Below are 57,029 nucleotides of genomic sequence, written 5' to 3'. Positions count from 1 at the left end.
CGGCGCGCGGAACTCGCGGACGAGATCGACAACCTGGTGCCGAACGGCGCGACCGGCCTGTACGGCACGGTCGAGGCGGCGGTGGACTCCATGCGCAAGGACTACGACCCGGCGGCCATCAACGCCATCGTGCTGCTCACCGACGGCCGCAACGAGGGCGTGCCGTCCAAGCCGACCCTCAAGGACGTGCTCGCGAGGATCGGCGGCCCGGACAAGCGGGTCCGCGTGTTCACCGTGGCCTACGGGTCGAAGGCCGACCAGCAGGACGCGAACGGCAGGACCGTGCTGGAGGAGATCGCCGCCGCCACCGGGGCGCACGCCTACAACGCCAAGAACCCGAAGATCCTCGGCGAGGTGCTGACCAGCGTGATCTCCAACTTCTGAGGGCCGCCATCCCGGGCACCGAACATTCCTTGACGGGAATATAACCGCAGAGGCATATTGGTCTCATGTCCGACGCCGCGCTCTGGACCGCTCTCGCCGACCCCCACCGGCGGGCCATCGTCGCTCTGCTCCTGGAGCGGCCCCGGCCCGTCGGGGAGCTCGTGGAGGCATGCGGACTGAGCCAGCCGAGCACCTCCAAGCATCTGAAGGTGCTGCGGGAGGCGGGTCTGGTGCGGGTCAGGCAGGACGCGCAGCGCCGCGTCTACGCCCTCGACCCGGCCCCGATCGCCGCCCTCGACGCCTGGCTCGCGCCGTACCGCAGGCTGTGGAACAACAGCCTCGACGCGCTGGGCCGCCGCCTCGACGAGACGTCGGACGACACCTGACACCCCCACATCGCGAAGGACCGAAGCACCATGTCCGTCGACCTCACCGGTACCTATCTGACCCTCGACGACGGCCGCCCCGCCGTCCGCTTCAGTCGCACCTACGACCACCCCGTCGACCGCGTCTGGCACTTCGTGACCGACCCGGACGAACTCGCCGCGTGGTTCCCCTCCCGCGCCGAGATGGACCTGCGCCCCGGCGGCGCCATCCGGTTCAGCGGCGACCCCCACATGCCCGAGTCCACCGGCAAGGTGCTCGCCGTCGACCCGCCCCGCCACCTCTCCTTCGAGTGGGGCGGCGACGAACTCCACTTCGACCTGGAGGAGGCCGGCGCGGGACGCACCCGGTTCACCCTCACCAACGTCCTCGTCGCCGAGAACACCGCCGCCCGCAACGGCGCCGGCTGGGAGGTCTGCCTCGCCGCCCTGGACGCCAAGGCCCGCGGCGAGGGCTTCGAGGGGCCCCACGCAGGGGCGAGCGCGCCCTGGAAGGAGTTCTACGACGGTTACGTCGGAGCCGGTGTGCCCTCGGGCGCGCCGGTGCCGGGCCTGGACTGACCCTCAGGCGAACACCCGGGTGAGCGCCGCGGAGAGCGGCCCGGGGTCGGCCGGGGACACCCGCGCGCCGAGATACCCGTCCGGGCGTACGAGGAACGCCTCGCTCCCGCCGGCCCCGTACCGCTCGCGGAACTCACCACGGCTGTCGCGCAGCACCGGCAGGGGCAGCGGGTCGGTGTCCACGCCTTCCGGTAGCACGCAGTAGCAGGTCAGCCGGTCATGCGCGAGACCGCGCGCCGTGTCGGCCAGTTGCTCGAATCCCTTGGTCCCGTCGGCGGATTCGGCGTGGAGCAGCAGGACGTGGTCGCGCTCGCGCAGCATGTCGTACAGGCGCAGCGGGAAGGTCGCGAGCGGGTCCAGCAGGCCGCCGCAGTCAGGTGCGCGCTCGCCCGCCGCGGGACCGGGTGCGGCGGCCGGGCCCGGCTCGACCAGCGGACTGTCCGGGTAGGCGACCAGCAACTGCGCCTCCCGCAGCCCCACGGTCACCGGATCGTCCGGGTCGGCCTGTACGCCCTGCGCCGCGTGCCGCAGGGTGCGGCCCACCACTTCGTCCCCGACCGGTTTGCGCTCGGCGTGGTAGCTCTCCAGCAGCCCCGGGCGGGCGATGCCCCGCGTCGCGAGGGCCAGCTTCCACCCCAGGTTGTAGGCGTCCTGGATCCCGGTGTTCATGCCCTGGGCGCCGGTCGGCGGATGGATGTGCGCGGCGTCGCCTGCCACGAAGACCCGGCCCTCGCCGTAGCGGTCCACGATGCGGTGGCTGATGCGGAACACCGACGACCAGCGCATCGCGGACGCGGTCGTCGGCCAGGGGGACAGCCGGTCCAGGACCGCCTGGATGTGCTCCAGGCGCGGAGCGCGCCCCGTGTCCAGGCCGTGGACGACCGCGTCCCCCGCCTGAGCCCGGTCCCGCTGTGAGAGTTCCGGCGGGACCCGCATGGACATGCGGTAGCGGCACCGGCCGGGCAGCGGGATGCACACGAGTACGTCGTCCACCGCTCCGTCGGGAGGGCGGTGCATCGAGCGCACGGTCCATCCCGGTGCCAGGTCCCAGTCCACCTCCACGTCCGCGAGCATGTACTCCTCCGGCAGCGCGCCGCCCTCGAAGGAGAGCCCCAGCGTCTTGCGCACGACGCTGTGCGCGCCGTCGCAGCCGACCAGGAAGAGGGAGCGGACCTCCAGCTCCTCGCCGCCCGCGGTGCGCAGCCGGTTGGTGACGCCGTCGGCGTCCTGGGCGAAGGACAGCAGCTCCGTGCCCCGCTCGATGCGTCCGCCGTAGCAGGCCAGGCGCTCTCCGAGGATGCGCTCGGTCTCGTACTGCGGCAGGGCCGCGAACCCGTACGGCACCTCTGGCGGCAGCGACATCTCCATGCGCCCCTGTTCGGCGCCGTTCACGTACGTGAGCTGTCCGCGCAGCGGGACGGCCGCGTCCAGGGCCGCGCGGGCCACGCCCGTCCGGTCCCAGACCTCCAGCGTCCTGGGCTGGATCCCGACCGCCTTGGCGTACGGCAACCGCTCCGGAAGCCTGTCGACCAGCCGGCAGGCGACACCCCGCCTGCTCAGTTCGAGGGCGGCGGTCAGGCCGACCGGGCCCGCCCCGGCGATCAGTACCTCGGTCTCCGTCATGAGTGTCTCCCGTGCTGCCCCGGGAACCATGGTCGCCCGAGGGGACAGGCGTGGCGAGCCGGCCACCGGCGCCGGACGCCCTACGCCAGCTGCCTGCGCACCAGCTCGTGCAGCCGGCCCCCGGTGTCCGCGAGCAGCTGGGCGGGCGGGCCCTGCTGGATGACCTTGCCGTCCTCCATGACGACGACCCGGTCCGCGTCCAGCACCGTGGACAGCCGGTGGGCGATGACGATGCGCGTGGCGTTGAGCCCCCGGGTGCTCTCGATGACGATGCGCTGGGTGTCGTTGTCGAGGGCGCTGGTCGCCTCGTCGAAGAAGAGGATGCGCGGGCGCCGGATCAGCGCCTGGGCGATCATCAGGCGCTGCCGCTGCCCGCCGGAGATCGCACCGTTGCCCGCGACGATCGTGTGCAGGCCCATCGGCATCCGCTTGATGTCCTCCGCGAGACCCGCCATCTCGGCCGCCGCCATCGCCTCCTCGGGCGTGTACGGCTCGGTGCCGCAGATGACGTCCAGGATGGAGCCGGTGAACGGCTGCGCGTGCTGGAGCACGACCCCGCACTGCCGGCGCACCGCCGACTGGTCGAGGGCCGCCAGGTCCTGTCCGTCGTACAGGACGCTGCCCGAGACCGGCTTGTCGAAGCCGATGAGCAGCCGCAGCAGCGTGGACTTGCCGCAGCCGCTGGGGCCGACGACCGCCACGAACTCGCCCGGGCGGACGGCGAAGGACACGTCGTCCAGGACGAGCGGGCCGTCGTCGGCGTACCGGAAGGACAGTCGGCGGGCCTCCACCGCGCCGGACAGCGGACCCGGCCGGGTGCTCGCCGTGCGCACCTCGGGCGTGGCGTCCAGGACCGGCTTGATCTCCTCGAACAGCGGCAGCGCGGCCACCGCCGAGACGAAGGAACCCGTGAGCTGGGTGACCGAGGTCAGCACCATCGTCACCGACGTGTTGAAGGTGAGGAAGGCCGCCGCCGACATCGAGCCCCTGGCCGGACCGGCCAGCAGCATGAACATCAGCAGGGTGCACACCGGCAGATAGACCGCCCCCAGCACGGTGGTGAGGTTCTTGATCCGGCCGACCTTCTGCTGGAGTTCCCGGCTGTGCGCGAACTCCCCGGCCCAGGCGGCGTAGGCGTAGTTCTCCGCCGCGGCGACCCGCAGCTTGGGCAGGCCGCGCAGGGTCTGGAACGCCTGGTTGTTCAGCTTGTTGCCGAGCGTCACAAGACGGCGCTGCCAGCGCACCTGCCACAGCCCGAGCCCCAGGAACACGGCCGCGATGACGACGAGCATGCCGATCGCCGCGAGCGCCATGGGCACGCTGTACCAGAGCAGCAGACCGAGGTTCATCGCACCGACCGTCACCGACTGCGCGACCACCGGCCCGACGCCCGCAAGCAGCCGCCGGATCGCGCTGATGCCCATGGCGGCACTGGCGAGTTCACCGGTGGAGCGCTGGGTGAAGAACCGGGTCGGCAGCCTGAGCAGCCGGTCCCAGACGGCCGGTTGGAGCGCCGACTCGATACGGCCCTCCAGACGCAGGATGGTCAGGTTCTCCAGCAGCGTGAACGCGGCCGACACGACCCCGCTGATCATCACCGCCAGGCAGACCTGGACGATCAGGCCCGTCTGGGCCTTGGGTACGTACTCGCCGAGCACCTTGCCCGTGGCGATCGGCACCAGTGCGCCGATCGCCACCGTCACCAGCCCGGCGAGCATCAGGTTCAGCAGGTCGCCGCGGGTGCCGCGCAGGCTGAACCGCAGCAGCCCGAGCGGGCTGAGCCCCCGCTCGGGCAGCGGCCGGTAGAACATCACCGCGCGCGGCTCGAACTCCTCCGCGTTCGCCCTCTCGATCGGCGTCTCGCGTCCGGTGCCCGGGTGCACGGCCACATAGCCGCCGCGCCGCCACAGCAGGGCGACCGGCGCCCCGGACAGCGCCCGGTGCCCCACCAGCGGGCCGACGTTCTCCCGCCACCAGCGTCCGTCCAGGCGGACGGCCCGGGTGCGCACCCGGGAGGCCAGGGCCACCCGCTCGACCGGGTCGAGGCGTTCGCTCTCGGTGCCGCTCTGCGCGGGCTCGGCCAGAGTGATCCCGGCCGCCTCGGCGACGAGCTTGCAGGCCGCGTAGCCGGCGTCGGCGTCCGCGGCCGTCGTACGGCGGGCCGAGCGCTTGCCGATGGAGGCGAGCAGGGTCTGGTCGGCCTGGGCGCGGACCGCCTCACCGGCCTTGATACCGGCGGCCGTACGCGTCTCGTGCGTGCGCTCCAGCTGCTCGATCCACCGGTCCAGCGCGGTCAGCAGCCGGTACTGCTGGTCGACCATGCTCTGCCACAGCGCCGGGTCCATCAGCAGGTCGGCGGCGGCCTCCGCGCCGTACAGGGAGCCGTACTGCACGCTGCCCGGCGGCACCTGCATCCAGAACACGTCGTCGTCGGCCGGGGCTGCGGACCGCTCCTCGGCCATGGGGGCCTGGAAGAGGACGGACAGACCACGGCCGACGCCCAGCGCGACGGCGTACTCCAGCGGGCTCGACGCCGGGGGCACGTACTGAGGGTTGCCGTACTCGTCGTACGACCACGTCTGGGTGTGGGCCGGTTGGTACAGCTCGCGCAGGTTGACCCGGTGCACCACACAGTCCCGCGCCGGGCGCGCGACCAGGGTGTGCTGCGGTCCGGCGACCGGACCGAGCAGCAGCGCGCCCGCCTCCAGCCGGTCGAGGTGGTGCCAGTGGCCCTGCTGGGCGGCGTCCACCGCGAACAGGTCCAGCGCGCCGGCCGCGACCAGCCACAGCACCTGCGGACCTTCCAGGTCCAGCCGGTTGAAGCCCGCGCAGTCGATGCGCGTGCCCATGGACCCCAGCGCTCCGAGTACGAGATCGCCTTCGTAACCCTCCTGAACAGTCGTCATCTCACCGCTCCCTGACCAGTGCGGCGTACGCGCCGCCGCGCGCCACCAGCTCCTCGTGCCGCCCGCGCTCGACGACCGTGCCGTGCTGGAGCACCACGATCTCGTCGCTGTCCCGGACGGTGCTCAGCCGGTGGGCGATCACCACACAGGCGCAGCCGCGCCGGCGCAGGTTGTCCATCACGACCAGCTCGGTCTCCGCGTCCAGCGCGCTGGTCACCTCGTCCAGCACGAGGATGCTGGGCCGCCGCACCAACGCCCGGGCGATCTCCAGGCGCTGGCGCTGCCCGCCGGAGAAGTTCCGGCCGTCCTGCTCGACCTTGCTGTGGACGCCGCCGGGGCGGCGCATCACCACGTCGTACAGGGCCGCGTCCCGCAGCGCCTCCACCACGGCCTCGTCCGGGATCGACGGGTCCCACAGGGCCACGTTGTCGCGGACCGAGCCCTCGAAGAGGAACACGTCCTGGTCCACGAAGGAGACCGAGGAGGCGAGCGCGCCGCGCGGGATGTCCTCCAGCCGGCGGCCGTCGATGCGGATCACGCCGTCCCAGGGCGCGTAGAGACCCGAGATCAGCCGGGACACCGTCGACTTGCCGCTGCCCGAGCCGCCCACCAGCGCCACCTGCTGCCCTGGGCCCACGGTCAGGTCGAACCCGGTCAGCAGCGGCTTGTCCAGCGGGCTGTAGCCGAAGGTGACGTTCTCCAGCTCGACGTGCCCGCGCAGCCGGCGCGTGGAGTCGGCGCCGCCGGGGCGGGCGTAGAGCGGGTCGGCCTGGAAGTTCTCCACGTCCTTCAGCCGGGCCACGTCGGCCGCGAAGTCCTGGATGCGGCCCGCCACGCCGTTGAGCCGGGTGAGCGGCGCCGTGAAGCGGGTGACCAGCGCCTGGAAGGCGACCAGCAGGCCGACCGAGATGTGCCCCTCGACCGCCCGCATTCCGCCGATCCACAGGATCAGCGCGCTGTTGAGCGTGGCGAGCGTCGGCGCGACCACACCCAGCCAGGCGCTCGGCACACCGAGCCGCTGCTGCTCCTCCAGCGTGGTGGCGTGCTGCCCGGCCCACTTGCGGAAGTAGCCGTCCTCGCCGCCGGTCGCCTTCATCGTCTCGATCAGCTGGAGACCGGTGTACGAAGTGTTGGTGAGCCGTGCGGTGTCCGCGCGCAGCTTCGCCGTACGGGTCGCGCGCAGCCGTACGACCAGCCGCATCGCCACCACGTTCAGCAGGGCCACACCGATGCCGAGGAACGTCAGCTGCGGGTCGTAGGTGTACAGCAGCACGGCGTACAGCACGACCACGACGGCGTCCACGCCCGCCGCTGCCAGGTCGCGGGCCAGGGTCTCGGCGACCTGGTCGTTGGACTGCAGCCGCTGCACCAGGTCGGCCGGGCTGCGCTGGGAGAAGAACGTGACCGGCAGCCGCAGCAGATGGCGCAGGAAGCGGGCGCTGGAGAGGGTGGAGGAGATGATCCGGCCGTGCAGCAGGTTGGCCTGCTGGAGCCAGGTCAGCACCAGGGTGAGCAGGACACAGGTGGCCATCGAGGCGAACAGCACGCCGAGCAGCGAGGTCTGGCCGCCGATGAGGAACATGTCGATGTAGGTACGGCTGAGCGCGGGCACCGCCGCGCCCACCGCCACCAGCAGCAGGCTGGCCAGCACGGCGGCGGGCAGGGTGCCCGCGGTGCCGCGCAGCCGGGCCGGCATCGCGCCGAGCACGCCGGACTTGCGACCGCCCTTGCTGAAGCCGTCGCCGGGCTCCATGACGAGCACGACACCGGTGAAACTGCCGTCGAACTCCTCCATGGGCACGAACCGGCGGCCCTTCGCGGGGTCGTTGATGTACACCCCGCGCCGGCCGAAGCGGCGGCCCATGCCGTCGTAGACGACGTAGTGGTTGAACTCCCAGAACAGGACGGCCGGTGCCGTCACCTCGGCGAGGGCGGCCAGGTCCATCTGCATGCCCTTGGCGGTCAGGCCGTAACTGCGAGCCGCCTTCAGCAGGTTGCTGGCGCGCGAGCCGTCGCGGGAGACGCCGCAGGCGATGCGCAGCTCCTCCAACGGGACGTGCCGGCCGTAGTGGCCGAGGACCATCGAGAGGGAGGCGGCTCCGCACTCGACGGCCTCCATCTGGAGCACGGTCGGCGTACGGACCGTGCCGCCACTGGACTTGGGGACCGGGCGCCGGGCCGGGGCGGCCCGTCTGCGGCCGCGGGTTTCCTGAGTGGTGCTCACGGCAGCAGCCAATCGACGGGACGCTGGTCGGCCAGCCGGATCGAACCGGAGGCGAGGGTCATGGAGTCGAGCTGGTACGGCGGCCCGTCGGCGGAGGACCAGCGCAAGCCGTTCTTCGTGCCGGACGACCTGTCGAGCGCGACCAGGACCGCCACCGGGCGGCCCTTCTTCGTGAACTGCTCGCCCAGCTGGCTGTCCCCGAGGAACGCGGCGATCGACTGGGCGGACTGGGCGGTCCGGTCCACCGACTTCACATGCCCGCGCAGCACGCCGTACTGCTGGGTCGGCACCGAGGACACGGTGAGGTCCACGGCGGCGTGCGCCGGGATGGCGGCGGCGCTCTCGGCGGGGACGTAGACGGTGGCGTACAGCGGGTCGGAGGCGTGGGCGACCTTCTCCACCGCCGCGATGTTCGCGCCGGTCTGGATGATCTGGCCGATGGTGGCGGCGAGCGCGGTGACGCGGCCCGCGGCGACCGTGCGGACCACGGATTCGCCCTGGCTCGTGCGCACTTCGAGGACGGGGGCGTTCGCGGGCAGCCGTTCGCCCTGTTTGGCGAGTACGGCCGTGACCTGACCGGCCACGGGGCTCTGCAGCAGATAGCTGCCCTGTCCGTGGGTGAGGATGGCCTGCGCGCTCACCGTGGAGGCGACCGAGCCGGTCACCGCCCACACGGAGGCCGCCGCCATGACGACGACGGTGACGCCGAGCGCGAGCCAGCCCTGGGGACGGGCCAGCCGCACCGGAAGGTCCAGCTCCTCCGGCGACTGGAGCTTGGCGAGGGCCTGTTGGCGGAACTGCACGGAACTTCCCTCACCCGAGGAGAGACATCGTTACGACCTGCTTCGGGCACCCACGGGCACCCGAGAGTCCCGGAGCCGGGGGGCGGCTCCGGGACTTCGGTGACACCGAGGTGCGATCAGAGACCGGCGACCAGGCCGGTGACCGGGGCCACGTTCAGGCCGGTGACACCCTCGACGGTGCCGACGACCGTGTCGACCACGCCGGCAACCGGGGCGATGCCGTTGACGGCACCGGTCACGGTGTTCAGGGCGTTCACGGAAAGGCCGCCGGAGACGTTGTCCAGCTCGGCGTCCGAGATCTCGACGGTCTCAACCTGGGGGGTGGAGTTCATGGTGGAACTTCCCTTCGTATGGATATTTCACAAGGGGGGAAGCGGCCCCCTCTGGGGACAGACGACGGCCGCGACCGCGGGTGCCGGAACCCCCGTGTCCGGGAGCCCGGGGGACCCCCGCGATGCGATGGATCAAAGCACGCACGCGGGCCGCGCTTCCAATCAACCAGGCCTCTCACCAGCGCACTTGCCCCGCCCGAAGCCCCAAGCGTGCAGGTGCGCGCACGGCTTGTCGGCGACTCCTTCACATGCCGCACGGCATCGCCCCGACCCGGCCCTTGTCCATCGGGCGGCGAATCCGGCACTCGGCGCCAAAGGCGTGCCGGGGGGCGTGCGGATGTGCAGAACCGGGGGCGTCAGTGACTTGGTTGAGTATTCAATGTGCAGATTCCCTGAAGCAGGGATTCCGGTAAGTGATCGGAACGGACCGCTACCGATCAGTAGCTGAGCGTGTCGGTCTGCCGGTGCAGAGAAGCGTCACTGCATCAGTGCGCAGACGTGTCAGCCCATCAGTGCATAGACCGTGCTCGCGCGGGCGGCGAGCGCACCTGACGCGGCGTCGGCCAGCGTGATGTCCGCGAACGCCATCCGCCGGCCCAGCTTGGTCAGGACCGCTTCGATCAGGACATCCGAACCGGTCACCGCCCGCTGGAAGGACGTCGACTGCTGCACGGTCGTCATCGGCACGAAGCCGCCCCGTGCTGCCGAGACCGCGATCACCGTCGCCGTGTCGGCGGCCGCCATGAGCGCCTGCCCCGACAGCCCGCCGCCCTCCCGGGCCAGCCGCTCCGACCAGGGCAGACGCAGGACCGCGCGGTCCGCGCCCAAGGCCTGGACGGACAGTCCGAGGTCGAGCACCCAGGGGGCGAAGTTGGCGGAGAGGATCTTGTCGGCTTCGGCCGTGGTCATCGTCATATGGGGGATTCTTCCCGGCCGCTCGGTGCGACACGCGGAGCGTGGCTGATTCGCCTCCAGGGGGCGGAAGTTGGCGAACGGAATTGAACACACCGCATGACCCGCCCGTACCTACAGCCATCCAGGCGCCCCCGATCAACTGCCCGACAGCGGCATACCCCCGTCCCCAGGAGGTCGAGAATTTTGAGTCACAAGCGAATGCCCAAGCGCAAGGCCGCGATAGCGGTGGGCGGTGTCGCGGCGCTCGGAGCGGCGGCCCTCCTGCTGCCCAACGCGAACGCGTCACAGGATCAGAACAACGCGGCGGGCGCCGCCGGCACCGCGAAGACCCTGAAGGCCTCGGACGCTTCGGATCTCGCCGCACGGTTGCAGAAGGTGCTCGGTGACGCCGCTGCCGGGTCCTACTACGACAGCGGCAAGAAGCAGCTGGTCGTCAACGTGGTCAGCGGCGACAACAACATCGTCCAGCAGGCCGAGAAGGCCGGTGCGGTCGTCCGCCAGGTGGAGAACAGCGTCTCCGAACTCAAGGCCGCCGCAGGGACGCTGAAGACCAAGGCGACCATCCCGGGCACCGCCTGGGCCGTGGACCCGCGCACCAACAAGGTCGTGGTCAGCGCCGACTCCAGCGTCACCGGCGCCAAGTGGAACCGGCTCCAGTCGACCGTGCAGAGCCTCGGCTCCGGCATGGCGACCCTGAAGAAGTCCGCCGGCACCTTCAAGACCTTCGTCTCCGGCGGCGACGCCATCTTCTCCCAGGTGCAGGGCGGCAACGTGCGCTGCTCCCTCGGCTTCAACGTCAAGGCCTCGGACGGCAGCCCCGCCTTCCTGACGGCCGGTCACTGCGGGGTCGCCGCGAAGGACTGGTCCGACTCCCAGAACGGCCAGCCCATCGCCACCGTGGACCAGGCCAAGTTCCCGGGCAACGACTTCTCCCTCGTGAAGTACAACGACGCCACCACCCAGGCGCCCAGCGAGGTCAACGCCGGCAACGGCCAGACCGTCCCGATCACCCAGGCCCAGGACGCCACCGTCGGCGAGACCGTGTTCCGGATGGGCTCCACCACCGGGCTGCACAACGGCCAGGTGACCGGCCTCGACGCCACCGTCAACTTCCAGAGCGAGACCGACCCGAACGGCGTCGACACCGTCACCGGCCTCATCCAGACCAACGTCTGTGCCGAGCCCGGGGACAGCGGCGGCTCCCTGTTCACCCAGGACGGCGGCGCGGTCGGCCTCACCTCCGGCGGCAGCGGCGACTGCACCAGCGGCGGCGAGACCTTCTTCCAGCCGGTCACCGCCGCGCTGCAGGCCACCGGCGCCACCCTCGGCGACGGCGGCAACGGCGCGGGCGGCCAGGCTGGTGCGGGCGACCAGGCGGGCACCGCCGACCCCTCGGCCTCGGCCGGCGACCAGGCAGGGGCCGGTGACCAGGCCGGCGGCGACCAGATCGGCGGCTCCGCCGACCCGTCCGCCTCGGCGGGCGACCAGAGCGGCGCGGGCACCGGGGACCAGTCCGGTGCGGGCACGGGGGACCAGTCCGGCGCGGGCACGGGCGACGGCTCGTCGTCCCTGACCGACAGTCACTGACCCTCCTCCAGCGGGACACCAACGCTCCCGCACCGGGATTCGGCGGTCCGGCCTTTCGGCTGGGCCGCTGGGTTGTTGCTCACCGGGGTCCGGTGGTCGGGCCTTTCGGCTGGGCCGCTGGGTTGTTGCTCACCGGGATGCGGCGGTCGGGTCTTTTGACGGGACCGGCCGAGCCGTTCCGCACTGGGATCCGGCGGGCTGTCCCCGTGACGGGACCGGCCGAGCTGTCCCGCACTGGGATTTGGTGGTCTGGCCCGCCGGGCTGTCCTCACTGCAGTCCGGCGGGGCGGCCTCTCGACAGCACCGGCTGAGCCGTCCCGCACTGGGATTCGGCGGGCTGTCCCCGCACCGGGGCCGCCCGAGCCGCCCCCGCGGCGGAACCGCCGAGCCGTCCCCAGACTCCCTGGCCGGCCCACCGCGGTTCCGGTCGGCAGGGACGGTCCGGCCCTCCGGCGGGAGGGCCGGACCACGGTGGTCGGGCCAAACCACGGTGGTCGGGCCAAACCACAGTGGTCGGGTCGAACCACAGTGGTCGGGTCGAACCACAGTGGTCGGGTCGGACCACAGTGGTCGGGTCGGACCACAGTGGTCGGGTCGGACCACAGCGGTTGGGTCGGACCACGGTCGTCGGGCCCGGTGGTTCAGCGGTTCTCGTGGGCCCGCAGCAGCAGGACCGCCACGTCGTCCACCCGCTCCCGCGCCGCCGCGCTGTGCCGTACGAGTTCGTCGGCCAGGTTCTCCAGAGGCTGGTCGCCGGCTTCGGCGAGGAGGGCGCCGAGGTCGACCAGGGAGTCCTCGATGTCCACGTCGGGGGACTCCACGAGACCGTCTGTGTAGAGGGCGAGGACCGAGCCCGGGGCCAGGGACACCTCGGTCGTCGGGTACGTGGCCGACGCGTCGATCCCGAGCAGCGGGCCGCCGGCGAGGTCCAGCACCCGCACCTGCCCGTCCGGGCGCCGGAGCAGCGGTGGCGGATGCCCGGCGCGTGCCATCACGGCCTGCCCCTGAGCCGGGTCCAGCCGTAGGTAGAGGCAGCTGGCGAACAGGTCGGCGCCCAGGTCGATGAGCAGCCGGTTGGTGCTGCTCATCACGTCCTGCGGCGCCTGACCCACCGTGGTGTACGCCCGTACCCCGGTGCGGATCTGCCCCATCAGCGCGGCCGCCGTCACGTTGTGCCCCTGGACGTCCCCGATCACCGCCGCGGCCAGCGGCCGGGTCGGCACCAGGTCGTAGAAGTCGCCGCCGATCTCCATGCCCTGAGTGGCCGGCAGATAGCGGGCGGCCGCCTCGATGCCGGGCAGCGCCGCCAGCGTGTGCGGCAGCAGCGACTCCTGCAGCCCCTGCGCCAGCCGGTGCTTGGCGTCGTACAGCTGGGCGCGCTCCAGCGCCTGCGCGATCAGGCCGCCGAGGCTGGTGAGGACCGCCCGCTCGTCGGCGGGGAAGACATGCGGGTCGGCGTACGCCAGCACACACGTGCCCACCGGCCGACCGGACGCGATCAGCGGCAGATACGCCCAGGACGCGAACCCGTCCGGGGGCCGCTTCGGATACAGCCGCGCCATCTGTTCCCACGAGTCGAAGAACGCCGGCACACCGGTGTTCAGGGCCTGGGTGCCCGGGGTGCGTTCGCTCAGCGGCAGCCCGTGGAAGCGCTCCACCACGTACGGGTCCGCGTACCCGCGGTGCCCCAGCACATGCAGCCGCCCCGCCTGCGAAGCGAGGATCACCAGCCCCTGGCAGCCGACCGACGGGGCGACCTCGTCCCACACCAACTGCACGACGTCCTGCACCCCCACCGCCTCGGTCAGCGCCGCGGCCAGGCTCAGCACCTGAGTGATGGTCACCAGCCGCGAGGGCCCCGCCCCCGTCCGCGGCGCGTCCCGCGCCATCTCCGCCACCGCCCGCGCCCGGCTGATCCGCACGCTCAGCCCGGTCGTGCTCGGATACATCCGGAACGAGAGCCACTCGCCCGGCGGGCGCAGCGCCACGAACGACGTCACCTGCTGGCTGATCAGCGCGGCCCGGTACCGGTCCTCGTACACCGGATCGTTCAGCCACGGCACGGACACCCACGGCAGGTTGCCGAGCAGCTCCCCGGAGGGGCGCCCGAGCAGGTCGGCGGCGGCCGCGTTGACGAAGACGATCCGGCCGTGCAGGTCCAGCGACACCAGCCCGTACGGCAGCCGGGACACCATCCGGGTCGCCTCCACCGACCCCAGCGTGTCCGACACGCCCGACAGCGGAGTCGCCAGCAGGTCGACCTCGGGGCCGATCCGCCGGTTCTCCGCCGCGGCCCGCTCCAGCCGCAGAGCCAGCCGCTCGCAGGCCGCCGTCAGAATGTCGCGCTCCCGGTCGGACAGCTCCGGCGGATGCGCGCCGGGCCAGGTCACGAACACGGCGCCGTACACGGTCCCCGCCGTCGCCACCGGCAGCGCGGCCAGCGCGAACGGGTACGGCAGCACCATCGAGATCCGCGGATAGCAGCGCGCCATCTGCTCCTCGCCGCCCACCCACACCAGCCGCCGGTCGCGCACCGCGTCCGCCACCGGGACCGGCGCGCTCAGCCCGACCCGCTCCCACGGCGCCGCGAACGCCCGGGGCATGCCCGCCATCACGGCCATCTCCAGGACCGGCTCATCGGGCCTGAGCAGGTACACCGCGCCGGAGTGCGCGTGCACGTCCTCGATCATCGAGGCCAGCGCAATGGACAGCAGCGGTCGGCCGACCTGAGTGCGGTCGGCCGCCGGTCGCTGTGCCGGCCCTGGCCCGTCGGACACGCCGACCACCTCCTCGCCGGGCCGCGCGTCGCGTCTCGGGGTCAAGGCTGCCTCGCCGGGGCGTGCGGCGCACGGCGAGCGCCCGTCGGCGACCTGCGCAGGTGCCCGGTCGCCCCGGGGGCCTGCGAATACCCCGTCGGGACAGGACCATGCCTGCGCAGCCGAAGCGCGCGGCAGAATACGGGCGCCGGGTGTGCGCCCCCGCGCACCCTGATGGCCGATTCTCTGCGCCCGCGAACGGCGAACGCGTCCAAGAATGGGGCACGCGCGGAACACCTGAAGACGAGAGCCCGGCGATACGGGGCGAAGTAAGGCCGACTGGAGGGGCGGGCAGTGATCCGGGTACTGCTGGTGCACGACGCGTGTCTGGTGCGATCGGTCCTGGCCGAGTGGTTACGGGAGGAGCCTGGCCTGTACGTGGAGGACACGCCCTGGCGTGGCGCGGCAGCGCGGGTACGGTCCGGGTGTCCGGACGTGTGCGCGGCGGACCTGGACTGCGCCGACGGTCATGGCGTGCCGCCGCTCGGCGACCTGTGCCCGCCCGGCACGGGCGGCCGGCCGCCGGCGCTGGTGGTGCTTGCGAGTGCGAATCGTCCCGGGCTCCTGAAACGGGCGGCCGAGGCGGGTGCGCTCGGTTTCGTCGACAAGGCGGGCTCACCGGAGCGGCTGGTGCGCGCGATCCGCTGCGTCGCGGAGAGGGAACGTTTCGTCGATGCGTCGCTGGGCTTCGGCTTCCTCAAGGCGGCGCAGATGCCGCTCACCAGACGCGAGCTGAGCGTGCTGTCCCTGGCGGCCGGCGGGGCGTCCGTCGCGGAGATCGCCGGCAGCCTGCACCTGTCGCACGGCACGGTGCGCAACTACATGGCGGCGATCACCCGCAAGACCGGGGCGCGCAACCGCATCGACGCCATCCGGATATCCCGCGGGGAGGGGTGGGTGTGATCACCGGACCGGTGCGGTGGGCCGTGCCGTCCAGCCGCCGACCAGGTCCCGGTACAGGGCCGAGGTCCGCAGCAGCTCGTCGTGGGTGCCGCAGGCGGTGCGCGAGCCGTCCAGCACCAGGACGCGGTCGGCGCGGCGGGCCGAGCTGATGCGGTGGGCGACGACCACGAGAGTGCCGCCCGGCCGCGCCGCGAACGCCCGCTCGGCCCGTGTCTCTGCCGCCGGGTCCAGGTGACAGGTCGCCTCGTCCAGCAGGGCGAGCGGCGCGGGTGACAGATAGGCCCGGGTCAACGCGATCAGCTGCCGCTCGCCCGCCGACAGCGCGACCGGATCGACCCTGCCGCCGGGCCCGCCCAGCGCCCGCAGCAGCGGCGTCAGCCCGACCGCCTCGGCAGCGGCCAGCAGCTCCGCCTCCGGCACCGGATCCCGGCGGAACAGGCCCAGGTTCTCCGCGAGGGTCCCGCCATGGACGTACGCCTCCTGCGGGATCAGCACGCGACAGGCGGCCGCCTCCGCTCCCGGAACGGCGTGCCCGTACACCCGGATCGCCCCCTCCCGCGCCTCCAGCAGCCCGGCGACGAGCCCCGTGAGCGTCGACTTGCCGACCCCGCTCGGCCCTACGACGGCGAGGTGCGACTCCGCCGGGACCGTGAGGTCGAGTTTGTCGAGGACGGGCTCGCTCGCGGGGCCGTAGGCGAAGGTGACGCAGGTGAGGACCAGGGCGGGGGTGGCGGGCGGCGGGGGTCCCGTGGGCGAGGGGGACTTGCTCCGGTCCTCGGGATGTCGTGCCCCGGGAACCGTCGGCGGGGCGAGGCGCCGTAGGACGACCGTGAGCCGGGACCCGCTGGTGCCCAAGCCGTGGACGAGGTTCTGGAGGGCGGGGAGCAGGGACTGGGTGACGTAGGCGAGGGCGCCCACCAGCGCACCTGGCGTCACGCCGTGGCGCAGCAGCCAGGGCGCGGTGGCGAGCAGCAGGACCACCGGCAGCTCGCCGCCCACCGCCAGGGCAGCCACCCGGGCCACGCTCCAGCGGGCCAGGTTGCGGGCGGCCCGCTGCTCCGCGTCGACCGACTCCGCGACGGTGGCCGCCACCTGCGCCTCGGCACCGGCGGCCGTGACGTCCCGCAGCCCCGGACACACCGCGCCCAGCTCCGCGGCCAGCGCCTCGTCGGCGGCGAGGAAGGCCTCCTGACGCCGGGCCAGCGGCCACAGCGTCGCCGCGAACAGGCACAGCCCGGCCAGCAGCGGGGGCACGACGACCGTCAGCAGCAGCGGGGCCAGCGAGAACAGGCCGATCAGCGCGCCGGCGACGGTGAACAGGAAGGAGCGGGAGACCAGCACCAGTCCCGCCAGCGTGTCCCGGGCGATCTCCACCTGCTGGGTGAGCCCGGACAGCGCCCCGGCGTCCGCCTCCCGCACCCCGCGCCCGACCACGCTCGCCACCAGGCGGTCCCGGACCGGCTCGACCAGCGCGGCCACCACGCCGTACACCCGCCCGGTCCCGTACGCCCCGGCGCCCACCGCGAGCCCGGCCGCGCCGAGCCACAGCAGACCGGCCCGTGCGTTCCCGGTGAGGAACCCGTCGTCCAGCGCCCGGGCCAGCGCATAGCCGGCCAGGAAGGTCTGGCCGGCCTCCAGGACCGACCAGAGCCCGAGCCGGACCAGCACCCGCCATCGCGCCCGTCCCGCACCCAGGACCCGCGCCCGCGCGTTCATGCCCCGAACACCGCCCGGTACTCCGCGTCCCGCCACAGCTCGGCATGGGGGCCCACCGCTCGTATCCGGCCCCCGTCCAGCCAGGCGACGGCGTCGGCGCGGGCCGCCGTGGCCGTGCGATGGGCGATCAGCAGACGGGTCGGGCCCGCGCCCGGGGCCAGCAGGGACTGGGCGATCCGGTGCTCGGTGACCGTGTCGAGGCTGGAGAGGGCGTCGTCGAGGATCAGCAGGCGGCCGCCGTGGGCGAAGGCGCGGGCGAGGCCGAGGCGCTGGGACTCGCCGCCGGAGCGGGGCGCGTCGGCGCAGCGGGTGGCGTAGCCGTCGGGCAGGCGGCGGACGAAGCCGTCGGCGTGGGCCGTGCGCGCGGCCGACCGGATCCGGTCCGGGGAGGGCGTGGTGAGCCCGAACGCGATGGCGTCCTCGACGGTCGTGCCGAGCAGGGCGGGTCGTTCGAAGGCGTAGGAGACCGCGCCGCGCAGGTCGGCGTGGCCGAGGTCGCGCAGGGGGATCCCGTCGAGCAGGACCTCGCCCGCGTCCGGGTCGGCGAGCCGGCCGGCGAGTTCGGCCAGCAGGGACTTGCCCGTCCCGGAGCGGCCGACCACGGCGAGGGTCGTGCCACCGGGGACGAGCAGGTCCACGCCGTCCAGGACGGTGCGGCCGCCCCGGCCCGCCGTCACACCGCGCAGCTCCAGCTGCCCGGAGCCGGACGGCAGCCCTCGGGTGCCGTACCCTGGCGCCGGCTCGGCCAGCACCTCGGCGAGCCGTGCGGTCGCCGCCCGGGCACGGGAGAGTGCGGCCAGTTGTCCGACCAGCACGCCGACTCCCGTGGCGAGGACGGCGTACCGGGAGGCGGCCAGCACCTCGCCCACCGACAGGCGATGGCGGGCGAGCAGCAGCCCGGCCACCGCGACCACGCCCAGGTTCAGCAGCGGTGCCACGGTGACCGCCTGTGCGGCGGCCCGCCCCTGCACCCGCCACATGCGGTGCCCGGCGCGCGACAGTTCGGGCAGCGGTGCGAGGATCCGGGCCGTCTCGCGGTCCTCCGCGCCCGCGGCCCGGATGGTGCGGAAGCCGCCGACCGCCTCCGTGAGAGCGGCCGCCAGCCGCCCCTGCACCCGCTGGTAGTCGGCCACGCACGCCGAGGTGTCCCGGGCGAAGGCCCGCAGCAGCAGCGCCAGTACCGGCGCACCGGCCAGAAACACCGCCACAAGCCACGGGTCGATGAGCCCGAGCGCCACCACGCCCCCGACCGGCCCGGCGAGCGCGGCGACCAGCGCGGCCACCGCGGCCGGCGCCGTCCCCGCCTGCGCGGCGTTGCCGACCAGCCGCGCCACCAGGTCCCCGGCGCCGAACCGGGCGCCGGCGCGCGGGCCCAGGGCCAGCACCTGCCCGGTGACCCGGCGGCGCAGCCACGCGGTGGACCGGGCGTCGACCGTGCCGGTGAGCACGCCCGCGCATCCGTCCAGCACGGCGATCAGCAGCACCAGGGCCGCGCAGCAGGCCACCCAGCGGGTTGCCGGAGCGTGGGCGAGCAGCAGGTCGAGGGTCCGGCCGAGCGCGGCGGGCAGCAGCAGTCCGGCGGCCGTGGCGGCCGTGCTCACGGCGCACAGGGCCGCGCAGCGGGCGCCGCCGTGCCGGAGCACGGCACGCGGCAGACGAGCGGGAGCTTCGGGGGAGGGCGTCATCGGCTGCGGCCTCGCGTCGGGGCGGACGGGAAGGCTCCGGGCAGCCCCTCCAGGACGGGGGAGGGGGCTGCCCGGAGCCGTGGACTCACCGGCCCGGTCAGAGACAGAGCAGGATGCTCGCCGCCGAGACGCAGGACAGCAGGCTCACCGTGCTCGCGCCGGTGTGGGACAGCTCGTCGGACTCCAGGGTCTGCAGGTCGAGAAGTGCCATGATCGTGTCCTTTCCCTTCATCGGGGACGGGGTTGTGTCACGACTCCGTCAGGTCGCGGAGCCGCGGGTGGGGGCCGCCGGTGGCGGCGGAAGGAAGGGCAGGTGCGCGGTGCGCCCGGCGTCGTGGGCCGCCGCGAGCGCGAGCAGGCAGCCTGCCGTTCCGGTGGCCAGGTCCATGGAGAGCCGCATCATCTGGTGCCCGGGGAAGGCGAGTTGGCCCTGATAGGCCATCGCCAGCCAGCCGAGCCCGTCGATCTGCTGCGCGAGTCGCTCCCGCCCGGCACCCGGCGCGGTACTGCGGGCGAGGTGCAGCACCATGCCGGCGCGGCCCTGGAACAGACCGGGCTGTGCGTAGAAACGGGAGGTGGCGGCGGTCAGGACGCCCGCCCGGGCCCGCTCGAACTCCCTTGCGGTGTCGGCTGATTCGATGAGAGCGCCGCCCGCCTCCGCCAGGTAGTCGTCGAGGACCAGCCCGATCCCCACGCTCCCGTCGCCGAGGTACGGCAGCGTCCGCCGGCCCTCGTCCACCTCCAGGGCGCCGCTCGCCTCCTGGACGACGCAGCAGGCCAGGTCGCGCCGGAGTGCCTCGGTGGCCGCCGCCAGCAGCCGGGGTTCACCGGTCTCCTGGTACCGCCGCAGCAGGAACAGCGCGGGCCCGCTCGCGCCCCGCAGCAGCCCGGCCCGCCGCCGGGGCGGGTCCGGGACCGGTTCGGCGAGGCGTCGCAGAAGGATCTCGGCGGCCTCGGCGGCACGATCGCGCAGCGCCGGCTCGCCGGTCGCGGTCGCCAGCTCGCCGAGGACCAGGCCGAGTCCGGCGAGGCCGCCGTGCAGGTCGGAGGAGAGGTTGCGCCAGTTCTCCCGCAGCACGCCGCCGATCAGCTCCAGCGCCCGCTGCCGGTGGCCGAGCCGGTCCAGGACCAGGGCCACGCCCGCGAGACCGTCGTACAGGCCGAGCGGGGTGCCGGGCGGCGGCGGGGCGGTGTGGTCCAGCAGCCAGCGCTCGCCCTCGTCGTACCGGCCGGCGCCGGAGACCTCCAGCGCGTACAGCACCCCGGCCGCGCCGTGCGCGAGTCCGAGGCCGCCGCCGTCGGAGAACTGGGCGATGTCGCCCGGGAAGAGCCGGTCGTCGCGCTCCGGGGTCGCTGCGGCGAGGATCGCCTTGACCATGGAGTCCCGGCTGTAGGGCCAGTCGCCCGGCACCACCGGCGGAGCGGACGTACGACGGGCTCGCCCGCCCGCGATGTCCCGGGTGATCTCCGCGACCGCCTCGTCCAGGAAGGCGCGCGGCACGTCCGGGAACTGCTCCGCGATGACGTCGGCCAGATGGGCCGCCTTGCCGCGGTCCACCACGAACAGCGTGGTCACCGGCAGGAACAGGGCCAGGCGCAGACAGGCCAGCGCGTACCGGTCGACATCGATGCCCCGGCGGTCCGGCGGGGCGAAGAAGCCCGGGTGGGCCACCGTCTGCCGGCCGTTCTCCGCGGCCGGGGCTGCCGCCTCGAAGTCGATGAGATACACCGTCTCCTCGTCCGGGGCGACCATGACGTTGAAGACGTGCAGGTCGTGGAAGACCAGCCCGCGCGCGTGCACCGCCGCCACAGCCCGCTCCACCGCCGCGTGGATGCGCAGCGCCCACGCCGTGTACGACGCCACCTTCGCCGGATCCGGGTCGGACGTGAGCAGCGGATGCCGTTCGGCGAAGAACGAGTTGAGCGGGCGGCCCTCGAGGAAGTCCATCACCAGGAACCGGTGGTCGCCGAGCGTGAACCAGTCCCGCACCTCCGGCACCACGCCCGTCCCGGCGACCCGCTCCAGCGCGGCCTTCTCCCGCGCCAGCCGTTCCACCGCGTCCGCCCCGTCGGCGGCGAGCCCCGCGTGCGGACGCCCCTCCTTCAGCACCACCCGGCGCCCGTCCCGGGTGTCCGTGCCGACGTACACCCCGCCGCCGTTGGAGAAGTGCAGCGCCTTCTCGATGCGGTACGGCAGCCCGCCCACCGTCGTGGTGTTGCGGGCCTCCAGGTGCGGGCGCAGGAACTCCGGCAGCGTCACCCACTCGGGCACCTGGAACGACGGGGCCCGCCGGTCCGGGACCAGGCGCCCCTCGCCGTCGGTCACGGCCAGGACCAGCGAACCGCGCTCGTCGACGACGAACCGGCGCGCGAAGGCGCCGTAGCGGACGTAGAGCGGGCCGTCGTGCCAGCGCAGGTCGGTCAGGACGTACGGCCCCTCGCAGCCCTCCAGCAGCGCGCCCAGCCCGCGCAGCACCTCGTGCAGCTGTTCCTCGTCGGCGGGGTAGACGGTGACGAACTTGCCGCTGGTGTCGCGGCCCGCGTACTTGGCGTTGCGCAGGTGCAGCAGATGCGGGGACGGCACGAACTTGAACGGGATGCGGCGCGGCACGCAGTAGTCCCACACGATCCCGGCGATCCGCTCCGCATCGGCCGCCGTCGCCGATGAGTGGATCTTCCAGCCCTGGGCCGGCGACGGCAGCGGCTCGCCGTCCCCGCCGAGCGGGGTCAGCGTCAGCCAGTCGCCGGAGCGCGCCGCGCGCCAGCCGTCGGGGACCGCGCGCCGCGCCGTCGGGAACAGCGGTGCGGGCTCACTCCCGGCCGCCGAGAGCCGGTCGGGCGTGTCGTAGAAGTGCCCGTCTGCCAGCGCGTACACCTCGTACCGCTTGTCCATGCGTCTCCCGCCCCTCCTTCGGTTGACCCGGTAGACACTCGCAGCAGGCGGACGGACGCGGACAGTAACGACTGTCACGAGATCACCGTGCGGAACGCACGGGTAAAGATGTGTTCGGCGGCTTTCGAGCCGCGTCTCCACAGACGGCACGCGGAGCCTTCACAGGGGCTGCGCAGGCGGCTCATACGCGCTGTAATGGCCAAGTGGCCAGTGAGGGTGCTGCGGTGCGCAGAACGAGAGCCGAGCGTGCCGAAATCGCCCTTGAAACACTCATCGCCGTGCCCGCCTCTCCCGACCGGCTGCGCCGGGTCCTCGAACAGGCACTCGTGTTCGCCGGGGCGGCGTTCGTGGGCGTCTACGTGCCCGGTGCCGATCCCTCCGTGCTTTGTCTGGCCGAGTCGGCGGGTCTGCCCCGCACGCTGTACGGCCTGCGCGACGGCTATCCGGCCACGGGCGGCTCCCCGGTCGCCGAGGCCCACCGCACCGGGCGGCCCCGATGGCTCGGCCCGGACGAGCTGGCCGACTGCGCCGATGCACGCCGTACTCCGTCGGCCGAGTTCTCCGTAGGCGCGCTGCCGCTCGGTCCGGCCGGCAGCGGCTGTCTGCTCGCCGTCAGCGAGCACCCCGGCGGATTCGGCACCGACGACCGCGCCTGCCTGGAGCTGATCGCCCGCGCGGTCGCCGTGCCCGTGCCGGCCGGCCTGGGCGCCGACACCGGTGAGCTGCCCGGCGACGCGTTCAGTCTGGCGATGGACAGCGGCCGGGTCGAGGTCGGCGACGAGATCCTGCGCCTCTTCGGGATCGGCCGGGACACCTTCGACGGCAAGGTGGAGACACTGCTCGCCCTCACCGTGCCCGAGGACCTGCCCGCGCTGATGTCGGTGGTCGAGGCCGACCACATGTCCATCGGCGACCGCGAGCTGGAGTTCCGCGCCCTGCAGCCCTCCGGACCGCCCAGGTGGCTGCGGCTGAGCGGCCGGCTGCTGCCCGGCGGCGAGGGGCACCCGGCCCGGCTCGTCGGCACCGTCGCGGACGCCTCCACCGTGCGCTCCGGCGTCACCGACGTGGCTCGCGTGCAGCGGCTGGCCGCCGCCCTCGCCATGGCCGGCACCGTCAAGGACGTCGGCAAGGCCGTCGTCGACGCCCTGCGCAAACCCCTCAAGGCCGACCGTATCGCCCTCGCCGAGCTGGAGAACGACCGCCTCGTCGTCACCGTCCTCGACCCGCCCGAACCCGAGGCCTGGCCCGAACTGTGGCGCTCCGAGTGGCGCACCGAATGGCCCGACGCACCGGTGCGCGCCATGCCCACCCTCGCCGCCGCCCTGCGCGAGGGCCGCACCCGGATCTGGCCCGCGGGCTCCCCGCTGGAGCCCGCCCTCGCCGGCGTCGGCCCCGGCGGCCTCGCCGTGCTGCCGCTGCCCGCGGGCGGCCGCATGGCCGGCGCCTGCCTGGTCGGCTGGGACCAGCCGCACGAGTTCACCCCCGACGAGCGTGCGCTGCTCACCGCCTCCGCCGGCCTCGCCGGGCAGGCCCTGCTGCGCGCCCACGCCTTCGACGCCGAGCACGAACTCGTCGGCATGCTCCAGCGCACCCTGCTGCCCCGCCGCCTGCCCCGGCTGCCCGGCGCGGTCGCCGTCGCCCGGTACCTGCCCACCACCGCGGGCCTTGAGGTCGGCGGCGACTGGTACGACGTGATCCCGCTCGCCGACAACCACGTCGCCTTCGTCATCGGCGACGTCCAGGGCCACAACGCGGGCGCCGCCACCCTGATGGGCCAGATGCGCACCGCCCTGCGCGCCTACGCCGCCGAGGGCCACACCCCGGACGTGGTCGTCGCGCACGCCAACCGGCTGCTGCTGGACATGGAGACCGACCTCTTCGCCACCTGCTGCTACGTCGACGTCGACATGGAGCAGGGCACCGCCTGGTGCGTGCGCGCCGGTCATCTGCCGCCGGTGCTGCGCCACCCCGACGGCACGACCGAGATCGTCGAGGCCGAGGGCGGCCCGCCGCTCGGGGTGCTCACCCAGGCCGAGTTCCCGATCACCCCGCTCCGCCTCCAGCCCGGCACGGTCCTCGCGCTCACGACCGACGGTCTGGTGGAGTCCGCCGAGACCGACATCGACGCGGGCCTCGACCGGCTCACGAGCGAACTCGCCGCCGCCGACCCCGGCCACCTCGGCCTCGTCGCCGACGCCCTGCTCACCGGCGCCCACCGCGGCGACGACGTCGCCCTGCTGCTGATGCGCTACGACGGCATGGCCGTACGCCCGCTGCGCGAGACCTGGACCGTGTGGCGGGTCCCCGAAGCGGTCCGGCACGCCCGCCGCTTCACCCGGCGCACCCTGCGCACCTGGGGCGTCCCGTCCGACACCATGGACACGGCCCTCCTGGTCGTCTCCGAACTGGTCACCAACGCCCTCGTGCACACCAACGGCCAGGTGCGCCTCGACCTCAGCCTGGTCAACCACCGGCTGCGGCTCGCCGTCGCCGACACCTCGCCACGCAGCCCCGTCAAGAACACCAACGTCGGCTGGGAGGCCACCGGCGGCCGCGGCATCCTGCTGGTGGAGGCGGTGTCGGAGGCCTGGGGGACGGTGCCGGTCAGCGGCGGCAAACAGGTGTGGGCCGACCTCGCCCCCGAGACCTGACGGCCACTCGGGTACCGGTCGGGGCCACTCCCGGCAGGTCGGAGGAGCCCGCGGGCCCGCCGTGCCTAGGGTCTCCTGTCGTGGCACACACCTTCGAAGAACTGGTGGAGAAGCAGCGCGCGGCCGCCGCGGCGCACCGCATGGTCGAGGAACTGCGCGACACCTACGGCCCGCCCGCCGAGCGCGGGATGACGGGCGCCCAGTCGGACACCTACGAGACGGCCCTGCGTGCCTGGCGGGAGCTCGCGCGGGACGTGCAGACCGCGGTGAGCGAGTTCGCCCGGCAGACGGACCGGCCGCGTGCCGAGGTGGAGGCCGAGGTGGAGCGGGCGGCGGCTGCGGGGGACACATGAGCCGAGCCGGCCGCCGAGCCGAGCGGCTCGCGGACGCGGCGGACGCCCGGCTGCCCCTCCTGGAGGGCGGGCAGCTGCTGCGCAAGGCGTTCCCCGAGCACTGGTCCTTCCTGCTCGGCGAAATCGCCCTCTACAGCCTGCTCGTGCTGATCGTGACCGGGGTGTGGCTGACCTTCTTCTTCCAGCCGGAGATGCGCGAGGTCGTCTACCACGGCTCCTACGAGCCGCTGCAGGGCGTGCTCATGTCGGCGGCCTTCGACTCCACCCTGCGCATCAGCTTCGACGTGCGCGGCGGACTGCTGATCCGGCAGGCCCACCACTGGGCCGCGCTCGTGTTCGTCGCCGCGATCGGCCTGCACATGCTGCGGATCTTCTTCACCGGGGCCTTCCGTCGGCCCCGCGAGCTGAACTGGGCGATCGGGCTCACCCTGTTCGTCCTGGCGCTCGCCGAGGGCTTCGCCGGCTACTCGCTCCCCGACGACCTGCTCTCCGGCACCGGCCTGCGCATCGCCCAGGGCATCATGCTCTCCCTCCCGGTGGTCGGCACGTACGTGGCCTTCTTCGTCTTCGGCGGCCAGTTCCCGGGCCACGACATCATCACCCGGCTCTACCCGATGCACATCCTGCTGCTCCCGGGCGCGCTCATCGGCCTGGTGACGGTGCATCTGACCCTGGTGTTCTATCTGAAGCACACCCAGTGGCGCGGCCCCCGCCGCAGCAACCGCAATGCCGTCGGCAAGCCGCTCCTCCCGCACTTCACCGCCCTCACCGCGGGCCTGGCCATGACCGCCTCCGGCGTGCTCGTGCTGCTGTCCGGCCTTGCCCAGATCAACCCGATCTGGAACTACGGCCCCTACCGCCCCGATGTGATCTCCACCGGCTCCCAGCCCGACTGGTACGTCGGCTTCCTGGAGGGCTCGCTGCGGCTGGTGCCGCCGTGGGAGACCAACCTCGCCGGACACACCTTCATGTGGAACGTGCTGCTCCCGGCCGTCGTCCTGCCCGGCCTGCTCTTCACCGTGCTGTACGCCTACCCGTTCGTGGAGCAGCGCCTGACGGGGGAGTGGCATCACGAGCAGCACCTGTGCGACCGGCCGCGCGAGCGTCCCGTGCGCACCGGCCTCGGGGTGGCGGGCACCGTCTTCTTCGCCGTGCTGCTGCTGGCGGGCGGCAACGACATCATCGCCCTGACCTTCCGCATCTCCGTCAATGCCGTGACCTGGGTGCTGCGCGTGGCCCTCGTGGTCGCGCCGGTCCTCGCCTTCCTGGTGACCCGCTGGCTGTGCCGGGCGCTGACGGAGGCCGAGTGCGCGCGCCTCGCCGAGGGCGTGTCCACCGGCGAGATCCGCCAGAGCCTGACCGGCGCCTACGAGAGCGACCACGAGCGCGTCGAGCGGTTCCGGCCCGGCGCGCCGCGCAGGCCGCTCACCGGTGGACGTACTGGAACACCATCCCGTAGACGCCGCGCGCCAGAACACCCAGACCGATGAGGAACAGCCACAGCCCGAAGACCACGCCGGTCGCCGCCACCGCGAACCCGAGCGCGGTGAGGATGGGCCACGGGCTCTCGTCCGGGAAGAACGCCACCGGCCCGGCCCCGTCCACCACCTCCGCGTCCTTGCGGTCCTGCGCCCGTTTCCCGCGGCGCCGGTACTGGATCAGGTAGAAGAAGGCGTCCAGCGCCGCCATCCCGAACGCGACGACCAGCACCGTCGTGCCCGTGTCGTCCTGGGACCACACCCCGTACAGGGCGGCGGTCCCGCCGAAGAACAGGGCCACCCCGCCGAACAGAATCGCCTCGGCCTTCACCGCAGCCCCCTCTGCCCGGTGTCCTCGGCCATCTGGGCGACCTCCGGATGATGCAGGTCGAAGGCCGGCGACTCCGACCGCACCCGGGGCAGTGCCAGGAAGTTGTGGCGCGGCGGGGGGCAGGACGTCGCCCACTCCAGTCCCCGCCCCCATCCCCACGGGTCGTCCTCGGTGACCTTCTCGGCCGTCGTGGAGGTGCGCCAGACGTTGTAGAGGAACGGCAGCGTGGAGAGGCCGAGCAGGAACGCGCCCACCGACGACAGGGTGTTGAGCAGCGTGAAGCCGTCCGAGGGCAGGTAGTCCGCGTACCGGCGGGGCATCCCCTCCTCGCCGAGCCAGTGCTGCACGAAGAAGGTCAGCTGGAACGAGGGGAACAGCAGCCAGAAGTGCAGTGTCCCGAGCCGCTCGTCCAGCATCTTCCCGGTGAACTTCGGCCACCAGAAGTAGAAGCCGGCGAACATCGCGAACACCACCGTCCCGAACAGCACGTAGTGCAGGTGCGCGACGATGAAGTACGAGTCGGTGAGGTGGAAGTCCAGCGGCGGCGACGCGATCAGCACCCCGCTCAACCCGCCCAGCAGGAAGGTCACCAGGAACCCCAGCGACCACAGCATCGGCGTCTCGAACGAGACGGACCCGCGGACCATCGTCCCGATCCACGCGAAGAACTTGATGCCCGTGGGCACCGCGATCAGGAACGACATGATGGCGAAGAACGGCAGCAACACCGCGCCTGTCGCGAACATGTGATGCGCCCACACCACCGCCGACAGCATGGTGATGGCGATCGTCGCCCCGATCATCGGCAGATAGCCGAACAGCGGCTTGCGGGAGAACACCGGAATGATCTCGGAGACGATCCCGAAGAAGGGCAGCGCCACGATGTAGACCTCCGGATGCCCGAAGAACCAGAACAGGTGCTGCCACAGCACAGCACCCCCGTTCGCCGCGTCGAAGACGCGCGAGCCGAACTTCCGGTCCGACTCCAGCACCAGCAGGTCCGCCGTCAGCACCGGGAACGCGGGCAGCACCAGGATCGAGGTGAACAGCACGTTCCAGGTGAACATCGGCATCCGGAACATGGTCATGCCCGGCGCCCGCAGGCACACGATCGTCGCGATGAAGTTGACCGCGCCCAGCGTCGTCGACACACCGGTCACCACCAGCCCCATCGTCCACAGGTCACCGCCCGCTCCGGGGGAGAAGTAGGCGCTGTTCAGCGGCGCGTACGCGAACCAGCCGAACGCGGCCGCACCTCCCGGCACCAGGAACCCGGACACCACCATCAGCCCGCCGAACAGGTACATCCAGTACGACAGCGCGTTCAGCCGTGGGAAGGCCACGTCCGGCGCGCCGATCTGCAGCGGCATCACCGCGTTGGTGAAACCGGCGAACATCGGCGTCGCGAACAGCAGCATCATGATCGTGCCGTGGATGGTGAAGAACTCGTTGTAGCCCTGCATGCTCAGGAACTGCAGCCCCGGCCGGGCCAGTTCGGCGCGCATCGCGAGGGCCAGCAGCCCGGCGAGGAGAAAGAAACAGAACGCCGTGACCATGTAGAGCCGGCCGATCACCTTGTGGTCGGTCGTGCAGGCCCAGCGCAGCAGGGTCCGGCCGGGCCGCGGGGCGGGGGCCGTGTACCGCGCGACGATCTTTCCGGTATCGGAAATGTCGGGTAGTTCCGTCATCGCCGGTGACGCTACCGCATGGACACCACATGAACCGCCGACGGCACCGGAGCCACACCCTCGTGACAAACCAGTAGGACAAACGAAGGTCCGATCCGGACGATCGCCGTTAGGGTATGGCCAATGAAGGCTCTGGTCCTCTCCGGCGGAGCCGGTACCCGACTGCGCCCCATCACGCACACCTCGGCGAAACAGCTGGTGCCGGTGGCCAACAAGCCCGTGCTGTTCTACGGCCTCGAATCCCTCGCCGAAGCCGGGATCACCCAGGTCGGGATGATCGTCGGAGACACCGCGGCGGAGATCGAGGAGGCGGTCGGCGACGGGGCGGGATTCGGCCTCGACGTCACCTACATCCCTCAGGAGCGCCCCCTCGGACTCGCCCACGCGGTGCTGATCGCCCGGGACTTCCTCGGCGACGACGACTTCGTGATGTACCTCGGGGACAACTTCGTCGTCGGCGGCATCCGCGACCTCGTCGACGAGTTCCGGGCCAGCCGTCCCGACGCCCAGATCCTCCTCACCCACGTCCCCGACCCGCGCTCCTTCGGCGTCGCCGAACTCGACGCGGCCGGCCAGGTGATCGGCCTGGAGGAGAAGCCCGAGCACCCCAAGAGCGACCTCGCGCTCGTCGGCGTCTACCTGTTCACGCCGGCCATCCACGAGGCCGTACGCACCATCGGCCCGTCCCGGCGGGGCGAGCTGGAGATCACCCACGCCCTCCAGCACCTCATCGACACACGGGCCGACGTGCGCTCCACCGTCATCGAGGGCTACTGGAAGGACACCGGCAACGTCGACGACATGCTGGAGGTCAACCGGACCGTCCTCGAAGGCGTGCTGCGGCGCATCGACGGCGAGGTGGACGCGGCGTCGGAGACCGTCGGCCGGGTGGTGATCGAGAAGGGCGCGAGGATCACCCACTCCCGGATCGTCGGCCCGGCCGTCATAGGAGCCGGGACCGTCGTCAGCGACTCCTACGTCGGCCCCTTCACCTCCATTGCGGAGAACTGCCGGATCACCGACAGCGAACTGGAGTTCTCCATCGTGCTGCGGGACTCCTCGATCGCCGGGGTGGGCCGGATCGAGTCCTCGCTGATCGGCCGGCACGTCGAGGTCACCCCGGCGACCGGAGTGCCCAGCGCCCACCGTCTTGTTCTCGGAGACCACAGCAAGGTGCAGATCCGTTCATGAACCTCCTCGTCACCGGCGCCGCCGGGTTCATCGGCTCCACGTACGTCCGCACGCTCCTCGCCGACGACCCGCCCGACGCGCCCCGCATCACCGTGCTGGACAAGCTCACCTACGCCGGCACACTCACCAACCTCCCCGCCGGCCATCCCCGGCTCGACTTCGTCCACGGCGACATCTGTGACGCGCCTCTGGTGGACAAGCTGATGGCCGACGCCGACCAGGTGGTGCACTTCGCCGCCGAGTCGCACGTCGACCGGTCCATCGAGGGGGCGGGGGAGTTCGTCCTGACCAACGTGGTGGGCACACAGACCCTGCTGGACGCGGCTCTGCGGCACGGCGTCGGCCCGTTCGTGCACATCTCCACCGACGAGGTCTACGGCTCCATCGAGTCCGGCTCCTGGCCCGAGGACCACCCCCTCGCACCCAACTCCCCGTACTCCGCCTCCAAGGCCTCCTCCGACCTGCTGGCCCTGGCCTACCACCGCACCCACGGGCTGGACGTCCGGGTCACCCGCTGCTCGAACAACTACGGCCCGCACCAGTTCCCGGAGAAGGTGATCCCGCTCTTCGTCACCAACCTCCTGGACGGCCTGAACGTCCCGCTCTACGGCGACGGGCGCAACGTCCGCGACTGGCTGCACGTCGAGGACCACTGCCAGGGCATCGAGCTGGTGCGCACCAGGGGCCGGTCCGGTGAGGTGTACAACATCGGCGGCGGTACCGAGCTGAGCAACCGGGACCTGACCGGCCTGCTCCTCGGCGCGTGCGGCGCCGGCCGGGACCGGGTCGAGTACGTGAGCGACCGCAAGGGTCACGACCTGCGCTACTCGGTCGACTGGAGCAAGGCTCGCGACGAACTCGGCTACCGCCCGCGCCGCGACTTCACCACGGGGCTCGCCGACACGGTCGCCTGGTACCGGGACAACCGCGCCTGGTGGGAGCCGCTGAAGAAGCAGGGTGCCCGATGAGGTGGCTGGTCACCGGCGCGGCCGGGATGCTCGGCCAGGACACCGTTCAGGAGCTGCTGGACCGCGGCGAGCACGTCACCGGACTCGACCGGACGGCACTCGACATCACCGAACCCGACGCCGTACGGCGGGCGTTCGACGCCCACCGTCCCGACGTCGTCGTCAACTGCGCCGCGTACACGGCCGTGGACGACGCCGAGACCGACGAGGCACGCGCCCTGCGCGTCAACGGCGACGGCCCCCGGCTGCTCGCCCGAGCCTGCGCCGAGCACGGCGCCCGCCTGATCCACGTCTCCACCGACTACGTCTTCTCCGGCGAGACCCTGGCGACCCCCTACCCGGAGGACCACCCGCCGGCCCCGCGCACCGCCTACGGCCGCACCAAGCTCGCCGGGGAGCGGGCCGTACTGGCCGAACTCCCGGACGCCGCGGTGGTGCGTACCGCCTGGCTGTACGGCGTCCACGGCCGCAACTTCGTGCGCACGATGCTCGAACTGGAGGCCCGCCGCGACACCGTCGACGTCGTCGACGACCAGCGCGGGCAGCCGACCTGGAGCGCCGACGTGGCCGCCCGGATCGCGGACCTGGGCGCCACCGCCGCGCACGGCGTCTTCCACGCCACCGGTTCCGGCGAGTGCAGCTGGTACGAGCTGGCCCGCGAGGTGTTCCGGCTGGCCGGCGCCGACCCGGACCGGGTGCGCCCCACCGACAGCCGGTCCTTCACCCGGCCCGCGCCCCGGCCCGCCTACAGCGCCCTCGGGCACGCCCGCTGGCGCGAAGCCGGTCTGGCACCGTCGCGGGACTGGCGGTCCGCCCTGTCCATAGCCCTGCCTCTCATCCGCAAGGAGATGTCCCAGTGAAACGGCACGAGTTCCTGCGGGAGCTGCACAAGGTCACCGCGAACCGCAACTACCTGGAGATCGGCGTCAACGACGGCCGCAGCCTGACGCTGTCCCGGGTGCCCAGCATCGCGATCGACCCGGCGTTCAAGGTGGTCACGGAGATCCGCTGCGACGTGCACCTGGCGAAGGCGACCAGCGACGACTTCTTCGCCCGTGACAATCCCCTCGCGCACCTCAAGGGCGGCCGCCACCCGCTGCGCAACCTGGCCCGCAACCGCAGTCCCTTCGGCTACTGGAAGCGCACCACCCTGGACCTGTCGTTCATCGACGGCATGCACCTGTTCGAGTACGCGCTACGGGACTTCATCAACATCGAGCGGCACTCCGACTGGGCAAGCGTCATCGTCTTCGACGACATGCTGCCGCGCAACGTCGACGAGGCCGCCCGCGACCGGCACACCAACGCCTGGACCGGAGACGTCTACAAGCTCGTCGAGATCCTGCACCGCCACCGCCCCGACCTGGTGACGGTCCTGGTCGACACGGCGCCCACCGGCCAGCTGGTGGTCTTCGGCGCCGACCCGGAGAACACCGTGCTGGGGGACAAGTACGACGAGATCGTCGCGGAGTTCGAGGTCCCCGACCCGCAGAAGGTCCCCGAGTCCGTCCTGGGGCGCACCACGGCCGTCAAACCGGAGGAGTTCCTCGGCGCGGGCTTCTGGAAGCCACTGGCCGCGGCCCGCAACCGCGGCACTGGACGTTCCCGCGGCTGGGAGCAGCTGCGCCGCGCGGTGTCCCCGTACGGTACGGGCTGCTGAACCCGTCCTACCGGCCGCGCAGCCGCTCGTAGTGGGCGGAGCAGTCCGCGTAGGTGGGCAGCAGCCCGGACCGCTCCGCCTCGGCGAGGGTGGGCGCCTCGGCGTCCTTCTCCGACAGCACCGGTTCGATGTCCTCCGGCCAGGCGATGCCCAGCCCGGGATCGAGGGGGTGCACGGCGTGCTCGCGCTTCGGCGCGTACCCGGCCGAGCACAGGTACACCACGGCGGCGTCGTCGGTCAGCGCCATGAAGGCGTGCCCGAGGCCCTCCGCGAGGAACACGGCGTGCCGGTTGTCGTCGTCGAGGCGCACGGCCTCCCACCGCCCGAAGGTCGGCGAGCCGAGGCGGATGTCCACCACGACGTCCAGGACGGCACCGCGCACACAGGTGATGTACTTGGCCTGCCCCGGCGGTACGTCGGCGAAGTGGACGCCCCGCAGCACGCCCCGCCGGGACACCGAGCAGTTGGCCTGGGCGAGCGTGAGGTCGTAACCGGTGGTCTCCCGGAACTCCTCGCCCCGGAACCACTCGTGGAAGCTGCCCCGCTCGTCCGGGAACACCTTGGGCTCCAGCACCCAGGTGTCCGCTATGCCCAGCTGCCGCACTCCGTCACATCCTCCCGGTCGTCTTCTTCAGCACGGCTCCCAGCACCCGCCGTGCCGCGCGCAGTAGCCGCTGCGGGAGGCCGGGCGGTGCCGTGGGCGTCACCTCCACGGCGCCTGGCCTGCGGCCCACCTTCAACAGCAGCGGCAGCCCGAGCACGCGCTCCTGCCCGCCGTCCCGGGACGGCACAAGTGCCGCCCGCCACCTGGCGTTCCTCAGGAGCGGCACCGGCACCCGCACCTCGAGCAGCGACCGCGCGCCATTCACGGGGGTCAGCGCGGCGGCCCGGTCGAAGGTGCGATGCGACGTGCTGTCCGCGAGCCGCACCAGGACCTCGGTGGTGTCCGGGACGTACAACGGCAGCGCGACGGTCAGCACCTCGGTGTCGGAGACGGCCGCGTCCGCCGGGGTGAGCCGGTGCAGGCCCAGCGACCTGACGGCCCGGTCGACGTCCAGGGAGAGGTTGCGGTACTGCTTCGTCCAGTACGGCAGCACGACCCGGCCGGCGACCATACCGGCGGGCGGCAGCGCGAGTCCGTGCGCGGGTGCGGGTCCCAGCCGGCACTCCTTGGTCCGGCCGCCGAGGCCGACCCGGACGTAGGCGTCCCACAGCCCGCCGTGCAGCGGGGCGCCGCCCGCCGCCGCGGCGGGGTCGACGGTGGCCGTGCCGCACAGCACCAGCCGGGTCCGGCCGTCCCCGGCCGCCACGCGTTCCCGGGTGACCTCCACGGGCTGGAAGAAGGAGGCGGCGGTCTCCCGGTCGCGCAGGACCAGGTCGACGGTCGCCTGCTCGAAGCCGTCGGCGGCGGCCGTGGCCAGCCAGGAAGCCGCCTCGGCGAGGTCGGCGGGCGCACCGTCCGCCGGGGGCCGCGGCCCGTCGGCGCGGACGGTCAGCGGGCCGTCGGCATCGGTGAACTCGGCGCTGAACCGCACCCGCAGGGTCCCGTCCTGCCACTCGATGCCCGTCGGGGCGGCCTTGGGCCGGACCCGGTCCTCCCACTCGGCGTAGGCGACCAGGTCGTCGTACCGGTTGTCCCGGATCAGCGCGGCGACGACCCGCCGGCCCGGCGGCAGCCCGGGGGCGACGCCGGGGCCGAAGCGCTCCACGACCACCGCGTGCATCTCCCGGAACAGCTCGCGCCGGTAGTCGTCCGGCAGCGTCAGCAGCCGGGACCCGCTCATCCGCTCGACCATCTCCACCCGCAGCCAGCGGCGCTGCAGCTTGTCGCGCAGCGGGCCCGGCTCGGTGTACCGCTCGACGACGTCCAGGGCCTCGCGGAGGTTCTTGAAGTAGCCGGCCGGCTCGAAGCGCTGGATGCCTGCGTTGGCGGCGTCCTCGCGTTTGACGTGGTAGTAGCAGACGTAGTCGCTCAGCACCGACACGTTGTCGGCGCGCAGATAGGCCTCGGTGATGAAGACGTGGTCCTCCAGGCGCCGCCGGCCCTCGGGAAACCTGAGCCCCGTGCGGTCCAGGAAGGAGCGCCGGAGCATCTTGTGCGGGGTGAGGCTGTCGATCAGCGGGGCGTTGTCCACCGTGGCGTACGGATGGTTGCGGCGGAACAGCTCCACCGGCACCGGGCGGCCCTTCCCGGCCATCTTGCCGACGATCACGTCGGCCTTGTGGGCGACCCCGTACTCGTACATCCGCTCCAGGGCCTCGTCGCCGAGGTGGTCGTCGTTGTCGACGAACATCACGAACTCGCCGCGGGAGGCCTCGATGCCCACGTTGCGGGGCTTGCCGGACCAGCCGGAGTTCTCCTGGTGGACGACCCTGATGTGCGGGTGCTCGGCGGCGAGCGCGTCCAGCCGGGCCGGGGTGGCGTCGGTGGAGCCGTCGTCGACGAAGAGGACCTCGAACTCTTCGGGGGGCAGCGACTGTCGCAGCAGCGAGGCGATGCAGTCCTCGATGTACGGCCCGGGGTTGTACACGGGTACGACGACGCTGACCTTGACCGGCATCCGGTTTCCAAGCCCCCTTGGTTCGCTTTCCGTCGCCTGGGTGGCACGGTGCGCGTGGCCGAATGTTAACCCGGGCCCTTGCGCGGGCGACCGCCCGCCCGCACAAGGGATGCCCCAACTGGCCGGTCAGGCGTGGGTCTTGGCGAGCAGCTCCAGGATCTCCGCCGTCGTACCGCTCTCGCCGAGCCGCGGGAAGATCCGTTCGACGCTGCCCAGGTGTGCCTCGGCGTCGCTGTCGGCCATGGCGTCGGTGGCGAGGGTGACGTGGTAGCCGTGGGCGTAGGCGTCGCGGGCGGTGGACTCCACGCCGATGCTGGTGGCGATGCCGGTCAGCACGATCTGGGTGACGCCACGCCGGCGCAGCTGGACGTCCAGGTCGGTGCCGTACAGGGCGCTCCAGTTGTGCTTGGTGACGTGGATGTCGCCGGGGTGGCCGGACAGTTCGTCGACGATGACGTCCCAGCCCTCCGGGAAGGCGAGACCGCGCGCCTGGCGCTCGGTCCGGCCGGGGACGGCGTCCGCCCAGTCGGGTGCGAAGGAGACCCGGACCAGGACCACGGGCAGGTCGCGGGCCCGGAAGGCGTCGGCGAGTTCGGTCGTACGGGCCACCACGTCCGCGGCGGCGTACGGCTGGGTGGGCATGCCCACGATGCCGCTCTGCAGGTCGATCACGACGAGCGCGGTACGGGGGTCGAGGGTGCTGACGGACATGGGTCGATCAGGCCTTTCGGGGGGTGAGTTTTTGGTCTCATGGCTGCGAGAGCCGTTCCAGCAGCTCCAGCGCCTTCAGGACCGTCTGCCGCTCCTCCTCGGTGTAGCGGTCCTGGAAGGCGCGGGCCAGCCACTCCTCGCGCAGCTGCCTGTTGCCCTCGACCCGGGACCGGCCGGCCTCGGTCAGGGTGACCAGCTGGCGGCGGCCGTCGTCGGGGTCGGGGGCACGCCGGATCAGGTCGTGCTGCTCCAGGGCGGCCAGCGTGGTCGCCATCGACTGGGGCCGCACGCCCTCCGCGGCGGCCAGGGCACTGGCCGTGGCCGCGCCGTGCTTGCCGACCAGGGAGAGCGCCGACTCCTGCGACGGGGTCAGGTCGGAGTCCTGCGCGACCTCGCGGATACGGCGCCGCAGCCGGCTGAACACCACACGCAGGTCGCGTGCGGTGCGGGCGGCGGAGTCCGAGATGTGAGCCATGGCGTCAGCGTAGAACCGTCAGTGGGGCCTGTCCAGCTCAGACTGTTCAGTCTCACCTGAAGATCTGTTTCTCTGTTCACATCTATGCTGGTGGGGTGCGTCTCCTGTTGATGTCGGACACCCACCTCCCCAAGCGCGCCAAGCGGCTCCCGGACCAGCTGCTCGCCGAACTCCCGCACGCGGACGTCGTGTTCCACGCCGGGGACTGGGTCGACACCGCCACCCTCGACCTGCTGGGGAGCCGCAGCCGGCGGCTGATCGGCGTGTACGGCAACAACGACGGCCCCGAGCTGCGGGCCCGGCTCCCCGAGGTGGCGTACGCCGAACTGGGCGGCCTGCGTTTCGGCGTGGTGCACGAGACCGGCCCCGCGCAGGGCCGTGAGGCCCGCTGTGCCGCCCGCTTCCCCGACCTGGACGTGCTGGTCTTCGGCCACAGCCACATCCCGTGGGACACCGTCGCCCCCGGCGGCCTGCGGCTGCTCAACCCCGGCTCCCCGACCGACCGCCGCCGCCAGCCGCACTACACCTACCTCACGGCGACCGTCGCCGACGGCGCGCTCACCGACGTCACTCTGCAGCGGCTGCCCCAGCGCTGGCCGGCCTGTGGCACGATGCGTCGATGATCTCCGACTACGACATACCCGACGTCGTACCCACGGGAAGCATGGCCGAGCGCGACCAGCCCGTCCTCGAACTGCCGGGCGGCCTGGAGCTTCGGCTCTGGCGGACCGCCGACGCCGACGCGCTGCTCACCGCCGGGTCGGACCCGGCGATCCAGCTGTGGAACCTGTTCTCCGTCCGCACCCGTGACGAGGCCCGGGCCCGGATCGAGCGCATGCACGAGCGGTGGCGCGCCGAGACCGGTGCCGTATGGGCGATCGCCCGGCCCGGCGGCCCGCCCCTGGGACTCGCCGGTTTCCACAACGTCGATCTGGCGGGCGGCAGCGCCGAGATCATGTACTGGGTGCTGCCCGAGGCCCGCGGTGGCGGCATCGTCGTCGAGGCGGCCCGGCGACTGAGCCGGTGGGCGCTGGACGACCTGGGCCTGCACCGTCTGCGGCTGTGCCACGCGGTCGGCAACCCGGCGTCCTGCCGAGTCGCGGAGAAGGCCGGCTACGCCTTCGAGGGCACGATGCGCTCCTCCCTGCTGCACGCCGACGGCTGGCACGACGAGCATCTGCACGCACTGGTGGCCGAGGGCGGCTGATCCCCGCGCGGGATGCGGGCCCACGACTACCGGTGCCGGGCCCGCCTGCACCGCCGCGCCCCCGCGGCGACCATGACCAGCACGGCGAACACCACGGCCGCCTCCGCGGCTCGCTTGGCCACCGGTACCGCGGCCGCTCGCAGAAGGTCGAGCGGCTCGGCCACTTCCTCCTCGGCGGGCGGTTCCTGTTGCTCGCCGGTGCCGGTGAGCTGTGGGGGGCGCTCGGTCAGCCGCTCGGCGAGGCAGGCCGCGAACTGGCCCACCAGGCGGTCGCCCACCTCCGACAGGAGACCGCGGCCGAACTGCGCCGGCCGCCCGGTCACCGTCAGATCGGTCCGCACCGACACCGCCGTACCGCCGTCGCGCCCGCTCAGCGTTCCGGTGACCGTCGCCCGCGCGGTGCCCTGCCCCCGGGTCTCCCGGCCGCTCGCCACCAGCACCATCCGGTGCGCCGCCTCGTCCTGCTCCTCGAAGACCGCGGTACCCCGGTAGGTCAGGGTGACCGGGCCGACCTTGACCTTCACCGAGCCGGTCACGGTCTTGCCGTCGTACTCCTCCACCACCGCGCCCGGCAGGCAGGGCGCAACGCGTTCGATGTCGAGGAGCGCGCGCCAGGCGTCGTCGACCGTGACGGGGACGGTGAACTCGTGGTGCAGCTCCATGACTTCCTCCTCGTACTCAGGCTGTGGCGCGTGGGTGGATGGCCCCCGCGGTCGTGGTCAGGGGCGCGCCGCTGCCGCCCCAGCGCAGGGCGACGATCTCGGCGGCGACGGACACGGCGACCTCCTCCGGCGTACGGGCGCCGAGGTCGAGCCCGAGCGGCGAGCGCAGCCGGGACAGCTCGGCCTCCGTGAGACCGGCCTCGGTCAGCCGGGCGCGCCGTTCGTCGTGGGTACGGCGGCTGCCCATCGCCCCGATGTAGGCGGCCGGCCGGCGCAGCGCCTCCTCGAGCAACGGCACGTCGAACTTCGGGTCGTGGGTGAGGACGCAGATCACCGTGCGCTCGTCGGTGTCCGTGCTGCCGAGGTAGCGGTGCGGCCATTCGACGACGACCTCCACGCCCGGCGGGAAGCGTTTGGGCGTGGCGAAGACCGGGCGGGCGTCGCACACGGTGACCCGGTAGCCGAGGAAGTCGCCGATGCGGGCCACCGAGGCCGCGTAGTCGATCGCGCCGAAGACCAGCATGCGCGGCGGTGGCGCGAACGACTGCAGGAACACGGTGACGGCGTCCTCGCGGCGCTCGCCGTGCGGCCCGTAGTGCCTGAGCACCGAGGCGCCGAGGGCGAGCTCGCCGCGCGCGTCGGCGGTGACCGCGACGTCGAGCCCGGTCGTGCCCAGCGTGCCGACGTTGCCGGGCGGGCCGGCCGCGGTGTCCGGCCAGACCGCCAGCGTGGCCCCGCGCGGGGCGGGCCCGTCGACCACCGTGGCCACGGTCACCGGCTCACCCGCGGCGACGCACCCGGCGACCGCCCCGAACGCCGGGTCGGTCTCGGGCGTCACCGGCCGTACCAGCAGGGTGATCTCGCCGCCGCAGGTGAGTCCGACCGCGAACGCGTCCTCGTCGCTGTACCCGAAGGTCTCCAGCCGGGCCTCGCCGCTCGCCACCACCTCCTGCGCGAGCTCGAACACCGCCCCTTCCACACAGCCCCCGGACACGCTTCCCACGACCTCGTCGTCCGACCCCACCGCCATGGCGGCGCCGGGTCCGCGCGGCGCGCTGCGGCTGACCGCGACGACCGTCGCCAGGCCGAACGGGATCCGGGCCGCGTACCAGCGCTCGAGCGCCGGCAGAATCTCACGCACGCTCCGCTCCTCTCACCCGGGTCACCGGGACCCTCTCGGTCTCCGCCCCGCGCACCACCGCCGCCAGCCGCTCCAGCGCCGCCAGGCTGTGCCCCTCGACGAAGTCGTCCACGCTGGGCAGGGCCGCCGCCATCCCGGCCGCGAGGGGCGCGTAACCCGGGCGTGCCTTGCGCGGGTTCGCCCAGACGACCCGGTGCGCCAGCCCGTGCAGACGGCGCATCTGCGCGCCCAGCAGCTCCGGATCATCGCGCTCCCAGCCGTCCGAGAGCAGGACGACGACCGCGCCGCGCGCCATGCCGCGCTGTCCCCAGCGGTTGAGGAACTCGCGCAGCAGCTCGCCCAGCCGGGTGCCGCCGCGCCAGTCGGGGACGGCCGCCGCCAGCGCCGTCATCGCCAGGTCCGGGTCGCGGTGCGAGAGTTCCCGGGTCACCCGGGTCAGCCGGGTGCCGATCGTGAACACCTCCGTACGGCCCCCGCGCACCGCGGCGTGCGCGAACCTGAGCAGGGCGTCGGCGTACGGCGCCATCGACCCGCTCACGTCGACGAGCAGCACGATCCGGCGGGGCCGGTCCACGCGCGCGCGGCGCCGCAGCCGGGCCGGCTCACCGCCCCGCCGCAGCAGTTCCCGTACGGTGCGGCGCGGGTCGACGTCCCCGCGCCGGGCCGGGCGCCGCCGCGCGGAGCGCCGGGTCTGCCCGGACAGCGCGAACGCGGCCAGCAGCCGGTTGAGATGGGCGCGCTCGGTGGCGTCCAGTTCGCCCACGTCGCGGTGCCGCAGCACCTCGGTGGCACTGGCGAGCGCGGCCGTCGGCGGCCCGGAAGGCTCGCTCTCGCCCGGGTCACGGCTCCCGGCGGGCGCGTCCCGCACGACGAGCCGCAGCCGGGGCGGGGGAGCGTGCCGCACCACCTGCCGGGCGGGCTCGCCCGGTGGCCCGAAGTAGGCGGCGAACACCCGCTCGTACCGCTCCAGGTCGTCGTGGCCGCCGCACAGCGTCGCCCGCCCCGCCCAGTACACGTCGGCCCGCACCCCCGGCCGCAACACGTCCACGGCACGCAGGAAGGCGTACGCCCGCTCGGTGCTCGCGTCGACCCCCGCGGCCCGCACCGCCCGCACGAACCCGAGCAGCACGGCATCCGCCCCTGCGGCCCCGCCCATCCCGGCCGGCGCACCCCCCGGTCCGCCGGAAGGCCGGTCCCCGGCATCGGAGGGCCCGTTCGTGTCGGGTGTCGTCGGGCCGGGGAGGGTCGGGTCTTCCGGTTCGTCCCGAGGTCGGTTCTCGGCGCTGGAGGGTTCGTTCGTGTCGGGCGTCGACGGGCCGGGGAGGGTCGGGTCTTCCGGTTCGTCCGGCGGCCGGTCCGCGGCATCGGACGTTCCGCTCGTGCCGGGCCCTGCCGGGCCGATGGGGGGCACGCCTCCTGGCCAGGCCGGACCGCGCGGGGGCTGATCCCCGGTCCCCGAAGTCCCGTTCCCCCTGCGCCCCGATCCGGCCATGGCGTTCACGTCCCCCGCGTCGCCAGGACCGCCGTGAGATCGAGCGCACGGGCCCGGTCCACGTCCTCCCGGTACTTCAGTGCCGAGCCCAGCGTCGCCACGGCCAGCTCCGCGTCCACCTCGCTCGCGCCCAGCGCGTCGAGGGCCTCGGCCCAGTCGATCGTCTCGGCCACCCCGGGCGGCTTGAGCAGGTCCGCGCCCCGCAGCGCCTGCACCAGCGCGGTGACCTGCTCGGCCAGCCGTGCCGACACCTGCGGCAACCGGGTGCGCACGATGGCCAGTTCGCGGGCGAAGGAGGGATGGTCGAACCAGTGGTAGAGGCACCGCCGCTTCAGCGCGTCGTGCACCTCCCGGGTCCGGTTCGAGGTCAGCACGACCACCGGCGGCTCCTCGGCCCGCAGGGTGCCGAGCTCCGGGATCGTGACGGAGTACTCGGAGAGCAGCTCCAGCAGGAACGCCTCGAACTCGTCGTCGGCCCGGTCGATCTCGTCGACCAGCAGCACCGACGGCTGCGTCTGCAGGGCCAGCAGCAGCGGCCGGGCGACGAGGAAGCGCCGGTCGTACAGCTCGCTCTCCAGACGGTCCGCGTCCTGGACGCCGGCCGCCTCGGCGGCCCTCAGATGCAACAGCTGGCGCGGGAAGTCCCAGTCGTACAGGGCCTGGGAGGCGTCGATGCCCTCGTGGCACTGCAGGCGGATCAGCGGCGCGTCGAGCGCCTCGGCCAGGGCGGTCGCGAGCGCGGTCTTGCCCACGCCCGCGTCGCCCTCGCAGAAGAGCGGCCGGTGCAGCCTCAGTGCCAGGAAGCAGGTGACGCCCAGCCCTTCGTCGACGAGGTACCCCGTCTCCTCCAGGCGGGCCCGCACCTGCTCCGGGTTGTCCATCCGGGTGATCGGTGCTCACCCCATTCCGCCGGCGGTCAGCACCGCCCGCCTGGTCAGCACCCGCGCGAGGTGCTCCCGGTACTCGGGCGAGGCCGACAGGTCCTGCGACGGCCGGGTGCCCTCGGCCGCCGCCTCGGCTGCCCGTGCCACGGCCTCGGGACCGTCGGCACCGGACAGCGCCTCCTCGGCCGCCGTGGCCCGCAGCGGGGTCGCGCCCATGTTGGTGAGTCCGATGCGCGCCTCGGCGATCCGTCCGTCGTCGCGCCGTACGAGCGCCGCGACGCCGACGATCGCCCAGGCCTGCGCGACCCGGTGGAACTTCTCGTAGTGGAAGCCCCAGCCGTCCGCCTTCGGCACCCGCACCTCCACCAGGAGTTCGTCGGGGGCCAGGGCAGACTGGAGGTAGTCGACGAAGAAGTCCCGGGCCGGGATCGTCCGGCGCCCGTTCGGCCCGGCGACGACCATCTCGCCGTCCATCGCCAGCAGCACCGCGGGCAGGTCGCCGGCGGGGTCGGCGTGCGCGAGCGAGCCGCCCAGGGTGCCCCGGTGCCGTACCGCGGGGTCGGCGACGGTGGCCGTCGCCTCCGCGAGCAGACCGGCGTGCCGGCGCACCAGCGGGTCACGGATCACCTCGTGGTGCGTGGTCAGGGCGCCGATGACGAGGGTGTCGCCGTCCTCGCGGACCCCGCGCAGCTCCGGGATCCGGCCCACGTCCACGACCAGCTCCGGGAAGGCGAGCCGCAGCCGCAGCAGCGGCAGCAGGCTCTGCCCGCCGGCCAGCACCTTCGCCTCCTCGCCCGCGTCCGCGAGCGCGCGCACCGCCTCGTCGACGCTGGTCGGACGGGCGTACTCGAACACCGGGGGAATCATGCCGACGCCTCCCTCACCGCTCGCCACACCCGCTCGGGGGTGCAGGGCATCCGTACGTCGTGCACGCCCAGCGGCCTGAGCGCGTCCACCACGGCGTTGACCACGGCGGGCGTCGACGCGATCGTCCCGGCCTCGCCGACTCCCTTGACCCCCATGGCGTTCGAGACCGCGGGCGTCTCCGTCCGGTCGGTCACGAACTCCGGCAGGTCCGCCGCGGACGGCACGAGGTAGTCGGCCATCGTGCCGGAGACCAGGTTGCCCTCGTCGTCGTACACGGCCTCCTCGTACAGCGCCTGCGCGATGCCCTGCGCGAGACCGCCGTGCACCTGGCCCTCGACGATCATCGGGTTGACGACCCGGCCGACGTCGTCGACGCAGACGTACGACCTGATCCGCGTCTGCCCGGTCTCCGTGTCGATCTCGACCGCGCACAGGTGGGTGCCGTGCGGGTAGGAGAAGTTCTCCGGGTCTACCAGGGTCTCGGCGTTGATGGACGGCTCGACGCCGTCGGGCAGATCGTGCGAGGTGAACGTCTCGAAGGCGATCTCCTGGATGGTCTTCTGCGCCTCCGGGGAGCCCTTCACGGAGAACACGCCGTTCGTGAACTCCAGGTCCTGCTCGCTCGCCTCCAGCAGATGCGCGGCGATCTTCCGCGCCTTCTCGACCACCTTCGTCGCCGCCCGGTGCACGGCCTCGCCGCCGACGGCCAGCGACCGCGAGCCATAGGTGTCCATGCCCTGCGGGGCCGCCAGGGTGTCGCCGTGCACCACCTCGACGTCCTCGAACGGCACGCCCAGCACGTCGGCCGCGATCTGGCTCCAGCAGGTCTCGTGGCCCTGCCCGTGCGGACTGGTGCCGGTGACCACCTCGACCTTGCCGGTGGGCAGCATGCGGATGCTCGCCGCCTCCCAGCCGCCGGCCCCGTACCGCAGGTCGCGCAGCACCCGGCTCGGCGCGAGCCCGCACATCTCGGTGTACGTCGACACGCCGATGCCGAGGCGTACGGGGTCGCCGCGTTCGTTGCGCTTGTGCTGCTCGGCGCGCAGGTCGTCGTACCCGAACAGGGCCAGCGCCTTCTCGGTCGCCGCCTCGTAGTTGCCGCTGTCGTAGGTCAGCCCGGCGATCGAGGTGTGCGGGAACTCCTCGTGCCGGATCCAGTTCCGGCGCCGCACCTCCACCGGGTCCAGGCCGAGTTCGGCGGCCAGCTCGTCCATGATCCGCTCGATGGCGAACGTCGCCTCCGGGCGTCCGGCGCCGCGGTACGCGTCGGTGGGCGTGCGGGTCGTGAAGACGCCGGTGCAGTTGAACTCGTAGGCGTCCATCTTGTAGATCCCCGGGTACATGAAGGCGCCGAGGATCGGGATGCCCGGGGTGACGAGCATCAGGTAGGCGCCCATGTCGGCGAGCAGGTCGACCTTCAGGCCGAGGAGCTTTCCGTCCCGGGTGGCGGCGATCTCCACGTCCTGGATCATGCCGCGGCCGTGGTGGGTCGCGAGGTAGCCCTCGGAGCGGGACTCGGTCCACTTCACCGGACGGCCGAGCTTGCGCGCGACGGCGAGCGCGAGGGCCTCCTCGCCGTACACCTGGAGCTTGGAGCCGAAGCCGCCGCCCACGTCCGGGGCGACCACGCGCAGCTTCTGCTCGGGGATCCCGGTGACCACGGCGAGCATGATCCGCAGGATGTGCGGGATCTGGGTCGCCGAGTAGACGGTGTACTCGCCGGAGGCGGCGAGCGGGGTGACGACGACCGCGCGCGGCTCCATGGCGTTGGGGATGAGCCGCTGCTGGTGGTAGCGGCGCTTGAGCGTGACGTCGGCGCGCTGCCGGACCGACTCGAAGCTCTCGCCGGTGGCGAGCGGCCAGGTGTAGCAGTGGTTGGTGCCCTTGTCGGAGTGGACCAGCGGGGCGCCGTCCGCCAGCGCGGCCTCCAGGTCCAGGACCGGTGGCAGCGGCTCGTAGTCGACCTCGACGGCCTCCAGCGCGTCGGCGGCCGCGTACCGGTCGCGGGCCACCACGACCGCCACCGGGTCACCGGCGTAGCGGACCTCGTCGACGGCGATCGGCGGGTGGTCGGGGTGCACGATGTCCTCGGTCACCGGCCAGGCGCAGGGCAGGGAGCCCATTCCCTCGGCGAGGTCGGCGCCGCTGAACGCCGCTACGACACCGGGGCGTTCCAGGGCGGGAGAGACGTCGACACGGGTGACCCGGGCGTGGGCCATCGGGCTGCGCAGGACGGCCAGGTGCAGCAGTCCGGCGACCTGGATGTTGTCGGTCCAGTTGGTCTGGCCCGTGACCAGGTGGGCGTCCTCCTTGCGCAGCCGGGGCCGGCCCACCTCGTGTTCTACGGCCTGATCGGTCATGCCGTGGCCTCCTCGGGGAGCTGCTGCCCGGAGACGGCGAGCACCGCGCGGACGATGTTCTGGTAGCCGGTGCACCGGCACAGGTTGCCCTCCAGGGCCTCCCGGACCTCGTCCGAGGTGGGGTGCGGGTTCTCGCGCAGCAGATCGCGCGCCGCCATGATCATCCCCGGGGTGCAGAAGCCGCACTGGAGAGCGTGCCGCTCGTGGAAGGCGTGCTGCAGCGCGGTCCACTCGCCGTCCTTGGCCAGCCCCTGGACGGTGGTGACCGTGCCGCCGTCCGCCTGCACGGCCAGCACCGAGCAGCTCTTGACGGTCGCCCCGTCCAGGTCGACCGTGCACGCGCCGCAGTTCGAGGTGTCGCAGCCGATCGGGGTGCCGGTCAGGCCGAGGCGGTCGCGCAGGTAGTGGGCCAGGAGCAGACGGGGTTCGACGTCGTCCTCGTACGCCGTGCCGTCCACGTTCACCTTGATGTGGGTCATGTGATGTGCCCTCCAGACCGTGCGGGCAGGAGCGAGAATCAGCCAGATCGACGTGATGTAGGTCACTCTATGGCCGCGCTCTGGAGGCGGCGAGTGCTGCGGCGGGGCTTTTGTTGAACATTAATCCATTGCTGTCGAGGAGCGGCCCTGCTGCACTTCCCCTGACCCGACGTCAACCAGAGAGGACCAGCAATGCGCACTGCGTGCATGTCCACCCAGGAAGGAATCCCACCCATGCCGAAGGACATCACGCTCAGTGCACTTGCTCAATCTCGGAATTCTCGCGCACGTAGACGCCGGTAAGACCAGCCTGACCGAATGGCTGCTGCACGCGGCCGGAGTCACCGACGAGGTCGGCAGCGTCGACGACGGCAGCACCCGGACGGACACCCTCGCGCTGGAGCGGCAGCGCGGGATCACCATCAAGTCGGCGGTCGTGTCGTTCCCGCTCGACTCGGTGACGGTCAACCTCATCGACACCCCCGGTCACCCGGACTTCATCGCCGAGGTGGAGCGGGTGCTCGGCGTGCTGGACGGCGCCGTCCTGGTCGTCTCGGCCGTCGAGGGCGTCCAGGCGCAGACCAGGGTGCTGATGCGGACCCTGCGCCGGCTGCGCATCCCCACGCTCGTCTTCGTCAACAAGATCGACCGGCGGGGCGCCCGCGAGGAGGCGGTCCTGCGCGACCTCTCCCGCAGGCTGGCCGTACCGCTCGTACCCATGGGGACGGCCGCAGCGCTCGGCACCCGCGACGCCCGCTTCGTCCCCCGCCTGCTCCCGTCCGCCCTGGACACGCTCGCCGACCACGACGACGACCTGCTCCGCGCCTACGTGGCGGGCGATGTCTCCGACGCCAGCCTCAACACCGCCCTCGCCACCCAGACCCGACGGGCCCTGGTCCACCCGGTCTACTTCGGCTCCGCCATCACCGGCGCCGGCGTGCCCGAGCTGATCACCGGCATCGAACGCCTGCTGCCGACCGCCTCCGGCGACCCGGACGGCCCCCTGTCCGGCACGGTGTTCAAGGTCGAGCGGGGCCCGGCGGGGGAGAAGATCGCCTACGCGCGGATCCTCTCCGGCGCACTGCGTGTGCGTGAGCGGGTTCTGTTCGGGGACGGTCGCGAGGCGGGCGGCGTCGGCCGCAAGGAGGGCAAGGAGGGCAAGGAGGGCAAGGAGGGCAAGGAGGGCAAGGGCGCTCGGGCGGAGGGGCGGGTCACCGCACTCACCGTCTTCGAGAACGGCACCGACCTCCGGCAGGACAGGGTCGGCGCCGGGCGGATCGCCAAGGTGTGGGGACTCGCCGGCATCCGGATCGGTGACGCGATCGGTGTGCCGGGGCGGGTCTACGAGCACCACTTCGCGCCGCCCACCCTGGAGACCGTCGTCGTCCCGGGGGCCGGTGCGGACCGGCGCTCCCTGCATCTCGCGCTCACCCAGCTGGCCGAACAGGACCCGCTCATCGGTGTCCGCCACGACGAGCTGCGGGGGGAGACCTCGGTCTCCCTCTACGGCGAGGTGCAGAAGGAGGTCATCCAGGCCACGCTCGCCGACGAGTACGGCCTGGACGTCACCTTCCGGGAGACCACCACCCTGTGCATCGAACGGCCGGTCGGTGCCGGGCAGGCCGTGGAGTTCAACAAGAAGGACCCCAACCCCTTCCTGGCCACCGTCGGCCTGCGTGTCGACCCCGCCCCGCCCGGCTCCGGCGTGCGGTTCCGGCTGGAGGTGGAGCTGGGCTCCATGCCGTACGCCTTCTTCAAGGCCGTCGAGGACACCGTCCGCGAGACGCTCGGCCAGGGGCTGCACGGCTGGCAGATCCCCGACTGCACCGTCACCATGACCCACTCCGGCTACTCGCCCCGGCAGAGCCATGCCCACCAGGGTTTCGACAAGAGCATGTCGAGCACCGGCTACGACTTCCGCGGCCTGACCCCGCTCGTCCTGGCCGAGGCGCTGCGCCGGGCGGGCACCCAGGTCTACGAGCCGATGCACCGCTTCCGCATCGAGGCCCCGGCGGACACGCTGGGTGCCCTGCTGCCGGTGCTGGCCCGGCTGGGCGCGGTGGCGGAGAGCACCGAGGCGCACGGGCAGGAAGGTGTCCTGGAGGGTGCCGTGCCCGCCGCCCGGGTCCATGAGCTGGAGCAGCGGCTGCCGGGGCTGACCCGGGGCGAGGGCGAGCTGGAGTCCGCCTTCGACCACTACGCACCGGTCACCCGCGGCCCGCTGCCCGAACGTCCGCGCACCGACCACAACCCGCTCAACCGGAAGGAGTACCTGCTGAACGTCACACGCCGGGTGGGCGACTGAGAGGAATGTGCTGACTGAGAGTCAACTTACTTTTGAGTCAGTAGTATTGACGCTGTCCCGGCATCCCCGGACTGTGGTGTACATGTCCACCATCAGGGCGCGTGTGCTTCTTGTCCTGGTCGTCCTCTGCGGACTCCTGACGGTGGCGGGTGCCCCGCCCGCCACCGCCGCCACCCCCTCCGACTCGCTCTGGTTCGACGGCACCCCGCTCACCGTCCAGAACGGCCGCTTCACCGACGGTCAGGGCCGCGAGATCGTGCTGCGCGGCTACAACGTCTCCGGCGAGACCAAGCTGGAGGAGAACGGCGGCCTGCCCTTCGCGTCGGTCGCCGACGCCCGCAGGTCGGCGACCGCGCTGCGCGCCCTCGGTGGCGGCAACGCGGTCCGCTTCCTGCTCTCCTGGGCGCACGCCGAACCCGCGCGCGGCCGGGCGGACGCCGCCTACCTGGCCGCGGTCACCGAGCAGATGCGCGCCTTCCTGGACGCGGGCATCCGGGTCTATCCCGACTTCCACCAGGACCTCCACTCCCGCTACCTCTTCAACTCCGGCAGCTGGTACACGGGCGACGGCGCCCCCGAGTGGGCGGTGGACGCCGGAAGTTACCCCAAGGAGTCCTGCGGGATCTGCCTCTTCTGGGGTCAGAACATCACCCAGAACGCGGCCGTGCAGAAGGCGCAGTACGACTTCTGGCACAACAGCTACGGTCTGCAGGACGCCTTCCTCGCCACGGCTGAGACGGCCATGGTCTACCTCCGACAGCACCTCACCGACGGCGAGTTCGCCGGCGTCGTCGGCTTCGACCCGTACAACGAGCCGTACGCGGGCAGCTACGACTCCGGGCAGACCTCCCGCACCTGGGAACGCGACCTGCTCTGGCCGTTCTACGTGAAGTTCCGCGCCCGCATGGACGCCGCCGGCTGGCAGGACAAGCCCGCCTTCGTCGAGCCCAACCTCTTCTGGAACGCGAACATCTCCACCCAGAAGCAGGAGGGCGGACTGCTGGACGCCGCCACGCTCGGTCCGCGCTATGTCTTCAACACCCACTTCTACGACCAGAAGGCCATCTCCGGCATCCTGATGTGGGGCAAGGCGGCCGACGGCCAGTACGCCTCCGGCTTCGGTGCCGTCCGCGACCGCGCCTCGGCCGCCGGGACCGCGGCCCTGGTCAGCGAGTTCGGGCACCCGCTGTCCGGCACGGTGTCCGACAAGGCGCCCACCGTGCTCAAGGCGATGTACCAGGCGCTCGACTCCCGTGTCCCCGGGGCAAGTTGGTGGACCAACCCGGCCGCCTCCGGCCCGGTGCTGTCCGGCTCGCAGTGGCAGTGGGACCTTTACAACGGCCGCCACCACGAGCTGATGAACGGCAACCCCGACAAGGTCCTCACCTCCGGCGACGCCTGGAACGACGAGGACCTCTCCGCCGTGAAGCTCGACGACTCCGGGAACGCGGCCCTCCGTCAGGACGCCCGGCTGCTCGACCGCGTCTACCCGAGCGCCACCGCCGGCTCGACGCTCGCCTTCACCTACGAGGACCGCTCCCGGGACGGCTCGACCACCCTGACCTGGAACCCGGTGCCGAGTTCGCTGCCGAACGTGGCACGGCTGGTGGGCTCGGGCCAGTACGGGCTGCTGGTGTGGCGCTCCGGCAGCGGCACCGCACCCACCGAACTGCACCTGCCGGCGACCTTCCCCACCTCGGCGACCACCGTCGTCTCCGACCTGGGCACGACCTACGCACCGCCCGCTCACACCGACCGGACCCCGGTCGGTGTGGCCCCCGAGCCGGGCGGCACCGGCAGCCGCCGACTGCTGCTGACCGACTCGGACTCCGGCGTCCTGCACTACGCCCTGGTGACCAATGGGGCCACGGCGCCCTCGGCGGACCTGCTCAGCGCCGCCGGGTCCGAGCTGGCCTCCTGGGCGAAGGCGCACTTCTGACAGCGGTACGGCCTCCGGGGTGCGTGGGGCACCCCGGAGGCCGTACGGCAGCGGCTCAACTTCCGCTCGGACCCGTCCAGTCGGCCTGCACATGCCCCAGCCGGACGCGCTGCGGATGGTCGCCGACCGGGATCGACGTCACCTTCCGGCCGGTGGCGAAGTCGATCGCCGTGACCTGGTCGGCGCCGCTCTCGGAGACGATGCAGTCCTTGCCGTCGCCGCTGACCGTGGCCCAGTACGGCTTGGAGGCCGGGACCAGCGTGCCCTCCTGGAGGGTGGCGCGGTCCACCACCGTGGCGTAGTCGTCCATGGTGCCCGCGGCGCACAGCTTGGTGCCCGCGGGGTTCATCGAGATGCCGTGGTGGCGCGAGTCGTTGACCCAGGTGGTGCGGTCCTCGCTGGTCGCCGGGTTCTTCGGCAGCGTCTTCACCCGGGTGATCTTGTCGGCGGCCACGTCGTACTCCAGGAACCCGTTGAAGAACGACACCTGGAAGTACAGCTTCGACTCGTCGGGGGAGAAGACGGCCGGCCGCACGGCGTCGGAGAAGTCCTTCAGCCCGATCGCATCCAGCCGCTGGCGCATGTCGATGACCTTGACCTGCTTGTACGTGGTCGCGTCCACGACCGTGATGTGGCGGTCGCCCTTCGTCCAGTCCCAGCCCGGGTCGTCCAGAGCGGTGTTGACGTCCCCGATGGCCATGTTCCAGATGTACTTGCCGTCCTTGGTGAAGATGTTCTCGTGCGGCTTGTCGCCGGTCGCGAACGACCCCAGCTGCTTGCCCGTGCCGATGTCCAGCACGTGCACGGTGTTCGCGGTGGAGGCGGAGACGGCCACCCGGGTGCCGTCCGGCGAGACGGCCATGTGGTCGGCCCGGTAACCGGACACCGGGAAACGCCAGTTGATCTTCCCGGTGGCCAGGTCGATGGACACGACGTCGGCGAAGCTCGGGCGGGAGACCACGACCGACTTGCCGTCGGGCGTGGAGTACATGTCGTCGGCGAACTGGTCGTGGCCCTCGCCGACGCTGTTGCGGATCGCCATGAAGTAGATCCACTTGATGGGGTCCGCGTTGATCTCCGCCATCCGCTGGTCCTTGTCCGGGATGACGTTGATCCGGCCGACCTTCGCGAAGTCGCCGGAGGACTTGATGACATCGGCGGTGCCGTCCCAGTTGTTGCCCACGAACAGCACCTCGCGCAGATCCGAGGCGTCGGACGAGGCGGCGGAGGCTGCGGAGGCGGCGGTCGCCGGGCCGGCGACGGTCAGGACGAGGGCGGCGGCCACGGAGCAAAGGTGCCTGGATCTGGAGGCAGGCATGACTGCTCTCTTTCCTCGGGGAAATCTGAACACGGGCGGATTCACAGTGAACTTACTGAAAAGTAAGGAGGGGGCGCCCTTCTCGACAAGATGTGTGCACGACAAGAATGGCAACCGGTGGGTGACGGAGGGGGAAGCGTGACGGGGAGGCTCAAGGCGCCGACGGGCCGCTACGGTGGCAGGTCCGCCGAGGAACGGCAGGCCGAGCGGCGCCGCCGGTTCCTGGCGGCGGCACTGCAGACGTTCGGCGACAGCCCGGGCTTCCGCGCCACGACGGTTGCCGCGCTGAGCCAGGCCGCGGGCCTGTCCACCCGCCAGTTCTACGAGGAGTTCCGCACCCTGGAGGATGTCCTCGCCGCGCTGCACCTGGAGGTCAACGGCTGGGCGGAACAGGCGGTGCTGGACGCGCTCGCGGCGGCCGAGGGGCTGCCGCTGGCCGAGCGGGTCGCCGTGCTGTTCCACGCCTACGCCCGCGACGTCACCTCCGACCCACGCCGCATCCGGATCGCCTTCGTGGAGATCATCGGCGTCAGCGCCCGCCTGGAGGAGCAGCGGCTGGCCCGCCGGGCCCGCTGGGTCGACCTGATCCGCTCGGAGGCGGACGCGGCGGTGGCCCGCGGGGAGGCGGCACCGCGTGACTACCGCCTCGCGGCCACGGCCTTCATCGGCAGCGTCAACGGTCTTCTGCACGACTGGAGCGCCGGCTGGGTGGATGCGAGCCTGGACGAGGTCGTCGACGAACTGGTCCGCCAACTGCTGGGCATCCTGCGCCCGGAGGGCTGGCGCCCCGAGACCGCCTGACCGGCCGGTTCGGTCCGGTCGAGGCGCGTTTCCCCAGGTCACCTGGGGTGTGATCGCAGGGCTCGCGGGGTTCGACGCGCGCGATCGGTCCGGAGCTGGTCTGCTGGACCGGGGGGCCTACGTACCCGTTCTCCGGAGTGACGCATGAGTACCTACCGAGTCGCGCAGGTGACCGCCCCGGGCGGCACGTTCGAGCTGGCCGAGCGGGAGGTGCCGCAGCCAGGGCCCGGCGAGGTGCGGATCGCCGTGGAGGCCTGCGGGATCTGCCACAGCGACGCCCTCTTCGTGAACGCCGGACTACCGGGCGTGACGTTCCCGGAGGTACCCGGGCACGAGATCGCCGGGCAGGTCGAGGAGCTGGGCCCGGGGACCCACGAGCGCGGCTGGCGGGTCGGCGACCGGGTGGCCGTCGGCTGGTTCGGCGGCAGCTGCGGCCACTGCACGCCCTGCCGCGAGGGCGACTTCATCGTGTGCCCGAACCTGAAGGTCCCGGGATGGGCCTACGACGGTGGCTTCGGCGAGAAGGTGATCGCGCCCGTCGACGCCCTGGCCCGGATCCCCGAGGGGCTGTCCGCGAGCGACGCCGGGCCCATGGCCTGCGCGGGCGTGACCACGTACAACGGGCTGCGGCGCAGCTCCGCCCGGCCCGGGGACCTGGTGGCGGTGCTCGGCCTCGGTGGCCTCGGGCACCTCGGGGTGCAGTACGCGGTCGCGATGGGCTTCGAGACCGTGGCGATCGCCCGCGGCCCCGAGAAGGCCGACTTCGCCAAGCAGCTCGGCGCCCACCACTACGTCGACAGCACCTCCGGCACTCCGGTCGCCGAGTCGCTGCAGTCCCTCGGCGGCGCCAAGGTCGTCCTCGCCACCGCCGGGAACTCCGAGGCCATCACGTCCACCGTGGACGGCCTCGCCCACCGCGGCGAGCTGGTCGTCATCGGAGCGGACGTCGAACCGCTGGGCATCACCCCGGTCCAACTGCTGATGAGCGCACGGGTCGTCCGCGGCCACCCGTCCGGCACCGCGCAGGACGTCGAGGACACCATGGCGTTCAGCGCCCTGCACGGCATCCGCCCGATGACCGAGCCCGTGCCGCTGGACCGCGCGGACGAGGCCTTCCAGAAGATGCTCACCGGCGCCGCCCGCTTCCGGATGGTGCTCACCAACGGCTGAGCATCAGCCGTCCAGCGCGTTCACCGCGTCCAGTACCGGCGTCACCCTGTCCTCCGTGCGGATCCGCGCGCCGAGTGCTCGGGTCCGCTGGGTGTGCGACGCGTCGTGTGTGGTCGGGAGTGGCGCGGTGGGTGTGGCGTCGGTGATCAGCCGTCCAGCGCGTTCACCGCGTCCAGCACTGGCGTCACTCCGTCCTCCGTGCGGATCCGCGCGCCGAGTGCTCGGGCCCGCTCGGCGTACGACGCCTCGCGTGTCGCCCGGAGCAGCGCCGTGGACAGGGCGTCGACGGTCAGTCGGCGCAGCGGTACGGCGGCCGGGGCGACGCCCAATGACACCAGCCGGGCGGACCAGAAGCCCTCGTCGAACTGGATCGGGACCGGCACGGCCGGCACCCCGGCGCGCAGGCCCGCCGCGGTCGTGCCCGCCCCGGCGTGGTGGACCACGGCGGCCGTCCGCGGGAAGAGCGCCGAGTGCGGCACCTCGTCGATGGTCAGCATGTCGTCGCCGTCCGCCGCGAGGCCGCCCCAGCCGCGCTGGATCACCCCGCGCAGCCCGGCCCGCCGCAGTGCCGCCACGACCTGTGCGCTCAGCCGGCGGGCGTCCGGCACGGTGGCGCTGCCCAGCCCGACGAACACCGGCGGCGGACCGGCGTCGAGGAACTCCAGCAGCCTGTGCGGGAGTTCGGTCTCGGTGTCGTACGGCCACCAGTAGCCGCACACGCCCAGGCCCGGCCGCCAGTCCCGGGGCCGGGGCACGACCAGCGGGCTGAAACCGTGGTGCACCGGCCAGAGCCGCCGCTCCCGGGCACGCCGGGCGGGGCCGGTGCCGACCGGGGGCAGCCCGAGGCGGGCGCGGACCGCGGGCACGGTCGCGGCGAAGACGTGCTCCACGGCGAGGTTCACACCGTGCCCGGCGAGCCGGTTGGCCGGAGCCCCGAACGTGCCGCCGCCGAGCACCGGAGGGGCGAACTCCTGGGTGGGGGCGAGGGGTTGCAGGTAGAGGCCCATGCTGGGCAGTCGCAGGCCCTCGGCGATGGCGTGCCCGAGCGGTGCCAGCGAGGCCGACAGCAGCAGCACATCGCTCTGCCGTGCCGCCGCCACCAGGTCGTCGGTCATCCGCCCGACCAGCCGCCGGGCCAGCTCGACCACCCGCACCAGCTTCCCGGCGTCGCTGGTGCTGCGGTGCAGCCCCCGGCCCCGCGGTGACTCCAGCTCCGCGCGCGGATCGACCGGCAGCGCGTGGAACCGCACCCCGGATCCCTCCACCAGCGGCTCGAAGCAGCCGTGGGTGACCAGGGTGACCTCGTGCCCGGCTCGGCCGAGCCGGTACCCGAGGCCGGTGTAGGGGGCCACGTCGCCCCGGGATCCCGCCGTCATGATGGCAAGCCGCATGGCGGCCAGTATGGCTGCGCCGCGCCGCGCAGCGGACCAACGACCCGGCCCGCCCGACGACTTCACGCCTGCCGCATCCGTTGACTTCACCCCGGGCGGCTCTACGGTCGGCGCGCAGCATGTTCGGTTAGTCGATCTTTGTTCGAAATCCCGATCACACATGCATTCCGTCCCGCACGCGGAGGAGCCGATGTACCCCCCACCCGGTCTCGCAAGACGCTGCAGAACCGCCGCCGTACGCGCCCTGGTCCTCGTCCTGACCGCGGCCGCCGCCCTCCTGTTCGCCCAGCCGGGTCCGGCGCAGGCGGTGACCACCCGTCAGGTGTCCGTCCCCACCGCCCCCATGGGCTGGGCCTCCTGGAACAGCTTCGCCTCGAAGATCGACCACAACGTCATCGCGCAGCAGGTCGACGCGTTCGTCTCGGCCGGACTCCCCGCCGCCGGATACCAGTACGTCAACATCGACGAGGGCTGGTGGCAGGGCACCCGGGACAGCGCGGGCAACATCACCGTCGACACCTCCGAGTGGCTCGGCGGCATGAGCGCCATCGCCGACTACATCCACAGCAAGGGCCTGAAGGCCGGCATCTACACCGACGCGGGCAAGAACGGCTGCGGCTACTACTACCCGACCGGCCGCCCCGCCGCCGCGAACACCGGCAGCGAGGGCCACTACGACCAGGACATGCTGCAGTTCTCCCGGTGGGGCTTCGACTTCGTGAAGGTCGACTGGTGCGGCGGCGACGCCGAAGGACTGGACGCGGCGACCACGTACAAGGCGATCAGCTCCGCCGCCACCAGGGCCGCCGCCACCACGGGCCGCCCGCTGACCCTCTCGGTCTGCAACTGGGGCAAGCAGAACCCCTGGAACTGGGCGCCGGGCCGCGCCCCCATGTGGCGGACCAGCACGGACATCATCTACTACGGCAACGCGCCCTCGCAGACCAGCATGCTGTCCAACTTCGACCAGGCCCTGCACCCGGCCGCACAGCACACGGGCTACTACAACGACCCCGACATGCTGATGGTCGGCATGCCCGGCTTCACCGCCGCGCAGAACCGCACCCACATGTCCCTGTGGGCGATATCCGGCGCCCCGCTGCTGGCCGGCAACGACCTCACCACCATGTCGAGCGAGACGGCCGCCGCCCTCAAGAACCAGGACGTCATCGCCGTCGACCAGGACCCACGCGGCCTCCAGGGCGTCAAGGTCGCCGAGGACACCACGGGCCTACAGGTGTACGGCAAGGTCCTCGCCGGCACCGGGAACCGGGCCGTCGTGCTCCTCAACCGCACCTCCGCCGCCAAAGACATCACCGTCCGCTGGTCCGACCTCGGCCTCACCGGCGCCGCGGCGGGCGTCCGCGACCTGTGGGCGCAGCAGAACCTCGGCTCCTACACGACGAGTTACACCACCCGCGTCCCGGCGGGCGGCTCGGTGATGCTCAAGGTCACCGGCAGCGAGGCGGCGAGCAGCGGCTACAGCGCCACATCCACCGGCAGGTACACCGGGGTGAGTGCGGCGAGCACCGGCCTGGACGTGGTCGACCTCGCCTACACCAACACGGCGTCCACCCCCGTCACCGGCACGCTCCAGGTCAACGGGCAGACCGCCACCACCGTCTCCTTCCCGCCCACCGGATCCACCCCGGGCACGGTCTCGGTCCAGGTCCACCTCACCAAGGGGTCCACCAACTCCCTGACCCTGACCGGCGGTCCCACCCTGGGCACCCTCTCGGTGCGACCCGTCCCCGGCACCGGCGGCACCCTGCTCGCCGGCAAGCAGTCCGGCCGCTGCGCCGACGTCTACGACAACACGATCACCAACGGCACCCAGGCCGAACTCTGGGACTGCAACGGCGGCGCCAACCAGGCCTGGACCTACACCTTGCGCAAGGAACTCGTGGTCTACGGCGACAAGTGCCTCGACGCCTACAACCTCGGCACCACCAACGGCACCAAGGTGGTGATCTGGGACTGCAACGGACAGACCAACCAGCAGTGGAACGTCAACGCCGACGGCACGATCACCAACGTCAACGCGGGCCTGTGCCTGGACGCGTACAACGCCGGCACCGGCAACGGCACGTCCCTGGTGCTGTGGGCCTGCAACGGCGGCGACAACCAGAAGTGGTCCCGGACCTGACACCGCCTAGGCGGCGGCGAGCACCAGCAGGCTCGTCGCCGCCAGCAGGGCGCAGCCCAGCACGCACCAGGCCACCAGCCGCTGCCGCAGCGCCCGGTACCTGGCCTCGTACGTGTGCCGCAGCTCCTCGGCGCGTTCGGCGGTGCGCCGCCACGAGGTGCGGGCCAGGGCCAGGTACTCCATCTCGAAGAGCCGCTCCAGGTCGTCCCGTTGGGTGTCGGTGAGCCAGCCGAGCCGGGCGGCCGCACGGGCCGCCGCCGTACGGCCCTCCTCCCGTGCGGCGGCGAGCAGCAGATGGCCCTCGATCTCCTGGACCAGCGCCCGTTCCTCTCCCGTGCTCATCGCGCGGTCAGCTCCCGCTCCTGCTGCCCCACCCGCGGATGGTGCAGGTCGAACGCAGGCGACTCGCTGCGGATCTGCGGCAGGGAGAGGAAGTTGTGCCGGGGCGGCGGGCAGGAGGTCGCCCACTCGAGTGAACGGCCGTAGCCCCAGGGGTCGTCGGCCTCGACCTTCGCGCCGTACTTGGCCGTCTTCCAGACGTTGTAGAAGAACGGGAGCATCGACGAGCCGAGCAGGAACGAGAAGACCGTCGAGACCGTGTTGAGCGTGGTGAGCCCTTCGACCGCCAGATAGTCGGGGATCCGGCGCTGCATGCCGTTCACGCCCAGCCAGTGCTGCACGAGGAAGGTGCCGTGGAAGCCGATGAACAGCGTCCAGAAGGTGATCTTGCCGAGGCGCTCGTCCAGCATCCTGCCGGTCCACTTCGGCCACCAGAAGTGGAAGCCCGCGAACATCGCGAACACGACCGTGCCGAAGATGACGTAGTGGAAGTGGGCCACCACGAAATAGGTGTCGGAGGTCGGGAAGTCCAGCGGCGGCGAGGCCAGCATCACCCCGGTCAGCCCGCCGAACACGAACGTCACCAGGAAGCCGGTGGCCCACAGCATCGGTGTCTCGAAGGAGAGGCTGCCGCGCCACATCGTTCCGATCCAGTTGAAGAACTTCACACCGGTCGGTACGGCGATCAGGAACGTCATGAAGGAGAAGAACGGCAGCAGCACACCGCCGG

Annotated in this window: 47 protein-coding genes (1 of these 47 running past the window's edge); 19 read left to right on the top strand and 28 right to left on the bottom strand. The window is 72.4% G+C overall.

Going from position 1 to position 57,029, the window contains the following annotated elements; all coding sequences use genetic code 11:
* From ACFY3C_RS00235 to ACFY3C_RS00225, 3 genes are all read left to right on the top strand, one after another.
* Positions 1-384, top strand: partial view of a substrate-binding domain-containing protein gene (locus ACFY3C_RS00235; protein WP_390769094.1) — the final stretch only. Its footprint begins 2,427 nt before the window's first position; only the last 384 of its 2,811 coding nucleotides appear in the window; its start codon lies off the left edge, out of view; it ends in the stop codon at positions 382-384.
* 65 nt (positions 385-449) lie between these two features.
* Entirely contained in the window at positions 450-770 is a 321-nt protein-coding gene (locus ACFY3C_RS00230; RefSeq protein ID WP_386578065.1) for an ArsR/SmtB family transcription factor, read from the top strand.
* Positions 771-800: 30 nt separating this feature from the next.
* Complete coding sequence (locus tag ACFY3C_RS00225) at positions 801-1,328, top strand: SRPBCC family protein (protein ID WP_390769093.1); 528 nt, start codon at positions 801-803, stop codon at positions 1,326-1,328.
* 3 nt (positions 1,329-1,331) lie between these two features.
* Here the strand turns inward: ACFY3C_RS00225 and ACFY3C_RS00220 are convergent, their stop codons facing one another.
* From ACFY3C_RS00220 to ACFY3C_RS00195, 6 genes are all read right to left on the bottom strand, one after another.
* On the bottom strand, positions 1,332-2,951 hold the full coding sequence (locus ACFY3C_RS00220; RefSeq protein WP_390769092.1) for an FAD-dependent monooxygenase: 1,620 nt from the start codon (positions 2,949-2,951) through the stop codon (positions 1,332-1,334).
* Between the two features lie 80 nt (positions 2,952-3,031).
* Complete coding sequence (locus ACFY3C_RS00215; RefSeq protein WP_390769091.1) at positions 3,032-5,857, bottom strand: NHLP bacteriocin export ABC transporter permease/ATPase subunit; 2,826 nt, start codon at positions 5,855-5,857, stop codon at positions 3,032-3,034.
* 1 nt (position 5,858) lies between these two features.
* The gene (locus ACFY3C_RS00210; protein WP_390769090.1) at positions 5,859-8,081 is read right to left on the bottom strand and encodes an NHLP family bacteriocin export ABC transporter peptidase/permease/ATPase subunit; all 2,223 of its coding nucleotides are present in this window, start codon (positions 8,079-8,081) and stop codon (positions 5,859-5,861) included.
* Positions 8,078-8,884, bottom strand: a complete 807-nt coding sequence (locus tag ACFY3C_RS00205) for an HlyD family efflux transporter periplasmic adaptor subunit (RefSeq protein ID WP_390769089.1) — start codon at positions 8,882-8,884, stop codon at positions 8,078-8,080. Before ACFY3C_RS00205 ends, ACFY3C_RS00210 begins: the two co-directional genes overlap by 4 nt.
* 116 nt (positions 8,885-9,000) lie before the next feature.
* Complete coding sequence (locus tag ACFY3C_RS00200) at positions 9,001-9,216, bottom strand: type A2 lantipeptide (RefSeq protein WP_386578070.1); 216 nt, start codon at positions 9,214-9,216, stop codon at positions 9,001-9,003.
* Between the two features lie 501 nt (positions 9,217-9,717).
* The gene (locus ACFY3C_RS00195; protein WP_390769088.1) at positions 9,718-10,131 is read right to left on the bottom strand and encodes a PaaI family thioesterase; all 414 of its coding nucleotides are present in this window, start codon (positions 10,129-10,131) and stop codon (positions 9,718-9,720) included.
* Between the two features lie 198 nt (positions 10,132-10,329).
* On the opposite strand from ACFY3C_RS00195, the gene ACFY3C_RS00190 reads away from it, so the two are divergent.
* A complete protein-coding gene (locus ACFY3C_RS00190; protein ID WP_390769087.1) occupies positions 10,330-11,718 on the top strand; it encodes a S1 family peptidase in 1,389 nt (462 codons plus the stop codon).
* A 641-nt stretch (positions 11,719-12,359) separates the two neighbouring features.
* Here the strand turns inward: ACFY3C_RS00190 and ACFY3C_RS00185 are convergent.
* Complete coding sequence (locus tag ACFY3C_RS00185; protein WP_390769528.1) at positions 12,360-14,504, bottom strand: SpoIIE family protein phosphatase; 2,145 nt, start codon at positions 14,502-14,504, stop codon at positions 12,360-12,362.
* A gap of 324 nt (positions 14,505-14,828) precedes the next feature.
* Between ACFY3C_RS00185 and ACFY3C_RS00180 the strand changes: the two genes are divergently transcribed.
* Positions 14,829-15,437, top strand: coding sequence for a LuxR C-terminal-related transcriptional regulator (locus ACFY3C_RS00180; protein ID WP_390769086.1), 609 nt, complete (start codon positions 14,829-14,831; stop codon positions 15,435-15,437).
* Here the strand turns inward: ACFY3C_RS00180 and ACFY3C_RS00175 are convergent, their stop codons facing one another.
* The 4 genes from ACFY3C_RS00175 to lanKC form a co-directional block, all read right to left on the bottom strand.
* Positions 15,438-17,153: an ATP-binding cassette domain-containing protein gene (locus ACFY3C_RS00175; protein WP_390769085.1), complete on the bottom strand. Its 1,716-nt coding sequence runs from the start codon at positions 17,151-17,153 to the stop codon at positions 15,438-15,440.
* Positions 17,150-18,838 carry an ABC transporter ATP-binding protein gene (locus tag ACFY3C_RS00170; RefSeq protein ID WP_390769084.1) on the bottom strand — a complete coding sequence of 563 codons (1,689 nt, stop codon included), beginning with the start codon at positions 18,836-18,838 and terminating at the stop codon, positions 17,150-17,152. The genes ACFY3C_RS00175 and ACFY3C_RS00170 overlap by 4 nt, the downstream gene beginning before the upstream one ends.
* 97 nt (positions 18,839-18,935) lie before the next feature.
* The gene (locus ACFY3C_RS00165) at positions 18,936-19,049 is read right to left on the bottom strand and encodes a SapB/AmfS family lanthipeptide (protein WP_094222020.1); all 114 of its coding nucleotides are present in this window, start codon (positions 19,047-19,049) and stop codon (positions 18,936-18,938) included.
* Between the two features lie 48 nt (positions 19,050-19,097).
* A complete protein-coding gene (lanKC, locus tag ACFY3C_RS00160) occupies positions 19,098-21,731 on the bottom strand; it encodes a class III lanthionine synthetase LanKC (protein ID WP_390769083.1) in 2,634 nt (877 codons plus the stop codon).
* Between the two features lie 203 nt (positions 21,732-21,934).
* On the opposite strand from lanKC, the gene ACFY3C_RS00155 reads away from it, so the two are divergent.
* The 3 genes from ACFY3C_RS00155 to ACFY3C_RS00145 all read left to right on the top strand — a co-directional run bounded on the left by ACFY3C_RS00155 (position 21,935) and on the right by ACFY3C_RS00145 (position 26,225).
* Positions 21,935-24,382, top strand: a complete 2,448-nt coding sequence (locus tag ACFY3C_RS00155; RefSeq protein ID WP_390769082.1) for a SpoIIE family protein phosphatase — start codon at positions 21,935-21,937, stop codon at positions 24,380-24,382.
* An 80-nt stretch (positions 24,383-24,462) separates the two neighbouring features.
* Entirely contained in the window at positions 24,463-24,735 is a 273-nt protein-coding gene (locus ACFY3C_RS00150; protein WP_390769081.1) for a hypothetical protein, read from the top strand.
* Entirely contained in the window at positions 24,732-26,225 is a 1,494-nt protein-coding gene (locus ACFY3C_RS00145; protein WP_390769080.1) for a cytochrome bc complex cytochrome b subunit, read from the top strand. The genes ACFY3C_RS00150 and ACFY3C_RS00145 overlap by 4 nt, the downstream gene beginning before the upstream one ends.
* Here the strand turns inward: ACFY3C_RS00145 and ACFY3C_RS00140 are convergent.
* The gene (locus tag ACFY3C_RS00140) at positions 26,161-26,544 is read right to left on the bottom strand and encodes a cytochrome c oxidase subunit 4 (RefSeq protein WP_390769079.1); all 384 of its coding nucleotides are present in this window, start codon (positions 26,542-26,544) and stop codon (positions 26,161-26,163) included. The genes ACFY3C_RS00145 and ACFY3C_RS00140 overlap by 65 nt on opposite strands.
* Positions 26,541-28,232 (bottom strand): cytochrome c oxidase subunit I, encoded by a 1,692-nt coding sequence (gene ctaD, locus ACFY3C_RS00135; protein WP_390769078.1) that lies wholly within the window; start codon positions 28,230-28,232, stop codon positions 26,541-26,543. The genes ACFY3C_RS00140 and ctaD overlap by 4 nt, the downstream gene beginning before the upstream one ends.
* Before the next feature lie 123 nt (positions 28,233-28,355).
* Between ctaD and ACFY3C_RS00130 the strand changes: the two genes are divergently transcribed.
* From ACFY3C_RS00130 to ACFY3C_RS00115, 4 genes are read left to right on the top strand one after another with little or no spacing between them, the layout of a single operon-like run.
* Positions 28,356-29,423, top strand: a complete 1,068-nt coding sequence (locus tag ACFY3C_RS00130) for a glucose-1-phosphate thymidylyltransferase (protein ID WP_390769077.1) — start codon at positions 28,356-28,358, stop codon at positions 29,421-29,423.
* On the top strand, positions 29,420-30,391 hold the full coding sequence (gene rfbB, locus ACFY3C_RS00125; protein WP_390769076.1) for a dTDP-glucose 4,6-dehydratase: 972 nt from the start codon (positions 29,420-29,422) through the stop codon (positions 30,389-30,391). The genes ACFY3C_RS00130 and rfbB overlap by 4 nt, the downstream gene beginning before the upstream one ends.
* Entirely contained in the window at positions 30,388-31,251 is an 864-nt protein-coding gene (gene rfbD, locus ACFY3C_RS00120) for a dTDP-4-dehydrorhamnose reductase (protein ID WP_390769075.1), read from the top strand. Before rfbB ends, rfbD begins: the two co-directional genes overlap by 4 nt.
* Positions 31,248-32,051 (top strand): class I SAM-dependent methyltransferase, encoded by an 804-nt coding sequence (locus ACFY3C_RS00115; protein ID WP_390769074.1) that lies wholly within the window; start codon positions 31,248-31,250, stop codon positions 32,049-32,051. Before rfbD ends, ACFY3C_RS00115 begins: the two co-directional genes overlap by 4 nt.
* 7 nt (positions 32,052-32,058) lie before the next feature.
* On the opposite strand, the gene rfbC is transcribed toward ACFY3C_RS00115, so the two are convergent.
* The 4 genes from rfbC to ACFY3C_RS00095 form a co-directional block, all read right to left on the bottom strand.
* Positions 32,059-32,655 (bottom strand): dTDP-4-dehydrorhamnose 3,5-epimerase, encoded by a 597-nt coding sequence (rfbC, locus tag ACFY3C_RS00110; protein ID WP_390769073.1) that lies wholly within the window; start codon positions 32,653-32,655, stop codon positions 32,059-32,061.
* A gap of 4 nt (positions 32,656-32,659) precedes the next feature.
* Entirely contained in the window at positions 32,660-34,612 is a 1,953-nt protein-coding gene (locus ACFY3C_RS00105) for a glycosyltransferase family 2 protein (protein ID WP_390769072.1), read from the bottom strand.
* A 126-nt stretch (positions 34,613-34,738) separates the two neighbouring features.
* The gene (locus ACFY3C_RS00100; protein WP_390769071.1) at positions 34,739-35,323 is read right to left on the bottom strand and encodes a hydrolase; all 585 of its coding nucleotides are present in this window, start codon (positions 35,321-35,323) and stop codon (positions 34,739-34,741) included.
* Positions 35,324-35,360: 37 nt separating this feature from the next.
* The gene (locus tag ACFY3C_RS00095) at positions 35,361-35,798 is read right to left on the bottom strand and encodes a MarR family winged helix-turn-helix transcriptional regulator (RefSeq protein ID WP_390769070.1); all 438 of its coding nucleotides are present in this window, start codon (positions 35,796-35,798) and stop codon (positions 35,361-35,363) included.
* 95 nt (positions 35,799-35,893) lie between these two features.
* Between ACFY3C_RS00095 and ACFY3C_RS00090 the strand changes: the two genes are divergently transcribed.
* Both ACFY3C_RS00090 and ACFY3C_RS00085 read left to right on the top strand, forming a co-directional pair.
* On the top strand, positions 35,894-36,421 hold the full coding sequence (locus tag ACFY3C_RS00090) for a metallophosphoesterase family protein (protein ID WP_390769069.1): 528 nt from the start codon (positions 35,894-35,896) through the stop codon (positions 36,419-36,421).
* Positions 36,418-37,005, top strand: a complete 588-nt coding sequence (locus ACFY3C_RS00085; RefSeq protein ID WP_390769068.1) for a GNAT family N-acetyltransferase — start codon at positions 36,418-36,420, stop codon at positions 37,003-37,005. The genes ACFY3C_RS00090 and ACFY3C_RS00085 overlap by 4 nt, the downstream gene beginning before the upstream one ends.
* A 26-nt stretch (positions 37,006-37,031) precedes the next feature.
* On the opposite strand, the gene ACFY3C_RS00080 is transcribed toward ACFY3C_RS00085, so the two are convergent.
* From ACFY3C_RS00080 to ACFY3C_RS00050, 7 genes are all read right to left on the bottom strand, one after another.
* Positions 37,032-37,667 carry an SRPBCC family protein gene (locus ACFY3C_RS00080; protein ID WP_390769067.1) on the bottom strand — a complete coding sequence of 212 codons (636 nt, stop codon included), beginning with the start codon at positions 37,665-37,667 and terminating at the stop codon, positions 37,032-37,034.
* A gap of 16 nt (positions 37,668-37,683) precedes the next feature.
* On the bottom strand, positions 37,684-38,808 hold the full coding sequence (locus ACFY3C_RS00075; protein ID WP_386578094.1) for an XdhC family protein: 1,125 nt from the start codon (positions 38,806-38,808) through the stop codon (positions 37,684-37,686).
* Complete coding sequence (locus ACFY3C_RS00070; RefSeq protein WP_390769066.1) at positions 38,801-39,964, bottom strand: VWA domain-containing protein; 1,164 nt, start codon at positions 39,962-39,964, stop codon at positions 38,801-38,803. The genes ACFY3C_RS00075 and ACFY3C_RS00070 overlap by 8 nt, the downstream gene beginning before the upstream one ends.
* A gap of 341 nt (positions 39,965-40,305) precedes the next feature.
* Complete coding sequence (locus tag ACFY3C_RS00065) at positions 40,306-41,181, bottom strand: AAA family ATPase (RefSeq protein ID WP_386578096.1); 876 nt, start codon at positions 41,179-41,181, stop codon at positions 40,306-40,308.
* A gap of 15 nt (positions 41,182-41,196) precedes the next feature.
* Positions 41,197-42,051: an FAD binding domain-containing protein gene (locus ACFY3C_RS00060; protein WP_390769065.1), complete on the bottom strand. Its 855-nt coding sequence runs from the start codon at positions 42,049-42,051 to the stop codon at positions 41,197-41,199.
* Positions 42,048-44,411 carry a xanthine dehydrogenase family protein molybdopterin-binding subunit gene (locus ACFY3C_RS00055; protein ID WP_390769064.1) on the bottom strand — a complete coding sequence of 788 codons (2,364 nt, stop codon included), beginning with the start codon at positions 44,409-44,411 and terminating at the stop codon, positions 42,048-42,050. Before ACFY3C_RS00055 ends, ACFY3C_RS00060 begins: the two co-directional genes overlap by 4 nt.
* A complete protein-coding gene (locus ACFY3C_RS00050; RefSeq protein WP_386578099.1) occupies positions 44,408-44,890 on the bottom strand; it encodes a (2Fe-2S)-binding protein in 483 nt (160 codons plus the stop codon). The genes ACFY3C_RS00055 and ACFY3C_RS00050 overlap by 4 nt, the downstream gene beginning before the upstream one ends.
* A gap of 256 nt (positions 44,891-45,146) precedes the next feature.
* On the opposite strand from ACFY3C_RS00050, the gene ACFY3C_RS00045 reads away from it, so the two are divergent.
* The gene (locus ACFY3C_RS00045; protein WP_390769063.1) at positions 45,147-47,195 is read left to right on the top strand and encodes a GTP-binding protein; all 2,049 of its coding nucleotides are present in this window, start codon (positions 45,147-45,149) and stop codon (positions 47,193-47,195) included.
* An 82-nt stretch (positions 47,196-47,277) separates the two neighbouring features.
* Positions 47,278-49,134, top strand: coding sequence for a cellulase family glycosylhydrolase (locus ACFY3C_RS00040; protein ID WP_390769062.1), 1,857 nt, complete (start codon positions 47,278-47,280; stop codon positions 49,132-49,134).
* A gap of 55 nt (positions 49,135-49,189) precedes the next feature.
* On the opposite strand, the gene ACFY3C_RS00035 is transcribed toward ACFY3C_RS00040, so the two are convergent.
* Positions 49,190-50,452 carry a YncE family protein gene (locus ACFY3C_RS00035; protein WP_390769061.1) on the bottom strand — a complete coding sequence of 421 codons (1,263 nt, stop codon included), beginning with the start codon at positions 50,450-50,452 and terminating at the stop codon, positions 49,190-49,192.
* 138 nt (positions 50,453-50,590) lie between these two features.
* On the opposite strand from ACFY3C_RS00035, the gene ACFY3C_RS00030 reads away from it, so the two are divergent.
* Together ACFY3C_RS00030 and ACFY3C_RS00025 are read left to right on the top strand one after the other, a co-directional pair.
* Entirely contained in the window at positions 50,591-51,253 is a 663-nt protein-coding gene (locus ACFY3C_RS00030; RefSeq protein ID WP_386578107.1) for a TetR/AcrR family transcriptional regulator, read from the top strand.
* 144 nt (positions 51,254-51,397) lie between these two features.
* Entirely contained in the window at positions 51,398-52,423 is a 1,026-nt protein-coding gene (locus ACFY3C_RS00025; RefSeq protein ID WP_386578108.1) for an alcohol dehydrogenase, read from the top strand.
* A 146-nt stretch (positions 52,424-52,569) separates the two neighbouring features.
* Here ACFY3C_RS00025 and ACFY3C_RS00020 read toward each other — a convergent pair whose 3' ends face one another.
* Entirely contained in the window at positions 52,570-53,799 is a 1,230-nt protein-coding gene (locus tag ACFY3C_RS00020) for a glycosyltransferase (RefSeq protein ID WP_390769527.1), read from the bottom strand.
* Positions 53,800-54,004: 205 nt separating this feature from the next.
* On the opposite strand from ACFY3C_RS00020, the gene ACFY3C_RS00015 reads away from it, so the two are divergent.
* Positions 54,005-55,960, top strand: a complete 1,956-nt coding sequence (locus ACFY3C_RS00015) for a ricin-type beta-trefoil lectin domain protein (protein WP_390769060.1) — start codon at positions 54,005-54,007, stop codon at positions 55,958-55,960.
* A gap of 6 nt (positions 55,961-55,966) precedes the next feature.
* On the opposite strand, the gene ACFY3C_RS00010 is transcribed toward ACFY3C_RS00015, so the two are convergent.
* A complete protein-coding gene (locus ACFY3C_RS00010; protein ID WP_390769059.1) occupies positions 55,967-56,302 on the bottom strand; it encodes a hypothetical protein in 336 nt (111 codons plus the stop codon).
* A partial coding sequence (locus tag ACFY3C_RS00005; RefSeq protein ID WP_386578111.1) for a cbb3-type cytochrome c oxidase subunit I occupies positions 56,299-57,029 on the bottom strand: 731 nt, incomplete at its 5' end. The genes ACFY3C_RS00010 and ACFY3C_RS00005, both read right to left, overlap by 4 nt.

The sequence above is a fragment of the Streptomyces sp. NPDC001410 genome (genome assembly GCF_042895235.1).
Lineage (GTDB): Bacteria > Actinomycetota > Actinomycetes > Streptomycetales > Streptomycetaceae > Streptomyces.
This window is presented reverse-complemented; position numbering and strand designations above follow the sequence as displayed.

What these genes read in the sequence shown, in the direction of transcription:
- ACFY3C_RS00095 (WP_390769070.1), bottom strand. Translation starts at nt 35,798, where the DNA reads ATGGCTCACATCTCGGACTCCGCCGCCCGCACCGCACGCGACCTGCGT.
- rfbD (WP_390769075.1), top strand. Translation starts at nt 30,388, where the DNA reads ATGAGGTGGCTGGTCACCGGCGCGGCCGGGATGCTCGGCCAGGACACC.
- ACFY3C_RS00105 (WP_390769072.1), bottom strand. Translation starts at nt 34,612, where the DNA reads ATGCCGGTCAAGGTCAGCGTCGTCGTACCCGTGTACAACCCCGGGCCG.
- ACFY3C_RS00145 (WP_390769080.1), top strand. Translation starts at nt 24,732, where the DNA reads ATGAGCCGAGCCGGCCGCCGAGCCGAGCGGCTCGCGGACGCGGCGGAC.
- ACFY3C_RS00165 (WP_094222020.1), bottom strand. Translation starts at nt 19,049, where the DNA reads ATGGCACTTCTCGACCTGCAGACCCTGGAGTCCGACGAGCTGTCCCAC.
- ACFY3C_RS00100 (WP_390769071.1), bottom strand. Translation starts at nt 35,323, where the DNA reads ATGTCCGTCAGCACCCTCGACCCCCGTACCGCGCTCGTCGTGATCGAC.
- ACFY3C_RS00175 (WP_390769085.1), bottom strand. Translation starts at nt 17,153, where the DNA reads ATGAACGCGCGGGCGCGGGTCCTGGGTGCGGGACGGGCGCGATGGCGG.
- ctaD (WP_390769078.1), bottom strand. Translation starts at nt 28,232, where the DNA reads ATGACGGAACTACCCGACATTTCCGATACCGGAAAGATCGTCGCGCGG.
- ACFY3C_RS00010 (WP_390769059.1), bottom strand. Translation starts at nt 56,302, where the DNA reads ATGAGCACGGGAGAGGAACGGGCGCTGGTCCAGGAGATCGAGGGCCAT.
- ACFY3C_RS00130 (WP_390769077.1), top strand. Translation starts at nt 28,356, where the DNA reads ATGAAGGCTCTGGTCCTCTCCGGCGGAGCCGGTACCCGACTGCGCCCC.
- ACFY3C_RS00220 (WP_390769092.1), bottom strand. Translation starts at nt 2,951, where the DNA reads ATGACGGAGACCGAGGTACTGATCGCCGGGGCGGGCCCGGTCGGCCTG.
- rfbB (WP_390769076.1), top strand. Translation starts at nt 29,420, where the DNA reads ATGAACCTCCTCGTCACCGGCGCCGCCGGGTTCATCGGCTCCACGTAC.
- ACFY3C_RS00085 (WP_390769068.1), top strand. Translation starts at nt 36,418, where the DNA reads ATGATCTCCGACTACGACATACCCGACGTCGTACCCACGGGAAGCATG.
- ACFY3C_RS00050 (WP_386578099.1), bottom strand. Translation starts at nt 44,890, where the DNA reads ATGACCCACATCAAGGTGAACGTGGACGGCACGGCGTACGAGGACGAC.
- ACFY3C_RS00170 (WP_390769084.1), bottom strand. Translation starts at nt 18,838, where the DNA reads ATGACGCCCTCCCCCGAAGCTCCCGCTCGTCTGCCGCGTGCCGTGCTC.
- ACFY3C_RS00025 (WP_386578108.1), top strand. Translation starts at nt 51,398, where the DNA reads ATGAGTACCTACCGAGTCGCGCAGGTGACCGCCCCGGGCGGCACGTTC.
- ACFY3C_RS00190 (WP_390769087.1), top strand. Translation starts at nt 10,330, where the DNA reads ATGCCCAAGCGCAAGGCCGCGATAGCGGTGGGCGGTGTCGCGGCGCTC.
- ACFY3C_RS00215 (WP_390769091.1), bottom strand. Translation starts at nt 5,857, where the DNA reads ATGACGACTGTTCAGGAGGGTTACGAAGGCGATCTCGTACTCGGAGCG.
- lanKC (WP_390769083.1), bottom strand. Translation starts at nt 21,731, where the DNA reads ATGGACAAGCGGTACGAGGTGTACGCGCTGGCAGACGGGCACTTCTAC.
- ACFY3C_RS00080 (WP_390769067.1), bottom strand. Translation starts at nt 37,667, where the DNA reads ATGGAGCTGCACCACGAGTTCACCGTCCCCGTCACGGTCGACGACGCC.
- ACFY3C_RS00040 (WP_390769062.1), top strand. Translation starts at nt 47,278, where the DNA reads ATGTCCACCATCAGGGCGCGTGTGCTTCTTGTCCTGGTCGTCCTCTGC.
- ACFY3C_RS00195 (WP_390769088.1), bottom strand. Translation starts at nt 10,131, where the DNA reads ATGACGATGACCACGGCCGAAGCCGACAAGATCCTCTCCGCCAACTTC.
- ACFY3C_RS00225 (WP_390769093.1), top strand. Translation starts at nt 801, where the DNA reads ATGTCCGTCGACCTCACCGGTACCTATCTGACCCTCGACGACGGCCGC.
- ACFY3C_RS00065 (WP_386578096.1), bottom strand. Translation starts at nt 41,181, where the DNA reads ATGGACAACCCGGAGCAGGTGCGGGCCCGCCTGGAGGAGACGGGGTAC.
- ACFY3C_RS00070 (WP_390769066.1), bottom strand. Translation starts at nt 39,964, where the DNA reads ATGGGCGGGGCCGCAGGGGCGGATGCCGTGCTGCTCGGGTTCGTGCGG.
- ACFY3C_RS00020 (WP_390769527.1), bottom strand. Translation starts at nt 53,799, where the DNA reads ATGACGGCGGGATCCCGGGGCGACGTGGCCCCCTACACCGGCCTCGGG.
- ACFY3C_RS00200 (WP_386578070.1), bottom strand. Translation starts at nt 9,216, where the DNA reads ATGAACTCCACCCCCCAGGTTGAGACCGTCGAGATCTCGGACGCCGAG.
- ACFY3C_RS00055 (WP_390769064.1), bottom strand. Translation starts at nt 44,411, where the DNA reads ATGACCGATCAGGCCGTAGAACACGAGGTGGGCCGGCCCCGGCTGCGC.
- ACFY3C_RS00230 (WP_386578065.1), top strand. Translation starts at nt 450, where the DNA reads ATGTCCGACGCCGCGCTCTGGACCGCTCTCGCCGACCCCCACCGGCGG.
- ACFY3C_RS00015 (WP_390769060.1), top strand. Translation starts at nt 54,005, where the DNA reads ATGTACCCCCCACCCGGTCTCGCAAGACGCTGCAGAACCGCCGCCGTA.
- ACFY3C_RS00035 (WP_390769061.1), bottom strand. Translation starts at nt 50,452, where the DNA reads ATGCCTGCCTCCAGATCCAGGCACCTTTGCTCCGTGGCCGCCGCCCTC.
- ACFY3C_RS00060 (WP_390769065.1), bottom strand. Translation starts at nt 42,051, where the DNA reads ATGATTCCCCCGGTGTTCGAGTACGCCCGTCCGACCAGCGTCGACGAG.